This is a genomic window from Lysobacter sp. P5_B12, assembly GCF_056400425.1.
On record NZ_JBFULG010000008.1, the window covers coordinates 111227 to 165203 of the forward strand.

The following is a 53977-nucleotide window of genomic DNA, read 5'->3' on the forward strand; positions in this document are numbered from 1 at the left end:
CCGGTCGCCGGCTACGACGCGCCGAAATGCTTCCTCCTGCGCCCCTCGGCCGAAGCGCTCGCCCAGGTCGAACGCAAGCTCCGCGACGATCACATGCGCCTGCGCCTCTACGATTGCTATCGCCCCGTGCGCGCGGTGCAGGCCTTCGTCGCCTGGGCGCACGCGCCCGAAGACGGGCGGACGAAGGCCGCGTACTACCCGGGGTTCGACAAGCCCGCCCTGCTCGGCGATTACATCTCGCCGACCTCGGGCCACAGCCGCGGCGCGACCGTCGACCTCGACCTGTTGGACTGCGACGACACGGGCGTTGCGTGCACGCCGCTGGACATGGGCACGCACTTCGATTTCTTCGACACGCTAGCCAACACCGATTCGAAGAAAGCCACCGACGCGCAGCGCGCGAACCGCCACCGCTTGCGCGACGCGATGGTGGCGGGCGGCTTCCGTCCCTATCCGATGGAGTGGTGGCACTTCACGCTCGACCCCGAGCCCTCACCGCGCGTGGCCTTCGACATTCCCGTGCGTTGAATCCAGGTACAGCGCGGCGATCCGTTTCGCCGTCGCATAGGGTTCGGGTTCGTTGCGATTGGTGAGTACCACGACGGTGAGATGGCGTTGCGGGTAGCGCACGATCACGTTGCGGAAGCCCACCGTTTCGCCGGAATGCCACAGGGTTTCTCCGGTGATGCGCCAGCCGAAGCCGTATTCGACCGTCGGATCGTCGGTCTTGGTCGCGGGCGTGAAGGCTTGTTTCCAGGCCGATTGCGGCAGCAGGCGATCGTCGTACAGTGCCGCGTCCCAGCGTTGCAGGTCGTCGATCGACGAATAGATGCCGCCATCGCCGAGGACCGCGCTGGTCGTGCTCTGGTCGGTGCGCGTCCACGCGCCGTTTTCCAGCGTGTAACCGTAGGCGCGATGGGCGACGGTCGAGATGCCGTTTTCGTAGGCGAGGGTGTGGTCCATGTGCAGCGGCGCGAAGACGCGCGTGTGCAGGAAATCCGCATAACGCTGGCCCGAGGCGCGTTCGACGATCAGCGACAGCAACGCATAACCGCTGTTGCTGTAGCGATAACCCGTGCCCGGCGCGAAGTAGTGCTTCGGTTCTTTCTCGAGCAACTGCAGCACGCCGATGTCGTGGATCTGCGCGGTGTCCTTCGGGTCCATCAGGTCTTCGTAATCGATCAGGCCCGAGGTGTGCGTGAGCAGGTGGCGGATGGTGATGCCGTCGTCTTCCGGGGGCAGCGTCGGCAGGAAGCGCTTGATCGGGTCGTCGATCGACAACTTGCCGTCCTGCGCGAGCAGCAGGATCGCGGCGGAATTGAATTGCTTGCTGACCGAGGCGAGGCGGAAGTTGGTCTGCGGCGTGACCGGGGTCTTCGCTTCGAGATCGGCGAAGCCGTAACTGCGGCGTTCGATCGCCTGGCCATCGCGCACCACGAGCACCGAAGCCCCCGGGCCATCGCCGATGTAATCGTGCATCAGGGTGTCGAGGCGGTCGGGCACGGCGGGATGACGCGCGGTGGTGCAACCCGCCAGCAGGACGGCGGCTCCCAGCAACAGGCGTTGCACGATGGCGCGGTGCGGCATGGCGTGGCTCCCCTCGGGTCCGCCGGAGTGTACGGCGACTTCGTCCCGGCTTCACACAAGCGCCATCGGCGGCTCACCGGGCATCGCGAAGCTGCGCCCACATCCATCGCAGGGAGCACCGTCATGGCAGAACACCTCCGCAGCGCCGGCAACCGCTGGAGCCTGGCGGTCTGGATCGGCGCGGCCGCGCTGCTGGCCGTGCCCGCGGTCGCGATGCGCTTCACCGACGAGGTGCAATGGACCGCGCTGGACTTCACCACCTTCGGCATCATGCTCGCTGCGGCGTGCGGCGCGTACGAATTGCTCGCGCGCAAGAGCGCGAGCCTCGCGTATCGCGCGGGTGCCGCCGCGGCCATCGGGACCGGGTTCTTTCTCGTGTGGGCGAACATCGCGGTCGGCCTGATCGGCGACGAGCAAAATCCCGCGAACCTGATGTACGCCGGCGTGTTGCTGGTCGCGATCGTCGGCGCGATCGCCGCGCGCTTCCGCGCACACGGCATGACGCGCGCGATGACCGCCACCGCCGTCGCGCAGGCGATCGTCGGCGCGATCGCGATCGTCGGCAGGCTCGACGTGCCGGTGATGCTGCTGGGCATCACGGTGATGTACGTCGTGTTGTGGATGGTGTCGGCGGTGTTGTTCGGAAAGCCGGCGCGCTAGATCGACGCGCGCTGCACGAGGTCTTTCGCCATGCGCACCGCATCGATGCGCCCCTCGTAGTAATGCGGGATCACGCCTTGCACGCGATACCCCTGGTGGCGGTAGAACGCGATCGCGCCGGGGTTGTCGGCGCGGCATTCGACATCGATGCGTTCGATGCCCGCCACGCGCGCCGCATCCTCCAGCCACGTGAGCAATCGCCCGCCGAGGCCCTGGCGCCGCTGTGTGGATTGCACGCCGAGCAACACCAGGTGCGCCGTGTCGCCGTATTCCATGATCGCGAATGCGTGCAAGCCGCCGTGCGCGTGGACGACGGCCACGTTCGAGGTGCGGCTGCGGATGGCGGCGAGGATGCGCGCGGGCGTGTAGCGCCAGCGCAAGCCGTGTTCGATCGCCTCGCGCGACAGCGTCGCGATGGATTGCGCATCGTCCGAGGTCGCGAGACGGATGGTGGGGAGGCCCAGCACGGGGGCAGTCTATGCCCGTCGATGCGATGATTCCAATGCGATTTGCGGCGTCCGCGGATGCATCGGCGGACGCATCGTGCAGCCATGTCTCCACGCGCGCCGTCTACTGACGCATTCATCGCGCCTCGCGGGAGCCGGTATGCGGATGTGGACAGTGGCGATCGCCCTCGCGTGTTTTCCGTGCGTGGCCGCGGCGCAGGTGACGATCCCCGAGGAGTACGGCAAGACCGTGAAGACCGCCGAGGCGATCGCCGCGCTCGGGGAGGATCTGTTCGGCGATGCGACCAGCCTCTACACCGGCGCGACCACCTTCACCGCGACCGACGTCAGTCTCCCGGGCAACAACGCGTTGCCGGTGTCCGTCGGGCGCAGGTTCGTCGTGCAAAGCCGCGTGGCCGCCGAGCGCAGCGACCTGTTGTCGCGCGATGGCGGATTCGCCGATTGGGAACTCGATGTTCCGCACTTGCATGGCGTCTTCGCGAAAGGGAAGGGGTGGCAGGTCGATGGTTGGAACGAAGCAGGCAAGAACCTGCGGTGTGCCCTGAGCCAGGCGAACACGGCGGAAGCGCCGGAAGTGCAGGGAAAACCCTACGGCAGCTGGGAGGGCTTCAATTACTGGAGCGGCAATTCGCTCTACGTGCCCGGCATCGGCGACCAGGAAATGCTGACGGTCGACGCCGCGGCCAATCCCCACATGCCGAAGGACGGCAAACACTACCGCTGGGTCACGAACAACCAATGGGTTTTCTCCTGCCTGCCCAACACCGCCAACGGCGTGCCCGGCGATGCGTTCCTCGCGGTGGCGCCGGACGGCACGCGTTATTACTTCGATTGGTTCACCACGCGGTTCGCGCCGTGGATCACGCGGAACGTCGCCGAAGGCGGCGGCACGGGTGATCGCGCCATGCCGAGGGCGCCGGTGGGCACCACGTCGTCCGTGCTCGATCGCGAAGAGGTGCGCATCCTTCCGACGAAGATCGTCGATCGCTTCGGCAACACCGTGACCTACACCTACGACCCGGCAAACCCGCGTCGCCTGACCCGCATCGACGCAAGCGATGGCCGCGCATTGACATTGACCTGGAGCGGCGCACGCATCTCCGCGGTCAGCGATGGCACGCGCACATGGCGTTATGTGTACGGCAACGGCCTGACCGAAGTGATCCTCCCGGACCAGTCGAAGTGGCGCATCGATTTCGCGAACTTGCGCGAGGCGTACACCAGTCCGGCCGGCAACAACGCCGAGAAGCGGTGCTCCGAGCAGACCGCCTCGGCGCAGCAGGGCACCTACAGCGGAACACTCACGCACCCCTCCGGCGCGGTGGGCGAGTTCTCCTTCCGTTCGCAGATGCATGGGCGGTCCTACGTCGACAAACAGTGCCCGCCGCAACCGGGCTCCGGCGCAGAAGGCTTCGTCTCGCTGCAGCCGTTCTATTTCGAAGTCGTCGGATTGACGAACAAGAAGATCAGCGGCCCGGGATTGACGACCGCGCAATGGACGTACGCCTTCGGTCCCGTAAACCGCAGCTGGGCGCAGGCCTGTGTGGGCAACACTTGCCCGGAAACCAAGACGCTGGAGGTCACCGGTCCGACCGAGTGGCGCCGTTACACCTTCGGCAATCGCTACCGCGTGTCGGACGGGAAATTGTTGTCGACACAGATCGGCACCGGGCCTGCGAACATCCTGCGCACCGAAGTTGCGACGTATCAGCTCGATCCCGTGGGGCAGGTGTATCCGGCCATCATCGGTCGATCGCCGTATCCCAGGAGCGACCAGACCGCGACCAAACACACGCCATTGCGCAAGCGCGTGATCACGCAGCAGGGACATGCGTTCACGTGGGAGGTGCCGGGTAACTGCGGGGCGAACGACGCGACGCCGTGTTTCGATGCGTTTGCGCGTCCGACGAAGGTCGTCAGGTCGAGTGCCGCTGCGCCGCCTTGAGATGCGTGGCGCCTCTCGGCGTTACGCAGGCGGCTTCGCGACGCACTTCTTTTCCGTCGCGCTGTAAGTCTGCCCCTTGGGGCACCCAAGCAGTTGATCCACCTGTTTCGGCGCAAGGCATCGCTGCGATCCCTCGTCGCAGACCTTCTTCCCCAGGCACATCGGCCGCGGCGCCGGCATGCACATGGCGTAGCCGGGATTGCCCTGGCAACGCTCCACGCCGTTGCACCACGAGCCGTCCTGGCATTCCTCGTCGCTCACGCAGTGCTGCGCGCGTGCGGCGCCTGGCAGCGACAGCGCGAGGAGGAGGGCGAGGCAGGCGATCGGTCGGCGGTCCATGTCGGTGACAACGCAACCGGAAAAGAAAAAGGGCCTGCATCGCTGCAGGCCCTTCGCACATCTGGAATCAATGGTGGAGCGGAGGAGGATCGAACTCCCGACCTTCGCATTGCGAACGCGACGCTCTCCCAGCTGAGCTACCGCCCCACGAAGTCGCGCAGTATACGGAGGCGCCGCAGGGCTGCCAAGCGGTGCGCGCCGATCCGCACTGCAGTGCGTGCGCGGATTGCCCCGTTCAGTTCCCGCCCGCGGCCAGCAGCGGTTTGAGGCGCGCTTCCAGTTGCTGCCGGCGCCAGCCAGACAACGCGCCGGGCCAGTCGTGGCCGTCCAACAGCGTTTCCAGCCAGCGGCGCGAGGCGAGGACGCCGTCGGGCAGGCCGAGTTCCTTCGCCACTTCCGCGGTCTTGTCCTGCAGTTTGCGCAGGGCGGCCTTGTCGCGTTCCTCGCTGCGCGGGGGCGGGGCGTCGGCTTCGTCCGGGAGCGGGGTGGTCAGCGCGGTCCAGATGACGTCGACCAGGCTGCGCGGGGATTTCGGGATCGCGTCCAATTGACGCTTCAGTGCGTCGCGGTCGATCGGCGGGTTGCGCGCGAGGGTCGTTGCCAGTTCGTTGTCGAGGATCCAGCTGCGCGGGCGATCGCTGGTGCGCGCATACGCGTCGCGCCAGCGGAGCAGGCGCAGCAGGCGGTGTTGACCGGCGGTGTCGAGGAATTGCGCGGCGCGCATCGACAGGTGCGGCCAGCGCTCGCCGGCTTCGTCGGCGCCCAGGGCCAGGCGCGCGCTGTCTTCGTCGAGCCACGCGCGGCGGCCGAGCGAATCGAGTTGTTCGGACAGGCCGCGATACAACGCGTCGAGGTGTACGACGTCGTCGGCGGCGTACTTCATTTGCGATTCGGTGAGCGGGCGGCGCAGCCAATCGGAGCGTTGTTCGCCTTTTTCCAGCGCCACGCCGAGCAGTTCCTGCACGAGGCGCTGATACCCCATGCCTGCGCCGACACCCGCCAGGCCCGCGGCGATCTGCGTGTCGAACAAGGGCGTCGGCGCCACGCCGCAACTGCGCTTGAAGGCCACGATGTCTTCCGACGCGCTGTGCATCACCTTGAGGATGCCGGGGTCGGCGAGCATGGGCGCGAGCGCTTCGCACATGCCGTCCTTCAGCGTGTCGACCAGGAGGATCTGCGGGTTGCCGTCGGCGTCCTCGAGCGCGATCTGCACGAGCGCCAGCTGCGGCCAGTAGGTGCGTTCGCGGATGAACTCGGTGTCCAGGCCCACGCGGGCGGGGCGGTGCGCCAGGCGCGCCGCGAGGTCGGTGGGGTCGGTGATCCAGAGATGCACGAGGGGTCTTGCTGACAGGACAGGCCTCCAGACTAACCGGGCGAGCGCTTCCACGTCACGGTTGCCCCGGATGGCGAGGATGGCCCACCATCGTCGCGTCACGGCCCCACGGACGTTCATGACGCCTCCACGGACCCGCTCGCCCCGCCTGCTTGCCTTCGCGTGCCTCCTTGCGCTCGCCGCCTGCGATGGCAAGCGCGTGGACCAGGCCGCCACTCCCACCGCCGAACGCAACCCGCTGGTGACCATCACCGGCGAGGAAGCCGTCGCCGTTCCCGCGTGGCAACCGCCGCCGGTGATCATCGCGACGGGCGAGGAGCCCGCGGTGCTGGCCGAAGCGAACAAGGCACTCGACGAAAGGCGCCTGTTCGGCGGACCACGCGACGCGGTGCCCCTGTTGCTCGAATTGCACGCGCGCCAACCCATCGACGCCGGCGTGCTGCGTGCGCAGGCACGCGCGATCAAGTTGTTGATCGCAGAAGGCGACGCCGCCCTGGGCCGCATGGACGAAGATCCCAATGGCCTGGTCCGCGCGCACGAGGTGGGCGAAGTCGGGCGCACCGCCGCGCCGGACGATCCGGCGATGCGCGACTATCTTTCGCGCGTGGATCGCGCCGATCAATCGGTGCAACTGGATCATCGCGGCGAACGCGAACTGCAATCGGGCCGTTTGGGCGAAGAGGCCGGCGACCGCGGTGCGCTGGACTATTTCCGCGAGGCCGCCGAGCGCCGCCCCGGCGATGCGCGCGCCTCGCAAGGCATCGCCGCGGTCGAAAGCGCCCTGATCCGGCGCGCGGAAGAGCGCGCCGCGCAAAACGACTTCGCCGGCGCCGAACAATGGCTCGTCCTGGCCGATCGCGTGCGGCCGATCATGACGACGGTGGACGACGCGCGCGCGCGGATCGCGATGCAACGCCGCGTGCGCGCCGACGAAATGCGCGACAAGGGCATGGCCGTGCTCATGCGCGAGAACGGTTTGCCCGAGGCGCGCCGCATCCTGTCGGACTTGCTGCGCATCGCGGCGCCGGGCGATCCGGCCGCGGCCGAGTTGCGCGCGCGCATCGACCAGGTCGCGCACTACGGCCTGTTCCGCGTCGGGCAGGTGTTCACCGATGCGTTGCAAAGCGGTGCGCGCGGGCCGCAGATGGTCGTCGTGCCGCACGGTGGGTTCCGCATGGGCGCGCGCGATGGCGAAACGGGGGCGTCCCCGTCGGAACGTCCGCTGCATTACGTGCGCTTCGAACGCGGCTTCGCGATGGCGCGCACCGAAACCACGGTCGGCGAATTCCGCCGCTTCGTGGATGCCACGCAATACAAGCCGCGCGCGGTGCGGCGCGGGCACTCCATCGTCTACGACGAACGCAGCGGTACGCTCGTGCGTCGCAGCGGCGTGGATTGGCGGCACGATTATCTCGGCGAGCTCGCGACCGACGCGATGCCGGTGTTGCACGTCAGCGCGCGCGACGCCGAAGCCTATGCGCATTGGCTCTCGCAGCAGACCGGGGAACGCTATGCCTTGCCGAGCGAGGCGCAATTCGAATACGCCGAGCGCGCGGGCAGCGAAGGCAGCCTGGCGTGGAGCAGCGCAGTTCCGCCGCGTTTCGCCGGCAATGTCACCGGATCGGGCGATCGCTCGCCGACGGGCCGCGCGTGGCGCAACGCCTTCCAGGGCTATTCCGATGGCTATTGGGGCCCCGCGCCGGCCGGGCGGTATCCGGGCAATGCATTCGGTCTTCACGACCTGAGCGGCAACGTCAGCGAGTGGGTCGCCGACTGCTGGCACGTCGGGTACCGGCGCGCCCCCGCCGATGGACAGCCCTGGGTCAATCCCGGCTGCCGTCGGCGCGTCATCCGCGGCGGGTCGTGGGTGAGCGCACCGCCCCAGGTGCGTTCGGCCTGGCGGCTGTCCACGGATGGCGACACCACCAATGCGCGGCTTGGTTTCCGTCTGGTGCGGGAGCTGTAAGGCGCGATCACTTTTCAAGGAGCGGCGATGAACAGTCCCTACGGCAACCAGGCGTCAGGACGGCGCGGGATGGGGTTCGGCGGGATTCGCTGGTGGGTGCTGCTGTTGTTCGCCGGGTATGCGGCGTACTACTGGTTCTCCAATCGCGTGGACGATCCGCTGACCGGCGAAAAGGTGCTCATCGACCAGAGCATCACGCCCGACGACGAAAAAGCGCTGGGCCTGCAGGCCTGGAACGAATTGCAGCAGACCGAGCAGATCGTTCCGCCGAGCGATCCCAACGCCGCCGCCGTGCGCCAGATCGCGCAACGCCTCATCGTCAAGATCCCGGAAGTCTCCGACGCGCTCGCCGCCGAACACGGCATGCAGGCGCCGCACATCGAGAAGAGCTTCGATTGGGACGTGAACCTGATCCAGTCCGACCAGGTCAACGCGTTCTGCCTGCCGGGCGGCAAGATGGCGGTATACACCGGCCTGATCCCGGTCGCGCAGAACAACGATGCGATGGCGGTGGTGATGGGCCACGAAATCACGCACGCATTGCTGCGCCATGGCGCGCAGCGCATGTCGGAACAGAAGCTCGCGCAGATGGGCCAGATGGCCGGCGCGATGAGCGGCATGGACCAGCAGCAGATGCAGGCGGTGATGGCCGTGTACGGCTACGGCCGCGCGCTGCCCTATGCGCGCAAGCAGGAAACGCAGGCCGACGAGATGGGCCTGATGCTCGCCGCGGCGGCGTGCTTCAACCCGGAAGAAGCGATTCCGTTGTGGCAGCGCATGGAGCAGGCCAGCGGCGGACAGGCGCCGCCGGAGTTTTCCAGCACGCACCCGAACCCGGGCACGCGCATCCAGAACCTGCAGGCCTTGATGCCCAAGGCGATGGAATATCGGAAGAAGTTCTGCGAGACGGCGCACTGAAGACGCCGCAACCCCACCCCGGCCCTCCCCTGCAAGCAGGGGAGGGAGCACGTCAGAAGCTCATGAACAAGCCGCCGTTCACCGGGATGTTCGCGCCCGTGATGAAGCCCGCTTCGTCATTCGTCAAAAACTCCACCGTGCGCGCGATTTCGCTCGGCTTGCCCAGGCGACCGACCGGCACGCTTTCGACGATCTTGACGCGCACGTCTTCCGGCACCGCCATGACCATCGCCGTTTCGCAGTAACCCGGCGACACGCTGTTGACCGTGACGCCCTTGCGCGCGACTTCGCGCGCCAGCGCCATGGTGAAGCCGTGCATGCCGGCCTTCGCAGCGGAATAGTTGGTCTGGCCGAACTGGCCGGTCTGTCCGTTGACCGAGCTGATGTTCACCACGCGCCCGAAACCGCGCGTGGTCATGCTGTCCACCACGTGGCGGCACATGTTGAACACGCCGTCGAGGTTGATGTTCAGCACGGCATCCCAGTCGGTGCGCGCCATCTTGCGCAGCGTGCCGTCGCGCGTGATGCCGGCGGCGTTGACGAGGATGTCGATCGGGCCGCGTTCGGCTTCGACCTTGCGGACGAGTTCGCCGCAGGCGTCGAAGTCGCCGACGTTGCCGGATTCGAAATGCACGTCCAGGCCGTCGACGTCCTGGCGGAATTGCGCGATGCGCTCTTCGCGCGCGCCGAGGTCGGCGGCGACGACGGTGCGCCCGGCGCGGGCGAGGGTCTTGCAGATCTCGGTACCGAGACCACCGATGCCGCCGGTCACGACGGCCACGCGCTTGCTCATGGGATTCCTGATGTTTGGTGCACTGCAGCAGCCGGCAGGGTGCCAGCGGCAGGCAGGGTCGTCAACGCACGCCGGTCACATTCGCGGCGCGGGGGCCTGAGGGCTCAGGCCTTGGTCTTGTCCTTGGCGTCCTTCTCGTCCCGGGCCGGCGTGGCGCGGGGCGCCGCGGGGCGGCCCATGCCGCCGACCAGGCCGTTCTGGAAGTCCTTCCACATCTCCAGATTCTTCTCGGTCAGCTGGTTGAGCATGGTCCACGGCGCCTGGCCGATCAGGCCGCTCATCTGCTGCCGGAACTGCTGTTGCTGCTCGAGGAACATCTGCATCGAGCGTTCCAGGTAGTTGCCCATGAAGCCCTGTAGCGAATCCCCGTAGAACCGGATGATCTGGCTGAGCAACTGCGTGGAGAGGATCGGTTCGCCGTCCTGTTCGTGCTCGGTGATGATCTGCAAAAGCACGCAGCGGGTGAGGTCCTCGCCGGTCTTGGCGTCGCGCACCTCGAACTCTTCGCCATCGACGATGAGCTGGCGCACATCCTCGATGGTGATGTAGCTGGAGATCCGCGTGTCGTAGAGACGGCGGTTGGGATATTTCTTGATGACACGGAGTGGCATGCGGTCGACCCCCGAAGACGGCGTGCCCGAGCATGGCGCACCGCAACAGGGGATTGCAACAGGGCTGTCAAGACCCTCAGGTCATGAAGGTGAACCCGGTTTCAGCGACCGCTCACTACGGCGGGCTCACCAGCCCATGTACTGGCCGCCGTTCGCCGAGAGATTGGCGCCCGTGATCCAGCCGGCTTCGTCGGGAATGAAGAACGACACCGCGTAGGCGATCTCGTCGGGCTCGCCCAGGCGACCGGTGGGGATCTGCGCCACGATCTTGTTGCGCACTTCCTCCGGCACGGCCATCACCATGTCGGTGCCGATGTAGCCGGGGGACACGGTGTTGACGGTGATGCCGAACTTCGCGTTCTCCTGCGCCAGCGAGATGGTGAAGCCGTGCATGCCCGCCTTGGCGGCGGCGTAGTTGGCCTGGCCGTACTGGCCCTTCTGGCCGTTGATCGAGGCGATCTGGATGATGCGGCCCCACTTGCGCGCGCGCATGCCTTCGATCACCGGGCGCGTGACGTTGAAGCAGGAATCCAGGTTGGTGCTGATGACTTCGCGCCACTGCAGCGCGCTCATCTTGTGGAAGGTGGTGTCGCGGGTGATGCCCGCGTTGTTGACGAGGATCTCCACGGGGCCGAGCTGCGATTCCACGGCGCGGACCATCGCTTCGGCGTCCTGGTCGCTGGAGACGTCGCCCGGCGCGAGCGCGACCTCGATGCCTTCGGCACGCAGCTTCGCCTGCCAGGCGCGCGCTTTTTCCTCGTTGCGGTAGTTCGTCGCCACCCGATGCCCGCCCAGCGCCAGCCGACGGCAGATCGCCGTGCCGATGCCGCCCGTGCCGCCCGTCACCAAAGCCACCCTGCTGGATGTCATGTGCCGCTCCCTGGTCTGTCGTTCTGCGAAAAACGCCGGTCGGTCCAGTCTAGGACGCGATTGCGACACCTGTGTTGTGCAACGCAACGGATTCCGACGGAATCCGCGACGGCGAGAAGGCGGCCTGCGCCGCAGCGAGCGTTCCGGCCACGTCGGTGCACGATTCCAACGCCGCCGGTGCCTGGCCCAGCGCGCGCCAGGCCATCCGCAGCGCGGGCAGGGGGTTGGCGTCGTCGATGGGAAGGGCGTTCGTCGATTTGGACAGCTTGCGCCCTTGCGTGTCGACGATGAGTGGTAGATGCGCGTAGCGGGGCGTGGGCAGGCCCAGCGCGCGCTGCAGGAGGATCTGGCGCGGGGTGGAGTCGAGCAGGTCGGCGCCGCGCACGACATCGGTGATCGCCTGGGCCGCATCGTCGACGACCACCGCGAGCTGGTAGGCCCAGAACCCATCGGCGCGTCGCAGGACGACATCGCCGACTTCGGCGCCGACGTCCTGCGCCACGCGCCCCTGGATCGCATCGTCGAAGGCGACGGTCTGACCGATTGGAATGCGCAGGCGGATCGCCGGCGCGCGACCGGCCTGCGGCCCGGCGACGCAGGCGTGGTGCAAGCCGCCGCTGGCCGACAGATCGCTGCGACTGCACCAGCATTCGAACGCAGCGCCGCTGGCGAGCAGGCGATCGAGCGCGGCGCGATAGGCCGCTTCGCGCGTGCTCTGGTAGAGGATCGGGCCGTCGGAAACCAGGCCGAAGGCTTCCAGCGTGCGCAATTGGCGTTCGATCGCGCCGGCTTGTTCGCGCGGCGGGTCGAGATCTTCGACGCGCACCCACCATTCCGCGCCGACGTGCCGTGCGAGCAGCCAGCTGCCGAAAGCAGCGAGCAACGAGCCCGGATGCAGGGGCCCGGTGGGCGATGGCGCGAAGCGTCCGCGCCGGGCCGTGGGACGAAGGCGGTGCTCGCTCGGGTCGGTTCGTGTCGACATCGCGCTTGAATTTAAACGAACATCGCCTCACTTCCCCAATACGGCCGCTTTTTCCGGCGGCGCGGATGAGACGACCATGTTCAAGCGCCTCGTGTTGTTCCTCGCCACCAACCTCGCCGTGCTCGGCCTGCTGAGCGTGGTGATGGCGGTCCTCGGCATCAACCCGCAATCGGCCGCCGGCCTGGTGATGTTCGCCGCCGTGTTCGGTTTCGGCGGTTCCATCATCTCGCTGCTGATCTCCAAGTGGATGGCCAAGCGCGCCACCGGCGCCCATGTCATCGAGCAGCCGCGCAATGAAACCGAGCGCTGGTTGTTCGACACCGTGCAGCGACAGGCGAAGGCCGCCGGCATCGGCATGCCCGAAGTGGCGATCTACGACGCGCCGGAAATCAACGCCTTCGCCACCGGCGCCAACCGCAACAAGGCGCTGGTCGCCGTCTCCACCGGCCTGCTGCGCGCGATGGATCGCGACGAGGCCGAAGCCGTGCTCGGCCACGAAGTCAGCCACGTCGCCAACGGCGACATGGTGACGATGGCGCTGCTGCAGGGCGTGCTGAACACCTTCGTGATCGTGCTGGCGCGCGTGGTCGGGCGCGTGGTCGATGGCTACATCAGCGGCAATCGCGAAGGCAGCGGTGGCGGGTTCGGTTACTACATCATCGTGTTCGTGCTCGACCTGGTGTTCGGCCTGTTCGCGAGCATGATCGCGATGTGGTTCTCGCGGCACCGCGAGTTCCGCGCCGACGCGGGCGGCGCGACGCTCGCAGGCCGCGACAAGATGGTCGCCGCCCTCCAGCGCCTGTCGCTGACCTACGGCGAAAGCACCTTGCCCAAGCAGGTCGCCGCGTTCGGCATCAGCGGTGGCGTCGGCCACGGCGTGCGTCGCTTGCTGATGTCGCATCCGCCGCTGGAAGAGCGCATCGAAGCGCTGCGGAATTGGCAGCCGGCGGCGAACACGGTGCGGCAGAACGTTGTGACCTGACGGAAGCAGGGAATGGGGAGTAGGGAATAGGGAATAGTAGATTCGCGGCGCGTCAAATCGCGTCGCCTCAACTATTCCCCATTCCCCATTCCCGGGATTACTGGAAGTCGTAATCCATTTCGGGCCCAGCGGCGGCCAGGAAGTGGCCTTGCACGTAATCCACGCCGCTCGTGAACAGGAACGTCATCGCCGCCGCGTCCTGCACGAATTCGGCGATGGTCTTCGCGCCCTGTTCGGTGGCACGCGCGCTGAATTCGCGGATCTTCGCCTGGTTGTCGGGGTTCTGCGCGAGTTCCTGGATGAAGGCGCGGTCGATCTTCACGAGCGCCGGTTCGAAGTGCTGCATCAGCTGGAAGGAGTTGAGGCCCGTGCCGAACTGCTCCAGGCCCACGCGGCAACCGAACTTGCTCACCGTCGCGCGGAAGGCCTGCGCCTGCTTGAGGTGCGTGAACACCTTGGACTCGGGCAACTGCAGCACCAGGCGATCGCCCGGGATCTTGTGCAGCGCGATCTGCTCGCCGATGAACTTCGCCAGCGTGTCGTCGGCCAGCGAAGCCTGGGTGATCTTCACCAGCAGCGTGGTGTCCTTGCGCTGGCGCGCGCGTTCGGCGATGACCTGGATCGCGCGGCCCGCGACCCAACGGTCGATTTCCCACAGCAATCCGTGTTCTTCGGCCACCGGCAGGAACATCTGCGGCGCCACGAGCTCGCCTTCTGACGAACCGCGCAGGCGCAACAGCGCTTCGTAGGTCTCGCCCGGTTCGCCGTGCAGGCTGATGACCGGCTGGTAGTGCAGGACGAAGCCGTCCCCGTCCACCGCCGCGCGGATGCGTTCGACCCACGCGCGCACGCGCTCTTCTTCGGCGCGATCCACCGCACCCGGATCGAAGATCTCCGCGCGATTGCCGCCCACCGCGACCGAGGACTGCACGCCCTGGCTGGCCTTGGCGAGCACCTGCGTGACCGAGGCGATCTTCTCGCCGATCTGCACGCCGCCGATGCTCACCGTTGCCGAGAGCGAACGCGCGCCGACTTCGAACACGTGGCCTTCGAACGCGGCGCGCACGCGCTCGGCGAGCGCGACCGTGCCGACGTGGTCGCTGTTCTTCGACAGCACCGCGAACTGGTGTTCGCCGAAGCGCGCGGCGACATCGTCGGGGCCCAGCGCGGTGCGCAGGCGCCCGGCGAGCCCGGCGACGAGGTCGTCGGCGGCATCCAGCCCGATTTCCTGCATCAGCCGCACGAAATGGTCCGGCTCGATCAGCAGCAGGCCCAGATGCGTGCCGCCCTGCGCGGTGCCACCGACGGCCGATTCGAGTTGCTGCAGGAACGTCGCGCGGTTGAGCAGGCCGGTGACCTGGTCGCGCTGGCGCAGTTCCTCCACTTCGCGCGCCAGTTCCGGGTCGCTTTCCTGGCGGCGGAAGACGATCTGGATGCACGCTTCGCCCTCGTAGAAGGCCGAGGTGAATTCCATCGTGGCGGGGAAGCGGTTGCCTTCCTGGTCGAGCGCTTCGAGTTCGTAGCGCGGCGGCGGGGCGTCGCCCTTCGACAGGCCCTTGAGCAGCGTCTTGAAGTTGGCGACATGGCTGGGCGCGACGAGGTCGAGCAGCGACATGCCTTCGATGTCATCGAACGAATCGAAGCCGAACATCTCCAGGTAGGCCTGGTTCGCGCGGATGTGCATGCCTTCGTGCACGTAGGCGATGGGTTCGCGCGAAGAATCGATGAGGGCGTCGCAGCGTCGTTCGGTTTCGCGCACCTGCGCTTCGAGCAGGCGCTGCGCGCGGCGGGCCTCGAGGTCTTCCCATTCGGCGCGCACGGTGGCGAGCACGTGCGGCATGCGGCCGCGCAGGATCAGCCCGCGCACGCCGCGCTCGCTGGCCTGCAGCAGGGTGTTGTCGTCGACGGTGTCGACCACCATCAGCAGCGGGATGTCCTTGCCGCTCGCGTCGATGGCCGTCATCGCGGCGGCCATCGTCGGGTTCCTGGCGTCCTTTGCGGCGATCACGAGGTCGAGCGCGCCGCCCACCAGGGCGGGCAGGGCTTCTTCGTTCTCGGGGCGCGCGACGCGCACGGCGATGCCGGCGTTGCGCAATCCGCTGACGATGGCTTCGGCCGCCTCGACACTGTCGTCGACGATCAGCAAACGCAGCACGCTGTCCTGTTTGGCTCGCATCCGGGGCTCTCTGGGTCGTGCAGGTCGACCGGGGAGGGGAAAACGGTTCCGGCGACGGACGGTTGACCTTATGGCACGAATGGCCGGTCGAGGTCCATGCGCCAAAGGCTCAGGACAGGGGTCTCTTGCCCGGATCGCCGGGGAGTTCACGAACCAGGCGCGGGACCAGGTAGCCCGACAGCCGTGCCGCCAGTGCGCGATGCAGGGCCAGGGCCTGCGCATCGTCGACTTCGAAATGGGCCGTGCCCTGCACGCGGTCGAGTTGGTGCAGGTAATAGGGGAGCACGCCGGCCCGGTGGCCGCGTTCGCTCAACGCCGCGAGCGCATCGACGGTGTCGTTGACCCCGCGCAGCAGCACGGCCTGGTTGAGCAAGGTCGCTCCCGCGGCGCGCAGGCGGGCCAGGGCGGAATCGACGGCGGCGTCGAACTCGTTCGCATGGTTGGCGTGCACCACCACGGTCACCGGCCAGGGCAATGCCGCCATCCACGCGACGAGCTCGGCATCGACGCGGTCGGGCAGCACGATCGGCAGGCGCGTGTGGATCCGCAGGCGCTTGAGATGCCCGATGCCGGCAAGGGCCTGCGTGAGTTCGGCGAGCTTCGGCGTGGCCAGGGACAGCGGGTCGCCGCCGCTGAGCAGGACCTCATCGATCGTCGTGTCGCTCGCGATCTGCGCAACCGCCTGCGCCCAACCCCCGGCCGCGGCGGTGTCGCCGGCGTAATCGAAGTGGCGGCGGAAGCAATAGCGGCAGTGGACCGCGCAACTGCCGGTGGCCACCAGCAGGGCGCGGCCGCGGTATTTCTGCAGCACGCCGTGCGCGCTGCGCGCGGCCTTGTCGCCGACCGCGTCGAACCCGAAGCCCGACACGATCCGGTCCTCCTCATCCAGTGGCAGCACCTGGCGAAGCAGCGGATCGGCCGCATCCCCATGGCGCATGCGCGCGACGAAAGCACGCGGCACGCGCAGCGGGAACTGCGCCGCGGCGGCGTCGGAAATGCGCGCGGCCACCGCATCGAGACCGAGCAGGGCGAGCAACTGGCGCGGATCGCGCACCGACTCGCGCCACTGGTGGCGCCAATCCGGCGCGGGCAGCGGCGGGAGGGGAAGGGGTTCGGCTATCATGTCGAGCTCGACATTCTAGCCGGCCCCGTCGCAGGTCCGCCGGCGCGCAGACACCGTTTAACAGGAGCAACACCGTGGCCAGCCTCGGCATGAACGACGTCAAGACCGGACAGAAGATCCTGGTCAACAACGACCCCTGCGTCATCATCGACACCGAATACGTCAAGCCGGGCAAGGGTCAGGCGTTCACGCGCGTGAAGTACCGCAGCATCAAGTCCGGGCGCGTCGTCGAAATGACGATGAAGGCCACCGACAGCGTGGAACAGGCCGACGTGGTCGACACCGACATGCAGTTCCTCTACGCCGACGGCGAGTACTGGCACTTCATGAACCCCGAGTCCTTCGAGCAGGTGCAGGCCGACAAGAACGGCATGGGCGGCGCGGACAAGTGGCTCAAGGGCGAGGAAGAGTGCGTGGTCACGCTCTTCAATGGCACGCCGATCATGGTGCAGCCGCCGAACTTCGTCGAACTGAAGATCACCGAAACCGACCCGGGCGTCCGCGGCGACACCTCGGGCGGCGGCGGCAAGCCGGCGACGCTGGAAACCGGCGCGGTCGTGCGCGTGCCGCTGTTCGTCGGCCAGGAAGAAATCATCAAGGTCGACACGCGCTCGGGCGAGTACGTCAGCCGCGTGAAGTGATGGATTCCTCCGCAATCCTCCAGCTCGCGGTCTGGCTCGTCGGCGTCATCGTCGCCGCCGGCGCGGTGCTGTGGCTCTGGAACACGACGCTGCCGCGCGTGTTCCCCGGTCGCGTGCGCGCTCTGCGTTACGGCGAGGCGCTGCGCCTGATGTTGCTGGCGTGGCTGCTGTTCGGCGCCGGCGCCTTCGGGCTCACCTACGCCCTCGGCGCGGGCCTCTGGTAAGGATGGCGCCGGAAGCCTGCGATCTGCTGATCGAAGCCGGCCACGTCGTGCCGGTGCAGCCGCACGGCGTCGTGCTTGCCGATTTCGCCGTGGCGGTGCGCGATGGCGCGATCGTCGCGGTGTTGCCGATCGCCGATGCGCGCGCGCGCTTCATTGCCGCGCAAACCGTTTCGCGTCCCGACGGCGTGCTGATCCCGGGCCTGGTCAACGCGCACGTCCACAATCCGATGACGCTGCTGCGCGGCGTCGCCGACGACCTGCCGCTGATGCAATGGCTGCAGGGCCACATCTGGCCGATCGAGGCCGCGGTGGTCGCGCCCGATTTCATCGCCGACGGCGTGACGCTCGCCATCGCCGAAATGCTCCGCGGCGGCACCACGTGCTGCAACGAAAACTATTTCTTCCCCGACGTGCAGGCCGCGACCTACCGCAAGCACGGGTTCCGCGCGCGCGTCGGGCTGCCGATCATCGACTTCCCGACCGCGTGGGCGCGCACGTCGGACGAATACTTCGACCGCGCCGGTGAAGTGCACGACCAGTGGCGCAACGATCCGCTCGTCGCCACGGCGTTCGCGCCGCACGCGCCGTACACCGTGTCGGATGCGAACTTCGAACGCATCCGCATGCTCGCCGACCAGCTCGACGTGCCCGTGCATTGCCACGTGCACGAAACCGCGCATGAAGTGAGCGAGGCGCGGAAAACCCTCGGCCAGTCGCAGATCGCGCGCCTGGATCGCCTCGGCCTGGTGAACGACCGGCTGATCGCGGTGCACATGACGCAACTGACCGACGCGGAGATCGCGCTGTGCGCCGAACGCGGCGTCAGCGTCGCGCATTGCCCCGAATCCAACCTCAAGCTCGCCTCGGGCTTCTGCCCGGTCGCGAAACTCGCTGCGGCCGGCGTGAATCTCGCCATCGGCACCGACGGCGCGGCCAGCAACAACGACCTGGACATGTTCGGCGAGATGCGCACCGCCGCGTTGCTCGCCAAGGCCGTGGGCGAAGACGCTTCGGCGTTCGACGCGTTCTCGGCCTTGCGCGCGGCGACGCTCGGCGGCGCGAAGGCGCTGGGCTTCGAAGAAACCATCGGTTCGATCGAAGCGGGCAAGCAGGCCGACCTGGTGTGCGTGGACCTGGGCGCGCTGGAAACCCAGCCGCTGCACCACGTCGTCTCGCAACTGGTCTATGCCTGCGGGCGGCACCAGGTGAGCGATGTGTGGATCGCCGGGCAGCGCAAGCTGGAAGCCCGCCTCCTCGTGGACATGGACGTCGACGCAATCGTGGCCAACGCGCGCCAGTGGCGCGACCGCATCGCCGCGGTCCGCACGGCGTAATCCGCTCCCGAGGCCCTGATGACGCAAGCGCAACCCAACGAAGACAACTTCCGCCAGGCCGAACTCGACCGCTTCAACGAGCTCGCCCATCGCTGGTGGGATGCCAACGGCCCGCAGAAGGCGCTGCATGCGCTCAACCCCGCGCGCCTGGGCTACATCGCCGATCGCGTGTCGCTGCAAGGTGCGCGCGTGCTCGACGTCGGTTGCGGCGGCGGATTGCTCAGCGAGTCGATGGCCGCCGCCGGCGCCGATGTCACCGCGATCGATCTTGCGCCCGACCTGCTGAAGATCGCGCGCCTGCATGGCCTGGAATCGGGCGTGAAAGTCGACTATCGCCAGGTGCCCGCCGAAGCGCTCGCCGAAGACATGCCCGGCACGTTCGACGCGATCGCCTGCATGGAAATGCTCGAACACGTGCCGTCGCCGCCGTCGGTGCTCGCCGCGTGCGCGACGATGCTCAAGCCCGGCGGTCGCTTGTTCCTCTCCACGCTCAACCGCACGCCGGCCGCGTTCGCGCTGGCGATCCTGGGTGCCGAATACATCGCACGCATCCTGCCCAAGGGCACGCACCAGTACCGCGACTTCATCAAGCCCTCGGAGCTCGGCGCGTGGCTGCGCGAAGCGGGGCTCGAACTCGAAGATGTCAGCGGTTTGGTCTACGAACCCTGGCGCAACGCCGCACGCGTGGGGCGCCGCACCGACGTGAACTACCTCGCCTGCGCGCGCAAGCCCGGATGATCGCAATGTCGTTTCCCAAAGCGGTGCTGTTCGACCTGGACGGCACCTTGCTCGACAGCGCACCCGACATGCTGGCCACGGTGGACGCGATGCGCGCCGCGCGCGGTCGCGGCCCGATGGAAATGACGAAGTTGCGCCCCGTGGTTTCGAAAGGCGCGCGCGCGATGACCGCCGCCGCGTTCCCGGACATCCCGGCCGACGAGCGCAACGCGTGGATCCCGGAATTCCTTGCGACTTACGAGCGCGAACTCGGCCGCCACGGCGCATTGTTCGAAGGCATCGACGCGATGCTGCGCGCGCTGGAAGACGCCGGTTGCCGCTGGGGCATCGTCACCAACAAACCCGAATATCTCGCGCGCGCCCTGATGCCGATGCTCGGCTGGGAAACGCGCTGCGCCGTGCTGGTCGGTGGCGACACGCTGCCCGAGCGCAAGCCGCATCCGCTGCCCTTGTTGCATGCGGCGCAGGTGATGGGCTGTGACGCGACCGACGTCGTCTACGTCGGCGACGACGAACGCGACATCCAGGCCGCGCGTGCGGCCGGCATGAAATCGGTCGTCGCCCTGTGGGGCTATCGCCTCGACGAAGACGATCCGATGGCTTGGCAAGGCGACACGATGGTCGACCTGCCGTCCGAACTGTGCGCGCCGGAACGCTGGCCATGAACGCGGTGCGCGACCCGGCGGTCGACACCACGCTGGCGAAGTGGCGCGAACGCTGGCCCGAGTGGCCGTTCGCCGAACCCTTCGTGGCGCCGCTGCATCGCGAGCGCGCGATCGCCTGGTTCGCGCTGCGCGACGAATTGACGCATGCGGCCTGGCTGGGCAGCGACCCGCGGCCGGGCGATGCGAAGCTCGCGTGGTGGGCCGAAGAACTGCACGGTTGGGCCAAGGGCGTGCGTCGCCATCCGCTCGGCATCGTGCTGCAACGCGAACCCGCCGCGTGGCCGGTGCTGGCGGCTGCATTGCCGTCGTTGCGCGCGACCCGCGAACGGGCGGCGAACATCGACGATGCCTTCGGCGCACTCGAACCCTTCGCGCAAGGCGTGTCGACGATCGCCTCGACCTTGTTCGGCAGTGGCACTGGCGATCCCGCGCCCGAGCGCAGCGTCGTCGCGGGCCTGCTCGGCGAACACGCACTCGCCGGCGGCGATGCGGCCGCGCCGCTGCAATCGCTCGCCAAGGCCGGGCAGGGCGCGCAACCGGGCGTTGCCTCGCGACTCTGGGCCCGCACTTTGCTCGACCAATGGCCCTTGCCGCATGGCGGCACGGTGCCCGGGCGCCTGCATGCCGCGCTGGTGCGCGAACGCCTGCGCCGCTATGCCGACGGCGGCGCGCCCGATCGCCCCTTGCCCGCCTGGCGCGCGCTGTTCACGGCATGGCAAGCGGCCCGGCGCTGAACGCACCGTTGCATCGATTTCGTCACGAGCCCCGCCCCGCGCTGGCTACAATGCGCCCCTCATGACCGCCTCCCGCCCCCCTGCGCAGCTCCCCGACGTCGCGTTCGAAGCGGCGGCGCTGGCGCGCCCGCTGGATTGGGTGGGGATGGACCGCATCGCGATCCCGGTGCGCATCCACGACGCCGACGGACAAGCGGTGCAGGTGGCCGCCGACGTCGACGTGGCCGTCGACCTGCGCGACGGACAGGCGCGCGGCATCCACATGTCGCGCCTTTACCTGCAACTGCAGCAGGCCTTCGCGAGCGAAGCGATCACGCCCGGCGGCTTGCGCCGCGTGTTGCAGGGCTTCATCGAATCGCAGAAGGGCGCCTCCACGCGTGCGCGCCTGCACATCCGTTACGAACACCTGCTGCAGCGCCGCGCGCTGGCAAGCGACAACGTCGGCTGGAAGCGCTACCCGGTGGCGATCGAAGCCGAACTCGCCGACGGGCATCTCCATCTCGCGCTCGGGTTCGCGGTCGAATACTCCAGTACGTGTCCTGCGTCGGCGGCGCTCTCGCGCCGGGTCAACGCCGAACGGTTCGCCAGCGATTTCGCCGCGGCGCGCCCGATCTCCGCGCAGGTCGTGAGCGATTGGCTCGCCTCCGAACGCGGCCTGGCCGCCACGCCGCACGCGCAGCGCAGCCGCGCCGACATCCGCGTGGTGTTGCGCCCCGCGTTCGATGAACTGCCCTTGCTGGACCTGGTCGATGCGGTCGAAGCCTCGCTCGGCACGCCCGTGCAGACGGCGGTGAAGCGCGAAGACGAACAGGCCTTCGCCGAACTCAACGCCGCCAACCTGATGTTCTGCGAAGACGCCGCGCGCCGCGTCGCCGGTGCGTTGTCGCAAGACCAGCGCATCGACCGATACGAAGTGCGCGTCGCGCACTTCGAAAGCCTGCATCCGCACGACGCAGTAGCGCGGGTCAGCGGCACCAACCCCTGATCCAGCTTTCATCCCCCTTCCAAGGGGGATCAATCGCGCAAAGCGCGATTGAGGGGGATAACAACGACGCAGCCTTACTCCCGAGCAAACTCCAACCGCTGCCCATTCGGCGCATCCACCAACTGGCTGCCATCCCAGGCGAGCACGCCGTTGACCCACGTCGCGCCGATGCGCGAATGGAAGGTGCGGCCTTCGAACGGCGACCACCCGCACTTCGACAACACGTCCTCGCGGCGCACCGTGAAGGGCCCATCGTCGATCAGCACCAGGTCGGCCATGTAGCCTTCGCGCAGGAACCCGCGCTGCGACACATCGAACAACTGCGCCGGCGCATGGCAAACCTTCTGCACGACCTGCGCATTCGTCAGCCGGCCTTCGTGCACCAACTCCAGCGCGGCGACCAGCGCGTACTGCACCAGCGGCAGGCCGCTCGGCGCGCCGGTGTAGGGGCGCGCCTTCTCTTCCAGCGTGTGCGGTGCGTGGTCGGTGGCGAGCACGTCGATCACATCGTCGGCCAGCGCGGCGATCAGGGCTTCGCGATCGCTCGCTTCCTTGATCGATGGATTGCACTTGATGAGATTCCCGAGCGTCGCGTAATCGGCGCGATCGAAGCGCAGGAAATGGATGCAGGTTTCGGCGGTGATCTTCTTGCGCGTGCCATCGGCGCGGATCAGCGGGCCGCGTTCGAACAACGCGAGCTCGTCGGCCGTGGAGATGTGCAGCACGTGCAGGCGCGTGCCGTTGCGGCGCGCCAGTTCCTGCGCAAGCAGCGTGGACTTCATGCACGCCTGCCGCGAGCGGATGTCGGCGTGGAATTCGGGCGGGATGTCGTCGCCGTACTTCGCCTTGTATCGGGCGAGTTCGGCGTCGATCATCGGCGTGTCTTCGCAATGCGTGATGATCGGCGTGGGCGCGTCGCGGAAGATCGCGTCCAGCGTTTCGGGGTTGTCGACCAGCATGTTGCCGGTGGAGGCGCCCATGAACACCTTGATGCCGGGGGCGCGCAGCGGGTCGAGCGCGCGGATCGCTTCGATGTTGTCGTTGCTCGCCCCCATGTAGAAGCCGAAGTTGGCGCGTGCGCGGCCGGTGGCGCGCCGGTACTTGTCTTCCAGCGCCGCGTTGTCGAGCGTGGGCGGGTTGGTGTTGGGCATGTCCATGAAGCTGGTCAGCCCGCCGGCGACGGCCGCGGCCGATTCGGTCGCGATGTCGGCCTTGTATTCCATCCCCGGTTCGCGGAAGTGGACCTGGTCGTCGATCATGCCCGGCAACAGGCGGCGGCCGGCGGCGTCGACGACGTGCTCGCCCTCGCGCGCGGACAGGCCCGTGCCGATCTGCGCGATGCGGCCGTTTTCGATGCGCAGGTCGCCTTCGACCTCGCGGCCTTCGTTCACCAGGCGGGCATTGACGATCAGCGTGGGCTTCGATGTCGCGGGCATGGGCGTTCCTTGGCGATGCGATCTTGGCGGAGCGACGCATTCACATGCGTGCGCAGGTTGGCGTTCATTTTGACGAAGCGGGGGGCACGGGGTCGTGTCCGCCCGGGTGGAAGGGATGGCAGCGCGCGACGCGCCGCGCGGCGAGCCAGGTGCCGCGCACGGCGCCGAAACGCGCGATGGCCTGCATCGCGTACTCCGAGCAGGTGGGCGCAAAACGGCAACGCGGACCCAGCAATGGACTGATCCAGCGCTTGTACAGGCGCAGGGCCCCGATGAGCAGTCGATCGATCACGATAGTGAAATGCGGCCTCGCACGAAGGGTTTCGCGGGTTGCCGCCCTTGTCGGGGCAGGGTATAACAGCGCGCTTTCCCGCCTCAAGGGAACGAGGGACGTACCGCTCGTGGCAGCGAAGAAACCAGCGAAGAAGGCCGCCAAGGCCGCGAAGAAGGCCGCCAAGCCGGCGGCGAAGAAGATTGTGGCGAAGAAGCCCGTCGCCAAGTCCGCAGCCAAGAAGCCCGCGCCGGCCAAGAAACCGGTCGCGAAGAAGGCTGCGCCTGCCAAGAAGCCTGTTGCGAAGAAGGCCGCTCCGGCGAAGAAGGCGCCGGCCAAGGCCGTCAAGCCCGTGGCCAAGCCTGTCGCGAAGCCTGCAGTCGCGAAGAAGGCCGCGCCCGCCAAGCCCGTCGCGAAGGCCGCGCCCGCCAAGGCCGCGCCGGTTGCGAAGCAGCCAGCGGTCAGGCAGCCCGTCGCCAAACAGCCCGAAGTGCGCGTCGCCGCGGTCAAGAAGCCGGCTGCGAAGCCTGCGACCAAGAGCGCGCCGGTCGCACCCGCGGCGAAGCCCGAAACCAAGTCGCCCGCACCGCAGGCGACGACGAAGACTGCGAAGCCTGCGCTCGCCACTTCGCCGAAGCCCGCATCCTCGGCGGCACCCGCCGTCACGTCGCGCCCACGTCCGGAGGGCAAAGTTGCTGTTGCCGTAGCCGCGAAGCCGGCCGCACCAGCACCACGGGGCAAAGTGAAAGTCGTCGAATACAAGACCGATGAGGGCACGGGTCGCCCGATCATCCCGCAGGGCTACAAGCCTTCGCAGGACGAGGAGTACATGAGCACGTTGCAGGTGGAATATTTCCGCCAGCGCCTGCTCAGCTGGCGCGCCGACCTGGTCGAAGAGTCCAAGCAGACCATCGAGAACCTCAAGGACGAAGTGCGCGACGTCGGCGACGAAGCCGAACGTGCGACGCGCGAGACCGAGAACTCGCTGGAACTGCGCACGCGCGACCGCTACCGCAAACTGATCGGCAAGATCGACAGCACGCTCAAGCGCCTGGATGCCGGCGAATACGGCTACAGCGTGGATTCGGGCGAAGAAATCGGCCTGGACCGCCTCGAGGCGCGCCTGACCGCCGAACGCACGATCGACGAGCAAGAGCGCTGGGAACATCTGCAGAAGCAGATGGGCGATTGATCCACCTCCCCTCCAGGGGAGGTCAAAAAGAAACCCGCCATTCGGCGGGTTTCTTTTTGGGTGGGGTAAACCAACGACGCCCCCTAAACCTAATGCAGATCCTTCAAATTCAACCGCCGCAGCTTCGGCGCCAGCTTCGCCGTCACCGCGACGATCGAAATCGTCATGCATCCCCCGAAGATCACGCTCGGCACCAGGCCGAGGAACTTCGCCGCGAGCCCCGATTCGAATGCGCCGAGCTCGTTCGACGAGCCGATGAAGATCCCGTTGATCGCCGAAACACGCCCACGCATGGCGTCGGGCGTGGCGAGCTGCAGGATGGTCGAGCGCAGCACGACCGACACGCCATCGCACAGGCCCGAGGCGAACAGCATCACCACCGAAAGCCACAGATGCTTCGACAACGCGAAGCCGATGATGCACAACCCGAACCCGGCGACGGCGAGCAACAGGATGCGTCCCGCATTCTTCTCCAGCGGCTTGCGCGCCATCCACAACCCGACCAGCACTGCACCGGCCGCGGGTGCACCACGCAGGACGCCGAGCGCTTCGGGCCCGGCGTGCAGCACGTCCTTGATGAAGGCAGGCAGCAAGGCGACCGCACCGCCGAACAGCACCGCGAACATGTCCAGCGCGAGCGCGCCGAGCAGGATCTGGTGGCCGAACACGAAGCGCAGTCCTTCGCCGATGCTGGCGAAGATCGGCGCGCGTTCGGTCGGGATGTGCGGCTCCTCGATGCGGAGCGTCGTCAACAACACGGCGGCCGAAATCGCGAACACCACCGCGATCCCGTAAGCCGAGGTCTTCCCCGCCCAGGCCACCATCACGCCACCGAACGCGGGACCGAGCACGAGCCCGAGCTGGAACACCACGCTCCCGAGCCCCGCGCCGCGCGCGTACTGCTCGCGCGGCAACACGCGTGCGAACAGCGTGTTGTAGATCGGCGTCAGGAACGAGCGCACGCTGCCGGTGAGCGCGATGGCCGCGTAGATCAGCCACGTGCCGGCCGTCGTCCAACCCGAGGCGATCGCGACGAGAATCACGCCGGTCATCGCCAAGCCCGCGCACGCGAACGCGCCCAGGCGACGCCGCTTCAGGTGATCGACCAGATAGCCGGCGAACGGCGCGACGCAGAAGTACGGAATCACCTCGGCCAGGCCGACCAGGCCCAGCGCCAGCGGGTCGTGCGTGATTTCGTAGATGTGCCAACCGACGGTCACCGCGACCATCTGGTAGGACAACATCGTGAGGATGCGATAACTGAGCAGGCCCAGGAACGCGCGGTTGCGCAGCGGTGAGTCCGCTGCCGTCAGCGCACTCACGCGGCGGCCTGCGCGCGCTCGCGAATGAAGGCGAGCAGGGCGGCGTGGCCGTTGTTGCGGGTCGGCGAGAGATGCTTGGCCAGGCCGACCGTATCGATGTAGTCGGGTTGCGTGGCCAGGATTTCCCGTGCCGGGCGGCCCGAATAGACGCGCAACGCGAGGAAGCACAGCCCCGCGACGATCGCCGAATCGCTGGTGGCCAGGAAGTCGAGCCGTTGCGCATCGCCTTCGCCGACGATCCACACCATCGACTGGCACCCGAGCAGGCGATGGTCTTCGTTCCTGAGCGCATCGGGGAACGGCGGCAGTTTGCGGCCCAGGTCAATCAGGTACTGGTAGCGCTCGGACCAATCGCCGAAGAAGGCGAATTCCTCCGCGATCGCCGCCTGTGCATCGGCGGCGGTGGGCTCCAGCGGAAACACGCGGTGTTCGGCGACGGTGTTCATGCGCGTTTCCAACGTACGCCCTGGGGCGTGTCTTCCAGGAGAATGCCGTCGTCGGCCAGTTGCTTGCGGATGGCGTCGGCGCGGGCGAAATCCTTCGAGGCTTTCGCCGCGATGCGTTCGTCGATCAGGCCCTGGATGCGCGCATCGTCGTCGTTGGAGGTATCCCCCGCGATCCATTCGGCGGGCGCGCGTTGCAACAGGCCAAGCGCCAATCCCGCGCCCAGCAGCGCGGATTTGGCCTCGCGTCGCGCGTCCGCACCTTCGGCCTTGCGGGCTTCACCGGCGAGGCGTGCGATTTCGGCCAGCGCCTGTGGCGTGTTGAGGTCGTCGTCGAGCATCTCCTCGATCGACTGCGGAATGACCGGGGTGGCCTCGACGTCGGCCAGGTCGCGCAAGGTGCCGTACAAGCGGTCGAGCGTGCGGATCGATTGATCGACCAGCGCCGGCGTCCAATCCAGCGGCTGGCGGTAATGCGCGGACAGCAACGCATAACGCAGCGCCTCGGAGCGACCGGGGTAACGTTCGAGCAGGGTGTGGATGCGCTCGACGTTGCCGAGCGACTTGGACATCTTCGAGCCGCCGAACACCAGCATGCCGTTGTGCAGCCAGAAGCGCGCGAAGGGTTTGCCGCCGTGCGCGCATTCGCTCTGCGCCACTTCGTTCTCGTGGTGCGGGAACTGGAGGTCGATGCCGCCGGCGTGGATGTCGATGGTCTGACCCAGGTGCGCTTCGGCCATCGCCGAGCATTCGATGTGCCAACCCGGGCGACCGCGGCCCCAGGGCGAGTCCCAGCCGGGCAGGTCGTCGGTCGAGGGCTTCCACAGCACGAAGTCGCCGGCGTCCTGCTTGTAGGGCGCCACGTCGACGCGCGCGCCGGCCAGCATGTCTTCGGGCGATTGCCGCGAGAGCTTGCCGTAATCGGGATAGCTGCCGACGGAAAACAGCACGTGGCCTTCGGCGGCGTAGGCATGGCCGCTTTCGATCAGGCGCTGGATCATCGCGATGATCTGCGGGATGTGTTCGGTCGCCTTGGGCTGCAGCGACTGTGGCTGCACGCCCAGGGCCGCCATCTCGTCCAGGTACACCGCGGTGTAGCGCTGCGTGATCGTGGAGATCGGCACGCCGGCCTCGCGCGCGGCCGCGTTGATCTTGTCGTCCACGTCGGTGATGTTGCGTGCGTAACGCAGCGCGCCGTAGCGGCGGCGGAGCAGGGCGGCCAGCACATCGAAGACCACCGGGCCGCGTGCGTTGCCGATGTGGACGTAGTTGTAGACCGTCGGTCCGCACAGATACATCGTGGGGCCGGCGACGGGGTCCAGCGGCGCGAAGGGCTCGACCCGGCGCGTCAGGGTGTTGTGGAGGCGAAGGGCCATGGGTCGGCAAATGGGGGAATCGCGCCATTCTAGCCGTCGGGAAAGCCTCGATTCAGGCCCGAGCCCGCGTCCGGCCTTTACACTGAATGCGTGCGCCTCCTTGTCTCCCTCCTGAGCATCGCCTCCCTGACCATCGCCATGGCCGGCATGCCCGTGCTTGCGCAGGATGCGGGGACCACCGTTTTGCAGAACGAAAACGTGCGGATGGACTTCGCCCAGGTGATGCGCGTGCAGCCGATCTACCAGGTACTGCGCGCCACGCGCATGGAGCCGCGTTGCCCCGCCGACGGCGACGGGGAGCAGGACAAGGGCCTGGCGAAGATCGTGGGTGCGGTGAAGGGCGCGGTCTCGCGCAAGCCCGATCCGCCCGAACAGACGGCCAATTGCGAAATGATCCCGGTGCAGCGCGAGTTCCGCCGCCCGATCGCCTACGACGTCGACTACGTCTATCGCGGCACCAAGTACCGCTCGCGCCTGCCCTACGACCCGGGCAACCGCCTGCGCGTGCGCGTGAGCGTCGTCCCCTATATCCCGCCGCGGAAGCCTTAGCCGCGGCTTGCCGCGGCGTCATCAGCGCGGCAGCGTTGCATCGGCCGCCTGTCGATGCGACCATGCGCGCCCGATGCAGACCCTCCGCGCCGACGCCGACGTCCTCACCTCCGCCTACATGGCGGCGGGCATGACCTCGCGCGCGCGCCGACCGCTCCCCCACATTTTCGCTGGGTAGCGCGCCGCGTCGTATCGGATCCGCCAGAAACCCAGCCCTTCGCGCTGGGTTTCTTCGTTCATGGCCCGGCGATTTCCTTCCCCACAGGACGCTCCATGAAACAGGTTCCGCTCCGGCATTTCCTCAACACCCAGGATTGGAAGCGCGACGAGCTCGACGCCGTGCTCGCGCTGTCCGCGGCGTACAAGCAGCGGCCGCTGGGCCTGCGTTCGATGGAAGGCAAGTCGATCGCGCTGGTCTTCTTCAATTCGTCGCTGCGCACGCGCACGAGCTTCGAGATCGGCGCCTTCCAGCTCGGCGGGCATGCGGTGGTGCTGCAGCCGGGGAAGGACGCCTGGCCGATCGAATTCGACCTGGGCACCGTGATGGATGGCGAAGCCGAAGAGCACATCGCCGAAGTGGCGCGCGTGCTGTCGCGTTACGTCGACCTCATCGGCGTGCGCGCGTTCCCGAAGTTCGTCGACTGGTCGACCGACCGCGAAGACCGCGTGCTGAAGGGCTTCGCGAAATATTCGTCGGTGCCGGTGATCAACATGGAAACCATCACCCATCCGTGCCAGGAACTCGCGCATATCCTCGCGCTGCAGGAACACTTCGGCACGAGCGATCTGCGCGGCAAGAAGTACGTCCTCACCTGGACCTACCATCCCAAGCCGCTCAACACGGCCGTGGCGAATTCGGCGCTCACCATCGCCACGCGCATGGGCATGGACGTGACGCTGCTGTGCCCGACGCCCGAGTACATCCTCGACGAACGCTACATGGGCTGGGCCGAGCAGAACGTCGCCGAAAGCGGCGGCTCGCTGCAGGTCAGCCATGACATCGAAAGCGCGTATCGCGGCGCCGACGTCGTGTACGCGAAGAGCTGGGGCGCGCTGCCGTACTTCGGCAACTGGGCGCCGGAGAAACCGATTCGCGATGCGCACAAACACTTCATCGTCGACGAAGCCAAGATGGCGCTGACCAACGACGGCGTGTTCTCGCACTGCCTGCCGCTGCGCCGCAACGTCAAGGCCACCGACGCGGTGATGGATTCCCCGCGTTGCGTCGCGATCGACGAAGCCGAAAACCGCCTGCACGTGCAGAAGGCCGTCATGGCATCGCTCATCGGCCAGCGTCGCTGATCCTCTTTTCGATCCGGAACGATCCCCCATGGCAAACAAAGACATCGTCCTCGCCTTCTCCGGCGGCCTCGACACTTCCTTCTGCGTTCCCTACCTGCAGGAACAAGGCTGGAACGTCCACACCGTGTTCGCCGACACCGGCGGCGTCGACGCGGAAGAACGCGCGACGATCGAAGCGCGCGCCGCCGAGCTCGGCGTTGCTTCGCACGTCACCATCGACGGCGGCCCCGCGATCTGGGACGGCTTCGTCAAACCTTTCGTCATGGCCGGCGAGGGCTACCAGGGCCAATATCCGCTGCTGGTTTCCGACCGTTACCTGATCGTCGACGCGACGCTCGCACGCGCGCATGCGCTCGGCACGCGCGCGATCGCGCACGGTTGCACCGGCATGGGCAACGACCAGGTGCGTTTCGACCTCGCGGTGAAGGCGAGTGGCGACTACACGATCGTCGCGCCGATCCGCGAAATCCAGAAACAACACACGCAGACGCGCGCCTACGAGCAGGCTTATCTCGAAGAACGCGGCTTCGCCGTGCGCGCCAAGCAGAAGGCCTACACGATCAACGAAAACCTGCTCGGCCTGACGATGTCGGGCGGCGAGATCGACAAGTGGGAAGCACCGGGCGAAGGCGCGCGCGGTTGGTGCGCGCCGCGCGATCAATGGCCGAACGAGGCCATGCAGGTCACGGTCGCGTTCGCGAAGGGCGAAGCGATCTCCCTGGACGGCAAGCCGATGCCGGGCGCGCAATTGCTCGCCAAGCTCAACGCGCTGTTTGCGCCTTACGGCGTGGGCCGCGGCATGTACACGGGCGATACGACCATCGGTTTGAAGGGCAGGATCGTGTATGAAGCACCCGGCCTGGCCGCATTGCTCGCCGCGCATCGCGCGCTGGAAGAAGCGGTGCTCACCAAGCAACAGAACCGCTTCAAGCCCGACGTCGCGCGCAAGTGGGTGGAACTGGTGTACGAAGGCTTCTACCACGATCCCCTGAAGACCGACCTCGAAGCTTTCCTCGCCTCCAGCCAGCGCATGGTCAACGGCGAAGTCGTGCTCGAAACCCGCGGCGGCCGCGTCGACGCGGTGGCCGTGCGTTCGCCGCACCTGCTCAACGCGAAGGGCGCGACCTACGCGCAATCGGCCGACTGGGGCGTGGAGGAGGCCGAAGGCTTCATCCGCCTGTTCGGCATGAGCAGCACGTTGTGGGCCCAGGTGAACGAAAAGGATCGCTGAGGTGCTCGACCACGTCCTTCGCCATCTCGAAGCGCTCGTCTCCTTCGACACGCGCAATCCGCCGCGTGCGATCACCACCGGCGGCATCTTCGATTATCTGCGCGCGCAGTTGCCGGATTTCCGCTGCACGGTGACCGATCACGGCGAAGGCGCGGTGTCGCTGCTCGCCGTGCGCGGCACGCCGCGGCGTGTGTTCAACGTACATCTGGACACCGTGCCCAATGCGGCCGGCTGGACGCGCCCGCCGCATCGGCTGTGGGTGGCCAAGGGCCGCGCGACGGGGCTGGGTGCCTGCGACATCAAGGGCGCGGCGGCGGGTTTGGTCGCCGCGGCCAATGCAACAAAAGGCGACGCGGCCTTCCTCTTCAGCAGCGATGAAGAAGCGAACGACCCGCGCTGCATCGAGGCGTTTCTCGGGACCGTCCACGGGTTCGCCGAAGCCATCATCGCCGAGCCGACGCAATGCGAGGCGGTGCTCGCCCATCGCGGCATCAGTTCGGTCCTGCTGCGTTTCCAGGGCCAGGCGGGCCATGCCTCCGGCACCGACGCGTTGCATTCCAGCGCGTTGCACCACGCGATGCGCTGGGGCAGCCGTGCGCTGGACTTCGTCGAATCGCAATCGCACCAGCGCTTCGGCGGACTGACCGGTTTGCGCTTCAACGTCGGTCGTGTCGAAGGCGGCATCAAGGCGAACGTGATCGCGCCCAGTGGCGAAGTGCGCTTCGGCTTTCGTCCGTTGCCGTCGATGGCGTTCGAACAGTTGCACGATGCCTTCGGCAAACTCGCCGAGCCGGGCGCGCTCGCGCGATACGAAGAAACCTTCCGTGGTCCGTCCTTGCCGTCGGGTGACGTCGCCGCGGCCGAGGCGCGCCGCCTCGAAGCGCGCGACCTCGCCGACGAACTCGGCCTTCCCATCGGCAACGCGGTCGACTTCTGGACCGAAGCCTCGCTCTTCTCGCGCGCGGGCATGACGGCCTTCGTTTACGGCCCCGGCGACATCGCGCAGGCGCACACGGTCGACGAATGGGTCGCCCTCGATCAACTGCAACGCTACACGGACTCCATCGTGCGCATCCTCCAGGCATGAACATCATGCACATCCACGACCCCCAGACCCGCCAGACCATCGTCCGACTGCTTTCGAGCATGGCCGGTGCGAAGGAGATCTCGCAGTACCTCAAGCGCTTCTCGCAGCTGGACGCGGCGCGCTTCGCCGTCGTCAAGGTCGGTGGCGCGGTGTTGCGCGACGATCTCGAAGCGCTGACCTCTTCGCTCGCCTTCCTGCAGGACGTGGGCCTCACGCCCATCGTGTTGCACGGTGCCGGCCCGCAATTGGATGCAGAGCTCGCGGCCGCCGGCATCGAAAAGCGCACGGTCGACGGATTGCGCGTGACTTCGCCCGAAGCCCTGGCCATCGTGCGCCGCGTGTTCCATGCGCAGAACCTCAAGCTCGTCGAAGCGCTGCAGGCGCAGGATGCGCGCGCGACGTCGATCGTCAGCGGCGTGTTCGAAGCCGACTATCTGGATCGCGACACGCTCGGCCTGGTCGGCGAAGTGAAGCGCGTGGAGCTCGCGCCGATCCAGGCGAGCCTGCAGGCCGGCTCGATCCCCGTGATCGCAAGCCTGGGCGAAACCGCGGGCGGGCAGATCCTCAACATCAACGCCGACTTCGCCGCGAACGAACTCGTGCAGAAGCTGCAGCCGTACAAGATCGTATTCCTCACCGGCACGGGCGGTTTGCTGGACGATGCGGGCAACGTGATCGATTCGATCAACCTGTCGACCGAATACGACCATCTCATCGCACAACCGTGGCTCCACGGCGGCATGAAGGTGAAGATCGAGCAGATCAAGGCCTTGCTCGATACCTTGCCGTTGTCCTCGTCGATCTCGATCACGCGGCCGTCGGAGCTGGCGAAGGAGCTGTTTACGCACACCGGTTCGGGCACGCTGGTGCGGCGCGGCGAGCGCGTGCTCACGGCGACGCGTTGGGACGAACTCGACCTGGAGCGCCTGCGCCCGCTCATCGAATCGGCGTTCGGCCGCAAGCTGTTGCCCGACTACTTCGAACGCACCACGCCGCATCGCGCGTACGTGAGCGAGAATTACCGCGTCGCGGTGATCCTTACGCAAGAGGACGCCGGCGTGTATCTCGACAAGTTCGCCGTACTCGACGAAGCGCAGGGCGAGGGCCTCGGACGCGCGGTCTGGAACGTGATGCGGGAGGAAAATCCGCGCCTGTTCTGGCGCTCGCGCCGCGGGAACCCCGTCAACGCGTTCTATTTCGCAGAAAGCGACGGGTGCGTGAAGCAGGCGCGTTGGGATGTGTATTGGTACGGGATCGATGCACTCGACGCCATCGCGCGCTGCATCGATCATTGCGCCGCACGCCCCGCCACCCTCGAGGACGCCGCATGACGACTGCCGACTGGACGACGCCGCCGACCTTGCGCGGCCGCCATGTGTCGCTGGAAGCGATGACGCCCGCGCACGCCGACGGCCTGCGCGCCGCGGTGGAAGATGGGCGCCTGTACGAACTCTGGTACACGAACGTACCCGAGGCGAAAGACGTCGATGCCTACATCGACGGCGCACTGGCGAAGCAGGCGAAGGGCGACCAGCTTGCCTTCATCGTGCGCGACGGCGCCGGCAGGATCGTCGGCACGACGCGTTATTACGAACTCGCGCCGGAAGTGCCGCGTCTTCAGATCGGTTACACGTGGTACGCATCGAGCGTGCAGCGCACGGGGCTGAATACCGAAGCCAAGCTGCTGTTGCTGGGCCACGCCTTCGAGACACTGCGCTGCGCGTCGGTGGGTTTGCAGACCAGTTGGTTCAATCTCGCCTCGCGCACCGCCATCGCGCGCCTGGGCGCGAAGGAGGAGGGCATCACGCGCAACCACGTCCGCCATCGCGACGGCACGCTGCGCGACACGGTGAACTTCTCGATCATCGATGCCGAGTGGGCGGCAGTGAAGCAGAACCTGATCGGCCGCCTGGGGCGTTACGCATGAGCGGCAGGACGACCATCGGGATCGTCGGCGCCCGCGGGCACGTCGGCACGGAACTGATCAAGCTGATCTGCGGACATCCGAAGTTCGATCTGGCCTATGTCTCTTCGCGAGAGCGGGCAGGGCGTCTCGTATCCGAGTTCGAACCGGCCTATCGCGGTGGCTTGCGTTACAGCGCGCCGGCGACCGAAGACCTTCCGACGCTCGGCGCGGATGCCGTCGTGCTCGCCTTGCCGAACGGCAAGGCGGCCGCGTGCGTGGCCGCCTTCGATTTCGCCAACGTCGATCCCGTCATCGTCGATCTGTCGGCCGACTTCCGTTTCGATCCGGCCTGGTATTACGGCCTGCCCGAACTCACGCGTCAGTGGCATGCGGACCAGCGCCGCATCAGCAATCCCGGCTGCTACGCGACCGCCATGCAGCTTGCGATCGCACCGATGCGCGAATTCCTGGACGGTCCGGTGCAATGCTTCGGTGTCTCGGGCTATTCGGGCGCTGGCACGACGCCGTCGGACAAGAACGATCCGGAGGCGCTGCGCGACAACCTGATGCCTTACGCCTTGACCGGCCATGTGCACGAGCGCGAAGTCAGCACGCAGTTGCGGCATCCGGTCGAATTCATGCCGCATGTCGCGCCCCATTTCCGCGGTTTGACGATCACGGCGAACCTGCACCTGCGCACGGCCTTCGATCGCGAAGCGGTGCTGGCGCGTTATCGCGAGGCGTATGCGAACGAAGCGCTCGTGCGCGTGCAAGCCGACGCGCCCTGGGTGAGCCGAATCGCAGGGCGGCAGCATGTCGAACTCGGTGGCTTCACGCTCTCGGAAGACGGGCATCGCCTGGTCGTGGTCGCCACGGAAGACAACCTGCTGAAGGGCGCGGCGACGCAGGCCTTGCAGAATCTCAACCTGGCCTTCGGTTTAGACGAATACGCCGGCATTCCCCTCGACACGCACGTGGAGGCCGCATGAGCGACCTGTTGTGGCAGAAGCCGGGCGTCCAGGTGGACGCGCAGATCCAGGCCTTCCTCGCGGGCGATGACGTGTTGCTCGATCGCGAGTTCTTCCTGCACGACATCGCCGCCAGTCGCGCGCATGCGCAGGGATTGGCGAACATCGGGATGCTGACGGCGGACGAGCTCGCGGGCCTGGAACGCGAACTAGGCGCGCTCGCCGAAGACTTCCGGAGCGGCGCATTCGTGCTGGACGCGCGCTTCGAAGACGGGCATTCGGCGATCGAAGCGCGCCTGACCGAACGCCTCGGCGATGCGGGCCGCCGCATCCATGCGGGGCGCAGCCGCAACGACCAAGTGCTGGTCGCCACGCGCCTGTGGCTCAAGGAAAAGCTCGCAACCGTGCAGGCGCTGTGCCGCGAAGTCGCGGGCATCGCGCTGGACCGCGCGCAGGCGGAAAGCGCGATGCCGATGCCGGGCTACACGCACCTGCAGCGCGCCGTCGTGTCGTCGGCGGGTCTGTGGTGGGCCGGGTGGGCCGAGGCGTTCATCGACAACGCGCAGCGCGCAGCCGATACGCGTGCATGGGTCGATGCGAATCCGCTGGGCACCGCCGCCGGTTACGGCGTGAACCTGCCGCTGGATCGCGCGCATACGACGCAAGCGCTCGGTTTCGCGCGCATGCAGGTCTCGCCGTTGTACGCGCAACTCTCGCGCGGCAAGTTCGAACTGGCCGCACTGGAAGCCTTGGGCAGCGCGATGGGCGACCTGCGTCGCCTGGCCTGGGACCTGAGCCTGTTCACGACGGCCGAATACGGCTTCGTGCGCCTGCCCGCGCAATACACGACCGGCAGTTCGATCATGCCGAACAAGCGCAATCCCGACGTCGTCGAATTGATGCGCGGCACCTACGCCAGCGTGGCCGCCGCGCGCAGCGAAATCGAACACCTGCTTTCGCTGCCGGGCGGTTATCACCGCGACCTGCAGATCACCAAGGGCGCGCTGTTCCATGGCTTCGGAAAGGGGCTGGCCGCGCTCGCCTTGTTGCCGGACCTGTTGCGCAACCTCGACTGGAATGTCGAGCGCATGCGCGACGCACTGGAACCGTCGATGTACGCCACCGACCTGGCCGTCGATCTCGCGCGCGAGGGCATGCCGTTCCGCGATGCCTACAAACAGGCCGCCGATCCGGCGAAGTGGGCGGAAGGCGATCCGGCGGCGAGCCTGGCGGCGCGCGTTTCGCCGGGCGGCGCAGGCGCGATGCAACTCGACGCATTGCGCAAGCGCCTGGGCTGACGCGGCGTTACTCGCGCGTGAGCACCACGTTGCCGAGGTCCACCGCGAATGTGCCCTTGTCCAGGTGCACCTGCCGCGTCATCGGTTGATACCCGGCGCAGGCGATCACGACCTCGTAGTCGCGCACCTTCTTGTCGACGGGGAAGGATTCCTGGAAATGCGCGCCCTTCAGGCTGCGCGTGTAGTCGCCTTCGTCGGGTGTCCCCTTGAACTGGGGCAACGACAGGCGACATTGGCTGCCTTCGGGCGGCGGGACGATCAGCGCACCGCGCACCGTGATGTAGCCGTTGCCGGAACACGCGGCGACACCGGCCACCAACAGCACTGCCACCCATCGCCAAGCTCGCATGATCCGGCCCTCCCTTGCGTGGCCGTCAGCAATACGCCGCCCGGGGCAGGGCATGCAAGAGGGACGATCCGACGAGAGGCGCTTGACGCTTCCCTGCTTTTCCTATCAAGTAAATAGGAAATGCTGACCAACCGGGCCAGGTACGGAATTCGGGCGATGTGCGCGCTGGCGGGCGCGCGCGGCGAATCCCTGCAGGCCAAGGCCATCGCCGCCAGCGCCGATGTTCCGCTGAAGTTCCTGGAAGCCATCCTCGTCGACCTGCGCCGCGCCGGTTTCGTGAACAGCGCGCGCGGCAAGGCCGGTGGGCATGCGCTCGCGCGGCCGGCCGAGTCCATCGTCGTCGGCGACGTCATCCGTGCGATCGACGGCCCGCTCGCGCCGGTGCGCTGCGCCAGCGTCACCGCGTACGCGCCGTGCGCCGACTGCAAGGATCCCGAACATTGCGCCGTGCGCGGGCTGATGCGTGAAGCACGCGAAGCGCTCGCCTCGGTGCTCGATACGTGCACGCTGCAGGCGCTGCACGACCGCGCGCATCCCCTCCACGCAGTGGACTCCGTCGCATGACCCCCGTCGCGCCATCACGCCCAGCGAATGTTCCACCAACGACCCTTCCCGACCCGGAAGCGGAGGTGCTGCGCGCCATCCGCGACACCGCGTTCGGCACCATCGAGGTGACCGTGCACGGTTCGCGCATCGTGCAGATCGTCCGCAGCGAGAAGACCCGATTCGACCAGCGCTGACGCGCTGCCCACAACCGGCCGACCGGACCACCGGAGGCGATCCCACCCACAAGGGAGCAACCCCCGATGGTCCGAGCCTTCGTTCCGCTGACTCTCGCGCTCGCCTGCCTCGCGATGCCGCAGGCGCACGCCGCCGATCCACCGACGCCGCAGGACGCGCCAACCCTGCAGGACATCGAAGCGCGCGTGCGTCGCCTCGAAGCCTTGCTCGGTGAAACGTCGCCGGCGTCGCAAACCCCGGCCGACCTCGCCGCACTCGACAAACGCCTGCGCGTCCTGGAGCAGAAACTCGCCGCGCAACCTGCGCCCGTTGCCATAGCGCCGGCGCCGCCGCCGACGCAGGAGACGAAGGCCGCGGAATCGCCGACCTTCACCTTCGACGAGAAAGGCATCGCGTGGAAATCCACCGTCGGCGGCGGATCCGAACTGCGCCTGCGCGGCTTGTTCCAGTACGACGGCCGCCATTGGTTCGATGACAACGTCGTGCAGGACGACACCTTCCTCCTGCGCCGCCTGGAACCGACGATCGAAGGCAACTTCGGTCCCTTGTTCGCGTATCGCTTCACGGGGCAATTCGCCGGCGATTCGGCGAGCACCGTCGATGCGTACGTCGACGTGCGATTCGATCCGCGTGCAACGGTGCGCGTGGGCAAGACCAAGGTGCCGCTGGGCCTGGAACGCTTGCAATCGAGTGCGACGACCAGCCAGGTCGAAAATGGCCTGCCGTCCGAACTCGCGCCCGGCCGCGACATCGGGGTGCAGTTGCAGGGCAAGTTCGACGGCCCGGGATTGTCGTACGCACTGGGCGTGTACAACGGCACGGTCGACGGGCGCGATGGCGCATCGACCAACCCCGACGGCGATTTCGAAATCGCCGCGCGCGTGTTCTTCGAACCGTGGAAGGGTGGGGCCGGTACGTTGTCGGGCCTGGGCTTCGGCCTGGCGGCCACGCATGGCGACAAAGACGGATTCGGCAACGACTTCCTCCCGCGCTATCGCACGCCGGGGCAGCTGACCTTCTTCAGCTATCGCAACGACGTCGCCGCCGCGGGCACGCAGGACCGTTGGTCGCCGCAACTGTATTGGTACGCCGGCCGCTTCGGCGTGCTGGGCGAATACATCGCCTCGCGACAGGACGTGGCGCGCAACGGCGCGAGCGACACCATCGACAACCGCGCCTGGCAAATCAGCACGAGCTTCGCGGTGACCGGCGAACCCGCCAGTTACCAAGGGATCGTCAAACCCGAAAATCCCTTCGCACTCGGCGAAAGCGGGTGGGGCGCACTGGAACTCACCGCGCGCTATGGCGAATTGGACATCGACGATCGCGCCTTCCCGATCTTTGCCAATCCCGTCAGCGCGGCGGCCGGCGCACGCAGTTGGGGCGTCGGCTTCAACTGGTATTTCAACACGCACTTCAAGCTCGTCGCCGATTACCTGCATACGACCTTCGACGCCGCACCCGGCGGTTTCGAACGCGATGCCGAAGACCTCCTGTTGACCCGCGCGCAGTTCTCCTTCTGAGGCCCCCGTCATGACGAAGACCTTCCTCGCGACTCTCACCTTGGTCCTGCTCACCGGCGTGGCATCGGCGAAAACCACGCTGCTCAACGTGTCCTACGACCCCACGCGCGAACTCTACGAAGACGTGAACGTCGCCTTCGCCGCGCAGTGGAAACAGAAGACCGGCGAAGACCTCAACCTGCGCACCTCCCACGGCGGCTCCGGCAAACAGGCGCGCGCAGTGATCGACGGCCTGGGCGCCGATGTCGTCACGCTCGCGCTCGCCGCGGACATCGACGTCATCGCCGATAAGGCCAAGCTGCTCCCGGCGAATTGGCAAACGCGCCTGCCACACAACAGCGCGCCGTATACCTCGACCATCGTCTTCCTCGTGCGCAAGGGCAATCCGAAGAAGATCAAGGACTGGAACGACCTCGCGCGCCCCGGCGTCGCCGTGATCACGCCCAATCCGAAGACCTCCGGCGGCGCGCGCTGGAACTACCTCGCCGCCTGGGCGTGGGCGTCGCGCGAATATCGCACCGGCCCGAAGGTGGTCGATTACATGGGCAAGTTGTTCCGCAACGTGCCCGTGCTCGACACCGGTGCGCGCGGCGCAACGACGACCTTCGTCGAACGCGGCATCGGCGACGTGCTGATCGCGTGGGAAAACGAAGCCTTGCTGGCGCAGAACGACGCGCAGACGCGCGGCAAGTTCGAGATTGTCGTTCCTTCGCTCAGCATCAAGGCCGAGCCGCCGGTCGCGTGGCTGGATGCCAACATCGACAAACACGGCACGCGCATGCAGGCCGAGGCGTACCTGCGATTCCTGTATACGCCGCAGGGCCAGCAAATCGTGGCGAAGCATTTCTATCGCCCGGCCGAACCCGCGGGCGTGTCCGCTGCGGCGCTCGCGCGTTTCCCGAAGGTACCGATGGTGACCATCGACAACGCCTTCGGCGGTTGGAAGCACGCGCAGACGACGCACTTCGCCGACGGCGGTTTCTTCGACCAGATCTATCGGCCGGGCGGCTGATCGATGGCGATCGTCGCCACGCGCCTGGTGCGGCGGATGCGCCATCCGCTGCCCGGTTTCGGCCTGAGCCTCGGCCTGGGCATGGCGTGGCTCGGGTTGATCGTGCTGTTGCCGCTGGCCGCGCTCGTCGTGCGCTCGGCGGAATTGGGCGGCGCCGGCTGGATGCGCGTGCTCGCCGATCCGCGCGTGCGCGCCTCGCTGGTGTTGAGTTTCAGCGCGTCGGCCGTCGCCGCGGTGATCGCTTCGCTCGCCGGCGCGCTCATCGCCTGGGTGATCGTGCGTTATCGCTTCCCCGGTCGACGCTTGATGGATGCGCTCGTCGACCTGCCGTTCGCATTGCCGACGGCAGTCGCCGGCATCGCGTTGACGGCGATCTATTCGGCGAACGGGTGGGTCGGGCGATTCGTCGAACCGCACGGTTACAAGATCGCCTACGCACCGGCAGGCATCGTGATCGCGCTGGTGTTCATCGGTTTGCCCTTCGCGGTGCGCACCTTGCAACCGGTGCTCGAAGTGCTCGGCCGCGACCAGGAAGAAGCCGCGGCATCGCTGGGCGCGAGCCGATTCACGACCTTCCGCCGCGTGGTGCTGCCCGAACTCGCGCCTGCATTGCTCACCGGTTTCTCGCTCGCCTTCGCGCGCGCGCTGGGCGAATACGGCTCGGTGATCTTCATCGCCGGCAACCTGCCGTTCAAGACCGAAATCGCGCCGCTGCTGATCACCATCCGCCTGGAGGAATACGACTACGACGGCGCGGTCGCGATCGCGGCGTTGTTGCTCGCGGCCTCGTTCGTGTGCCTGCTGGCGATCAACACGCTGATCCCGGCCCTGTTCGCGAGGAAGCGCGATGTTTGAGAAGGGCGCGCCCGTCGACCCGTTGCAGGCGCCGCGTTGGCTGCGCTGGGGGCTCACCGCGCTCGCGATCCTCGTGATGGCGCTGTTGCTCGTGATGCCGCTGGCGATGGTGCTGGGCGCGGCGTTCTCGGAGGGCGTGAAGGTGTGGTTCGCCGCATTGACCGAGCCCGACGCGCGTTCGGCGCTCGAGTTGACGCTCATCACCGCGGCCGTCGTGATTCCGCTCAACGCGTTCTTCGGCCTGGCCACCGCATGGGCCGTGACGCGCTTCGAATTCCGCGGCAAGCGCATCCTGCTCGCGCTGATCGACCTGCCGTTCGCGGTCTCGCCGGTGGTGGCGGGTTTGTGCCTGGTGCTGCTGTTCGGGCGCACGGGCTGGTTCGCGCCGCTGATCGATCACTACGGGCTGCAGATTCTGTTCGCGCGTCCGGCCATCATCCTGGCGACGATGTTCATCACCTTTCCCTTCGTCGCGCGCGAGTTGATCCCGCTGATGGAACAGCAGGGCACGGAAGAAGAACTCGCGGCACGCTCGCTCGGGGCAGGGCCGTGGCAGATGTTCCGCCGCATCACCTTGCCGAACATCAAATGGGCACTGTTGTACGGCGTGCTGTTGTGCGGTGCGCGCGCGATGGGCGAGTTCGGCGCGGTGTCGGTGGTCTCCGGCCACATCCGCGGCCTGACCAATACCTTGCCGCTGCACATCGAAATCCTCTACAACGAATTCAATTCCACCGCGGCCTTCGCGGTCGCCTCGCTGCTCGCGGGGCTCGCACTGGTGACGCTCGTCGTGCGCTTCTGGCTGGAAGCGCGGCACGGCGATGCGCTCGCGCGCGCCCATCGGAGACACTGAGCGGACATGGACCTTCACCTCAACGGCATCGCCAAGCATTACCCCGGCGTCGCGGCGCTGGACGCCGTCGACCTGGACATCGCATCGGGCGAACTGGTCGCGCTGCTCGGTCCGTCGGGATCGGGCAAGACCACGTTGCTGCGCGTGATCGCGGGCCTGCTGCATCCGGATGCGGGTCGGCTGCACTTCGGCGAAACCGATGCGACGTCGATGCGCTTGCGCGAACGCAACGTCGGCTTCGTGTTCCAGCAGTACGCGCTGTTCCGCCACATGACGGTCGCCGAGAACATCGCCTTCGGCCTGCGTAGTCGGCCGCGCGCGCAGCGTCCTTCGCGCGCGGAAATCGCCAAACGCGTCGACGAGTTGCTGGTGCTGATCCAGTTGCCGGAACTCGGCGGGCGCTATCCCGACCAACTCTCGGGTGGCCAGAAACAACGCGTCGCCCTGGCGCGCGCGCTGGCGATCAAGCCGAGCGTGTTGTTGCTGGACGAACCCTTCGGCGCGCTCGACGCCAAGGTCCGCGTGGAGTTGCGTCGTTGGTTGCGGCGGCTGCACGAACAAACCGGGCAGACGACCGTCTTCGTCACGCACGACCAGGAAGAAGCGCTCGAACTGGCCGATCGCGTGGTCGTGATGCGCAATGGCCGCATCGAGCAGGTGGCCTCGGTCGACGAGATCCATCGTGCGCCCGCGTCTCCCTTCGTCTTCGCGTTCATCGGGCGTGCGAACCGGCTGGAGGGCGAGGTACGCGAAGGCAGCTTCCACATGGAAGGGCATCGACTCGCATTGCCGATGGAAGGCGACTACGAAGGCCCCGCGGTACTGATGACGCGGCCGCACGATCTGGCGATCGTCGGCGAAGGCGAAGGTTTCGCCGCGAAGGTCGTCGATCTGTTCCGTCGCGCAGACCGCATCACCGCCGAACTCGAATGCGCGGGCCAACCCCAGACGATGGAAATGGATTTACCGGACACGCAGGATGCGCAGGTGCCGCGCGTCGGCGACGTGGTGCGCGTGCGCCCGGTGCGGGCGTCGGTGTATCCGAGCGACCGCTAGGGCGCTTTCGCGGTAGCGGCTTCCAGCGAAGCGCGCGCGAGCCATTCGAGCGCTTCGGCGCGTGTGTCGAACACGCGCGACGGGATGTGCCGGATTTCGCACGCAAGTTCGGTGGGAAACGCGAAGACGCTGGAGATCCCGACCAGGGCGACGCGCGCCGTCGGGATCGCCAAGTGGGTGATGGTGCGCGCGATGAAGTCGGCCCGGTTGGCCTTGTCTTCCTCGACGGGCGTGGCGTTGGTGAAGTCGACCAGCAGGCGGTCGGCCCGCGCGTCCTGGAGCATCCGTGCGACGTCTTCGACGGCTTGCGCGCGTTCGAAGTAGCCGACGACGCCGGTGTAACGCACCTCGAGGGTGCTGGCATCCAACATCTGGATCGTATGGGGCATGGAATCCTTTCCGTTGCGACAGGGTGTCTTCGAATCAGCTCGTGCCACGGGCGTGCTTGCCGGGCGCATCCTGCAACGCGGCCGCCACCGGCCCGTGACGTTCCAGGTCCACGGTCTGCAGCAACTCGCGATAGGCATGCGGGGACATGCCCACCGGGCTGTAGACCGCATGGCCGCCGGTGGCGTCGGAACGCCACCGGCATCCGTACAACAGCGCCGACCCATTCGGCAGGTCGCGCCAGAACCGCTCCGGCGGCGCATCCAGTTCCTGTTGCAGGCCATGCAACGGCCCGCCGACGAAAGTGACGATGACGCGGTTGTCCGATGAAGTCATACGCAAGCATTGGCTCGGGTGTCTGGCGATTCTGCCAAAAGCCGCGTGGCCGGAAAATGCATGTGCGCTCGCGCATTCAGCGACGTCGAGGCAATGCGTGCGCGACGTGAAGACCCGTCGGCTGAAACGATTACCGGAACGCGGTCAGGTCCCGCGGTGTGATTCCCTTCGCATTGCAGTACGCCAGGTAGCGTTCCAATGCGGTCTTCCAGTTCTCGATCGCCACGACGCGGTCGTTCTCGTCCATGTACACCAGGTCGCCGGTGACGATGTTCAGTGCGATCACTTCGCCGTCATGGTCGGAGGCCTGCGGCGTGTGTGCGGAACCGGCGGTTTCGTACACGATGCTGCCGGGCGTGGCGACCCAGTCGTGTTCCTGGTATTTCCACTGGCCCTGCAGCGTGTAAACGATGACGGTGCCGGAGTGGTAGTGGCGCGGCATGACGGTGCTGGCTGGCGCCTTGAGCATGGCGATGACTTCGCCGCGGATCGGGTCGAGCTTGAAGTACTTGACCATCACCTCGTTGCTGTACGGCGCGAATGGAATCCACGGAATGGATTCGTCGGCGATGACGGCGGTTTCGATGGACTTGTGCAGCATGGGGGAACGTCCTCTGGTTGGTGGTTGCGCGCGATCAATCTAGCGCTCACCACGCGACCATGTGCCGAGGAAAATGCCCAAGCGGGAGGTATCTTCTTCAGCAGCCGGACGCACAGGCGTGGGTCGTCCGACCCACGCCTGCCCGAATGTCTTACTGGCGCGTGGCCTGGCGCGCCGCGCCGCTGGCGGCCTTCGCCTTTTCGCTCACGACGAGCTTCATCGCGACGTCCGAGTCCTTCCAGGACGCGTAATCCTCGTCCATCTGCGCGCGTTCTTCGGCGCTGAACATCTCGCGCGCCATCTTGAACATCGTCTTCTCTTCTTCCTTGGCGTGGTGGTCGATGAACTCACCGAACACTTTCACGCGGCCGGCGAACTCGGGCGTGCCGGGTTCTGCCTGGTGCACTTCCGGGATCACCGAATGCTCGACGGCATGGTGCTCGGCGATGGCTTCGGCGAGCGTCTGCATGCCTTCGCGGTCGGCGCGTTCCTTGAACGCGGGGTAGAACACCTGTTCTTCCCACTTCGCATGCGGGATCAGGCTGTCCTCGATCTTGTCCAGCAACTCGATGCGTCCTTTCACGGCACGGTCGGTCGTGTCCTTCATCTGTTCGAACAACGCGCGCAGCGCGTCGTGTTCTTCCTTCAAAGTCTTCAGGATGTCGCGTGCCATCGGGGTCCTCCGGTTGAACTGCACGCGGCGATGCTGGACCCCGGGCGGTCGACGATGCGTGACACCGCGAACGTGACTGCGATCGACAGGCAACAAAAAACCGCCACGCGGGCGGTTTTTGGATCGGCAAATGAAAATTGGTCGGGGAGACAGGATTCGAACCTGCGACCTCTACGTCCCGAACGTAGCGCTCTACCAGACTGAGCTACACCCCGACAGCCGAGCCGCGAATTCTAGCGGGGCGCCCGAGGTCGAGGCAAGCCTTGGAAGCTGCGGAGGTGCGATGGTCGAGGGGCGCGGCGCCCAGCCGCTAGACTATGCGGCTTGCGGCCGGCCGCGGCGGATTGCCCGGTGCCGGCCTCCTTCGACCCCTGGAGCCCGCTTTGAGTACGCCGATCAAGCCCCGCACGCCATCGGGCGTCATGGAACTGCTGCCGCGCGACCAGATCGCCTTCCAGCGCATGCTGGACACGATCCGCCGGACCTTCGAGCAGTTCGGCTTCCTGCCGGTCGAAACCCCGGTGATGGAGCTCTCCGACGTGCTGCTGACCAAATCCGGCGGCGACACCGAGCGGCAGGTCTACTTCGTCCAGTCCACCGGCGCGCTCGACAGCGCGGGCAGGGAAGGGCGGCCGGAGCTGGCGCTGCGCTTCGACCTCACGGTCCCGCTGGCCCGCTACGTGGCCGAACATGAACACGACCTCGCCTTCCCCTTCCGCCGCTACCAGATGCAGCGGGTCTATCGCGGCGAACGCGCCCAGAGCGGGCGCTATCGCGAGTTCTACCAGTGCGACATCGACGTGATCGGCAAGGACACGCTGTCGCCGCGCTTCGATGCCGAGATCCCCGCGGTCATCGCGTCGGTGTTCGAACACCTGGCGATCGGCGATTTCACCATCCACTTCAATCATCGCAAGTTGTTGCGCGGGTACTTCGAAGGCCTGGGCATCGGCGATGGCGAGCAGCAGACGGCGGTGCTGCGCGAACTCGACAAGCTCGACAAGCGCGGGCCCGATGCGGTGCGCGCGACCCTGTTGGGCGAGGGTTACGGACTGGCACAGGACGTGGTCGATGCGCTGATGGCGTTCTCGCAGGTGCGTTCGAACGGGCATGCCGATGCGCTGGTGAAGCTCGACGCCTTTCCGCAGGGAACGGCGCTGTTCGAGGAAGGCCGCGCGGAACTGCGCGCGATCCTCGCGCAGCTCAAAGCGCTCGGCGTCCCCGAACACCGCTACGCACTGAACCTCTCGATCGCGCGCGGCCTGGATTACTACACGGGCATCGTCTACGAGACCTTCCTCGATGCGCACCCGCAGATCGGTTCGATCTGTTCGGGCGGCCGCTACGACAATCTCGCGAGCCACTACACCAAGTCGAAGTTGCCGGGCGTCGGCATTTCGATCGGCCTGACGCGACTGTTCTACCAATTGCAGAAGGCCGGGCTGGTGTCGACGGCGGCCAGCTCGGTCGACGTGCTCGTCTCGCTGATGGACGATGCGCTGCTGCCCGATGCGCTCGCGCTGTCGCAGCGCCTGCGCGGCGCGGGGCTCAACGTGGAAACGCAACTGGAACCGCGCAAGCTCGCCAAGCAGTTGCAATACGCCGATCGCGCGGGCATCCGTTTCGTCGCCATCCGCGGCGAAGATGAAATCGCCCGCGGCGTGGTCGCGGTGAAGGACATGCGCAGCGGCGATCAATTCGAACTGACAGAAGCAGACTTGCCCGCCAGGCTGCAGGAGACCGTGCGATGAGACCTGTTCGCCTCGATGGCCGCTCGCTGTCGCAACGCATGTTGGTGGAAGTCGCGCACGGCGCGATCGTGGAGCTGGACGCCGACGCACTGAAGGCCGTCGCGCGCGCGGCGGAATTCCTCGCCGAGCAGGTCGCGCGCGAGGAACCGATCTACGGTGTCTCGACGGGCTTCGGCAGCAATGCCGACAAGTTGCTCGGCGGCCATCCGGTGCGCGAGGCCGACGCCGGTCGCTCGCTGCATCGCGAATTGCAGAACAACCTCATCGTCACGCACGCGGTGTGCGTCGGCGAACCCTTCCCGCGGGAAGTGGTGCGCGCGATGTTGTGCATCCGCATCAACACGTTGCTGCGCGGGCATTCGGGTATTCGCGTGGAAACGCTGCAGGCGTTGGCCGCGCTGCTCAACGCGGGCGTCGTGCCTGTCGTGCCGCAGCTGGGTTCGGTCGGCGCGTCGGGCGACCTCGCGCCGCTGTCGCACCTGGCCATCGTGTTGATCGGCGGCGGCGAAGCGTTCGTCGACGGCGAGCGCGTGTCCGGTGGCGAAGCCTTGCGGCGCAAGGGCCTGCATCCGGTGTCGCTGTCGTACAAGGAAGGGCTCGCGCTCAACAACGGCACGGCGCAGATGCTCGCGTGCGGTGCGCTCGCGTTGCAGCGCCTGGAAGAATTGCTCGACACGGCCGACATCGCCGCGGCGATGACGATCGATGCCTTCGCCGGTCGCCTGGGTGCATTCGCCGAACAAGTGCACGCGCTGCGCCCGCATCCGGGCCAGGTGCACGTGGCGGCGCATCTGCGCCAGTTGCTCGAAGGCTCGACACTCTCCGACATCCCGTATCACCTCGTGCCGAAGTTCTGCACGTGGGCGCCCGATGCCTGGGACGATGCGGAATCGCACGCGCACGCCTTCGACATCGGCTGGAACTGGGTGCCGTTCACCCAGCGCCACGGTCGCGAGAAGTTCTACACGCGCTTCCGTCCCTTCCGCGGCGGCAAGAAGCACCAGCCGCAGGACAGTTATTCGCTGCGCTGCATTCCGCAGGTGCATGGCGCCGTGCGCGATGCGGTGGAGCAGGCCAAGCGCGTGTTCGACGTCGAGCTCAATTCGGTCACCGACAACCCGCTGGTCTTCCCCGATGCGCAGGCCGAACACGTGGAGGAGCAGGTGATCTCCGCCGGCCACTTCCACGGCATGCCGCTCGCGCTGGCGATGAGCTACGTGAAGGCGGCGATCCCGGTGCTCGCCTCGATCAGCGAGCGCCGCCTCAACAAGCTGCTCGACCCGGCGACCAACGACGGCCTGCCGGCCTTCCTCATCGGCAACGAGGACGGCACCGAATCGGGCCTGATGATCGTGCAGTACACCGCCGCGGCGATCGTCAACGACCTTGCGAGCCGTGCGATGCCGGCTTCGGTGTATTCGATCCCCACCAGTGCGAACGCCGAAGACCACGTGTCGATGGGCGCGAACGAAGCGCGCCACGTGCTCGCGATGGTCGCCGATCTGGCCAAGGTGCTGGGCCTGGAACTGATGACCGCCGCGCAGGCGCTGGACCTGCGCCGCGACATGATCAACGCCGCGCGTTCGCTCGCCGATCGCGTGGATGCCGAAGGCTTCGCGGCGAAAGTGCAGGGCGGGCCGCCGAAGGACGCCGCCGAGCGCGCGCGTTTCCTCGCGGAAGTCGATGGTCTGCGCGCGGAGCTCGCACAGGCGGCGGACTTCCGCCCCGGCCGCGCGGTGGAAGCCGCGCATGCCGCGATCCGCACGCGCATCGAGCCGATGGCGCGCGACCGCGCGCTCGACGGCGATGTGGCGATGGCCGTTCGACTGGTGGCGGAGAATGTCGTCCTCGATGCCGCGCGCGTTGCGCTGAACGACTGACATGCGCGCGAGCTTGTGGTGCACGGTCGTCTTCGCGACGGTGTTGCTCGCGCCGTCGCACGCCGCGGAGCCGCAACGCTTCCTCGTCTTCGGCGATCCGCAGCCGAAGTCGGCCGTCGACGTGACTTACTTCAGGCGCGACATCGTGAATCCGGCGGGTCCGATGACCGAGGGCAGCGCCGCGGTGATCGTCCTCGGCGACATCGCCAACGATGCGCCTGCGTTGTACCCGAGCATCAAAGGGGTGATGAAGCGGCTCGGCATTCCAGTGCTGTTCGCGCCCGGCAACCACGACATGGATGCCGGCGCGGAATCCGATGCTGCATCGCTGGGCCAATGGCACAAGGCGTTCGGCGCGGATACGTACCTGAGCAAGTACCGCGCCGCGAACGTCATCGTGCTCGACGATGTGATCGCGCGCCCGGGCAAGTCGCCTGGCTACGTGGGCGGCTTGCGCGAGGACCAGTTCAAGAAGATCGAAGGCTGGCTGCGCGACCTGCCGCGCGACAAGCTGCTGATCCTGGCCGCGCACATCCCGTTCTTCGACAACTCGGAGGTCGAGGGCTGGGAGAACTTCCGCTCCGCCGATCGCAAGCGTCTGTTCGCGTTGCTCGAACCCTTTCCGCACGTGTTGTTGCTGAGCGCGCATACGCACAACCAGCAGCACTACTTCCACGGCGCGAAGGACGGGTGGCATGGACCGCAGCCCCTGCACGAATACAACGTCGGTGCCGCGTGCGGTGCGTTCTGGTCGGGCGCGCCGGATGCGCAGGGCATTCCCGATGCGACGATGAGCGACGGCACGCCGAACGGTTTCGCGACGGTGGACGTGCAGGGCGACGGCAGCTATACGCTCGCCTGGCATCCGGCGCGCGATCCGGCCGACACGCAGATCGCGTTGCATGCGCCGAAGGTGTTGCGTCGCGGGGCCTGGCCGGCTTGGGGCGTCTACGCGAACGTGTACATGGGCCATGCGGGCACGCGCGTGGAGTATCGCGTGGACGATGGCGACTGGATGCCGATGCAGCGCGTGGCGCAGCCCGATCCGCGCCTGGTGGAAGAAAACGTGCGGGACGATACGGCGGACCACTTGCGTGGCTTCGATCGTTCGCCGGAAGCGACGCCGTCGACGCATCTGTGGCGCGGCGCGTTGCCGACCAAGCTCGATGCCGGCGAACACGCGGTGGAAGTGCGTGCGTTCGATACGTGGCGCGGGCAGACGCGTGCGAAGACGACGTATCGATTGGCAGCGCCATGAGCTGAGACCCCCTCAATCGCGCTTTGCGCGATTGATCCCCCTGGAAGGGGGATGGGGGTCAGGTGAGTTCGATGTCCGCGAAGGATTCGACGCGTGTATGCCCGCGCGTCGCCTCACCGGTGCGCGGCGCCGGATAATCCTCGCGGCGATCCAGCAGCACCGTGCGCATGCCGGCATCGCGCGCCGCGTCGAGCTCTTCGACGATATCCGACAGGAAGACGATGTCGCCCGCGTTCCCGCCGTACTCGGCCGCGATGCGGCGATAGCTGTCCGCGTCGCGTTTGTGTCCGACCGCGGTGTCGAACCAGGCGGTGAACATCCCCGTCAGGTCGCCCGCATCGGTGTGGCCGAACAACAACTTCTGCGCGGGCACTGAGCCGGACGAATACACGGCCAGCGGATGCCCCGCATCGCGCCACGCTTGCAGCGCCGGCGCGACGTCCGGATACAGCGGCGCGGTGAAGTCCGCATTGCGGTAACCGGCGTCCCACACCATGCCCTGCAGCGCCTTGAGCGCGGTGTGCTTGCGGTCTTCGTCGATCCAGCCCTGCAGCGTCTCCACGATCATCTCGTCGCTGCACACGCCGCCGTTTTCCATCGCGACCTGGTCGAGCCAGCGCCGCACATCGGGTTCCTTGCCGTGCTCGCGCACGAAGCCCGGCAGCGCACGGCGCGCATACGGGAACAACACGTCGCGCACGAAGGAAATGCTGCTGGTGGTGCCTTCGATGTCGGTGAGGATGCGCGTGGCCATCACTCGCGCGCCTGGCCCGGCTCGTAGCGCGGGAAACGCGTGGCGATGTCGGCGCCCGTGAAATGCCCGACCCAACCATCCGGCTCGGTGAAGAAGCGGATCGCGACGAAGCGCGGTTCCGGCCCCATGTCGAACCAATGCGTCATGCCATCGGGCACGGCGACCAGGTCGCCGGCTTCGCACAACAATTCGTAGACGCGCCCGTCGACGTGCAGCGTGAACAGGCCCGAGCCATCGACGAAGAAACGCACTTCGTCTTCCTTGTGGAAGTGTTCGTCGAGGAACTTCTTCCGCATTTCCGCGCGGGCGGGATTGTCGGGCGCGATGCTCACGACGTCGACGGTGCGGAAGCCGCGCTCGGACACCAGGCGATCGATGTCGCCCTTGTAGGCGGCCATGATCGCTTCGGGCGGATCGCCGGCCTTCACCGGCTGCGTGGCTTCCCAACGTTCGAAGGACACGTTGATCGGCTTGAGTTCGCGGGCGATCTCATCGAGCGTGCGCGCGACGACGACCGGCTGGTCGGGATGGTCTTCTTCGAAGATGCGCAGGCGGCTCATCGTTGCAGTTTCCTCAGTTCCAGTTCGCAGCCGATCAGGAATTCGAAGGCTTCCAGGTGGCGGCGCGCTTCGGCCATGTCGGTGCCCCATGCGTAGAGGCCGTGCCCGTCGATGAGGTAGCCCCACATCGGGCGGCGGTCGAGCAGGGCATCGACCTGCGCGGCGAGCGTGTGCATGTCCTGCGAGTTCGGCAGCACGGGCACGACGACTTCGGTCTCGTGCGTGTCGTTGCCGCGGAAGGCCTTGAGCAATTCGTAACCGTCCAGGCGCAGCTGGCCCTTGCCGGCGAACAGGCGCGAGGCGATCGTCTGGTTCTGCGAATGCGTGTGCAGGACGCAGCCGATGTCCGGGAATCGCTTGTAGAGCTGCGTGTGCAGCAGCGTTTCGGCGGAGGAGCGCTGGTCGGTGGCGACGGGCTGGCCTTCCAGGTCGACGACCATGATGTCGTCTTCGGTCAGGCGGCCCTTGTCGCGGCCGGAGACGGTGATGGCGGCGTGCTGCGCATCGATGCGGCGCGAGAAGTTGCTGCTGGTCGCCGGCGTCCAGCCGCGCGCGGCGAGTTCGGTGACGTTGGCGATGATCTCGCCGGCCGCGCGACGCAGTGCTTCGCGGTCGAAGGGGAGGGGGGCGTTCATGCGGGGAAGTTTACCCGGAGCGTGTTCAGCCGCTGCAAACGCGCCGTTCAAGGCGGCCCCCAAAAGGAAACGGCGCGGTTGCCCGCGCCGTTTCGTGTGTCGCTTGACGCAGGGGCCTTACGGGCCCGGCTCCGGGCCTTCGTGGAAGACCGGCGCGGCCGGGAGCACCGGGGCGTCGTCGTCCACCGGCGCGTTGCCCGGGCGCATGTGGCTCTTGCGGTAGCCGTAGATGTAATAGAAGAACAGGCCGATGCCCGCCCAGATCGGGAAGACGAGCTTGGCGTCGCGCGGCAGGTACAGGAACAGCACCACGCAGCCGACGACCGACATCGGCGCGATGATCCACACCAGCGGCGTGCGGAACGGACGGTGGCGCGACGGGTCGCTGCGACGGAGCATCATCACCGCGAGCGACACGACCAGGAACGCGAACAGCGTGCCCGAGTTCGAGATGTCGGCGAGCTTGCCCACCGGCAGGAACGCGGCGGCGATCATGACGCCCAGGCCCGTCATCATCGTCACGATGTGCGGGGTGTTGAAGCGCGGGTGCACCTTGCTCAGGATCGGCGGCAGCAGGCCGTCGCGCGACATCGTGAAGAAGATGCGCGTCTGGCCGTAGATCATCATCAGGATGACCGAGGGCAGGGCGATGAACGCGGCCAGGCCGAGCAGGTTGCCGACCATCGGGTGTCCGATCATGCGCAGCACATGCGCCAGCGCTTCGCTGGAGCACACCAGCGGCAGGTTCTCGCCGCCGGCGAGTTCCTTGCAGCGAGCGGCAAGTTCCATCGAGCCCGGCGACAGCGGCGAACCATCCGCCGCGAACACCGGCTGCGCGCCGTACGAACCGATCGCACCGGCCGCCACCAGCAGGTAGAAGATGGTGCAGACGATCAGCGAGGCGATCAGGCCGATCGGGATGTTGCGCTGCGGATTCTTGGTTTCTTCGGCCGCGGTGGAGACCGCGTCGAAGCCGACGTACGCGAAGAAGATCGACGCCGCCGCACCCACGATGCCGGCGTTGCCGAGCGGGGCGAAGGGATGGAAGTTGGTGTCCTTCATCACCGGGATCGCCAGGGCGATGAACGCGGCCAGCGCGAGCACCTTCACCGTCACCAGGAAGGCGTTGACCACCGCGCTTTCCTTGGTGCCGCGGATCAGCAACACGGTGACCAGCAGGCCGATGAAGACCGCCGGGAGGTTGATGATGCCGCCCGCATACGGACCGGTGGCCAGGGCCGCCGGAATCTCGATATGCAGGAACGAATTCTTCAGCAGGCCCACCAGGTACCCGGACCATCCGACCGAGACCGCACTCGCCGCGACGGCGTATTCGAGGATGAGGGCCCAGCCCACGAGCCAGGCGACGAACTCGCCGAGCACCGCGTAGGAGTAGGTGTATGCCGAACCGGAGACGGGCACCATCGCCGCGAGTTCGGCGTAGCACAGCGCCGCGACCGCGCAGACGAAGCCTGCGATCACGAACGACAACATCATGCCGGGGCCGGCCTTCTGCGCGGCTTCGGCGGTCAGCACGAAAATGCCGGTGCCGATGATTGCGCCGATGCCGAGCATCGTCAGCTGGAAGGCGCCGAGCTGGCGCTTGAGCGCCTTCTTCTCGGCCGTCTTCAGGATTAAATCCAGAGGCTTGACACGCCAGAACAGCATTTGGTTCTCCCCGGAGAGCGAATTAGATGACCCCACGGGTGCCGTGAAGACGGGCGTGGGCCGCCGGCGAACATACCCCGCGGCGGCGCGGTGGCACAAGTAACATTCGGGGGCGGTGATAATCCGCCCCTTCCCCGCAAGAAACCGCCCCATGTCCATGGACCCGAAGGCCGCCGAAGCGGCGCGCCGAGCGTTGGCCGACTATCGCCGACGTTGGCTGGCTGAATCCGCGACCGTCGACCGCTTCCTCGAACTGTTGGAAGACGCGGAGGATCCCTTCCGGCGCGAACGGCTGGCCGGCCACTTCACCGCCTCGGCCTGGCTGGTCGACCGTGCGGGCGAGCGTGTACTGCTGACGCACCACCGAAAACTGGATCGCTGGCTGCAGTTGGGCGGGCATGCCGACGGCGATCGCGACTTCGCGCGCGTGGCCCTGACCGAAGCGGAAGAGGAATCGGGGCTCACCGGGCTGACCGTCGAGGCCGGAATCTTCGATCTGGATGCGCACGAGATTCCGGAGCACAAGGGCGTGCCGGCGCACATCCATTACGACGTGCGTTACATCGTGCGCGCGGGAGAGAACGAAGCCTTCGTCGTCAGCGACGAATCGCACGCGCTGGCATGGCGTGCG

Annotated in this window: 58 protein-coding genes and 2 tRNA genes (2 of these 60 cut by a window edge); 33 read left to right on the forward strand and 27 right to left on the reverse strand. The window is 67.1% G+C overall.

What is annotated here, in order from left to right:
* A protein-coding gene (locus AC1DOM_RS13310) for a M15 family metallopeptidase (RefSeq protein ID WP_498964058.1) crosses the window boundary here: on the forward strand, positions 1-528 show its 3' portion. The gene continues 195 nt to the left of window position 1, outside the view; the window shows 528 of its 723 coding nt (coding positions 196-723); its start codon lies off the left edge, out of view; it ends in the stop codon at positions 526-528.
* On the opposite strand, the gene AC1DOM_RS13315 is transcribed toward AC1DOM_RS13310, so the two are convergent.
* Positions 493-1587, reverse strand: coding sequence for a serine hydrolase domain-containing protein (locus AC1DOM_RS13315; protein WP_498964060.1), 1095 nt, complete (start codon positions 1585-1587; stop codon positions 493-495). The genes AC1DOM_RS13310 and AC1DOM_RS13315 overlap by 36 nt on opposite strands.
* A 123-nt stretch (positions 1588-1710) precedes the next feature.
* Here AC1DOM_RS13315 and AC1DOM_RS13320 point away from each other — a divergent pair, with 123 nt between their 5' ends.
* Positions 1711-2247, forward strand: a complete 537-nt coding sequence (locus tag AC1DOM_RS13320) for a hypothetical protein (protein WP_498964062.1) — start codon at positions 1711-1713, stop codon at positions 2245-2247.
* Here the strand turns inward: AC1DOM_RS13320 and AC1DOM_RS13325 are convergent.
* Complete coding sequence (locus AC1DOM_RS13325; protein WP_498964064.1) at positions 2244-2714, reverse strand: GNAT family N-acetyltransferase; 471 nt, start codon at positions 2712-2714, stop codon at positions 2244-2246. The genes AC1DOM_RS13320 and AC1DOM_RS13325 overlap by 4 nt on opposite strands.
* 139 nt (positions 2715-2853) lie before the next feature.
* Here AC1DOM_RS13325 and AC1DOM_RS13330 point away from each other — a divergent pair, with 139 nt between their 5' ends.
* Entirely contained in the window at positions 2854-4659 is a 1806-nt protein-coding gene (locus tag AC1DOM_RS13330) for a hypothetical protein (RefSeq protein WP_498964066.1), read from the forward strand.
* Between the two features lie 21 nt (positions 4660-4680).
* Here AC1DOM_RS13330 and AC1DOM_RS13335 read toward each other — a convergent pair whose 3' ends face one another.
* From AC1DOM_RS13335 to rnd, 3 genes are all read right to left on the reverse strand, one after another.
* Positions 4681-4998: a hypothetical protein gene (locus AC1DOM_RS13335; RefSeq protein ID WP_498964068.1), complete on the reverse strand. Its 318-nt coding sequence runs from the start codon at positions 4996-4998 to the stop codon at positions 4681-4683.
* 71 nt (positions 4999-5069) lie between these two features.
* Positions 5070-5145: transfer RNA gene (locus tag AC1DOM_RS13340), tRNA-Ala, on the reverse strand.
* Positions 5146-5233: 88 nt separating this feature from the next.
* Positions 5234-6331, reverse strand: coding sequence for a ribonuclease D (rnd, locus tag AC1DOM_RS13345; protein WP_498964070.1), 1098 nt, complete (start codon positions 6329-6331; stop codon positions 5234-5236).
* A 118-nt stretch (positions 6332-6449) separates the two neighbouring features.
* On the opposite strand from rnd, the gene AC1DOM_RS13350 reads away from it, so the two are divergent.
* Both AC1DOM_RS13350 and AC1DOM_RS13355 read left to right on the forward strand, forming a co-directional pair.
* Positions 6450-8297: a formylglycine-generating enzyme family protein gene (locus tag AC1DOM_RS13350; RefSeq protein ID WP_498964072.1), complete on the forward strand. Its 1848-nt coding sequence runs from the start codon at positions 6450-6452 to the stop codon at positions 8295-8297.
* A gap of 27 nt (positions 8298-8324) precedes the next feature.
* Positions 8325-9215 carry a M48 family metallopeptidase gene (locus tag AC1DOM_RS13355; protein ID WP_498964074.1) on the forward strand — a complete coding sequence of 297 codons (891 nt, stop codon included), beginning with the start codon at positions 8325-8327 and terminating at the stop codon, positions 9213-9215.
* Positions 9216-9267: 52 nt separating this feature from the next.
* Here the strand turns inward: AC1DOM_RS13355 and phbB (AC1DOM_RS13360) are convergent, their stop codons facing one another.
* The 4 genes from phbB (AC1DOM_RS13360) to gluQRS all read right to left on the reverse strand — a co-directional run bounded on the left by phbB (AC1DOM_RS13360) (position 9268) and on the right by gluQRS (position 12471).
* Positions 9268-10008, reverse strand: coding sequence for an acetoacetyl-CoA reductase (phbB, locus tag AC1DOM_RS13360; RefSeq protein ID WP_498964076.1), 741 nt, complete (start codon positions 10006-10008; stop codon positions 9268-9270).
* A gap of 104 nt (positions 10009-10112) precedes the next feature.
* The gene (gene phaR / locus AC1DOM_RS13365) at positions 10113-10619 is read right to left on the reverse strand and encodes a polyhydroxyalkanoate synthesis repressor PhaR (protein WP_498964078.1); all 507 of its coding nucleotides are present in this window, start codon (positions 10617-10619) and stop codon (positions 10113-10115) included.
* 126 nt (positions 10620-10745) lie between these two features.
* A complete protein-coding gene (gene phbB / locus AC1DOM_RS13370) occupies positions 10746-11489 on the reverse strand; it encodes an acetoacetyl-CoA reductase (protein ID WP_498964080.1) in 744 nt (247 codons plus the stop codon).
* A 49-nt stretch (positions 11490-11538) separates the two neighbouring features.
* On the reverse strand, positions 11539-12471 hold the full coding sequence (gene gluQRS, locus AC1DOM_RS13375) for a tRNA glutamyl-Q(34) synthetase GluQRS (protein WP_498964082.1): 933 nt from the start codon (positions 12469-12471) through the stop codon (positions 11539-11541).
* A 76-nt stretch (positions 12472-12547) separates the two neighbouring features.
* Here gluQRS and htpX point away from each other — a divergent pair, with 76 nt between their 5' ends.
* Positions 12548-13453, forward strand: a complete 906-nt coding sequence (htpX, locus tag AC1DOM_RS13380) for a protease HtpX (RefSeq protein WP_498964084.1) — start codon at positions 12548-12550, stop codon at positions 13451-13453.
* 97 nt (positions 13454-13550) lie between these two features.
* Here the strand turns inward: htpX and AC1DOM_RS13385 are convergent, their stop codons facing one another.
* Positions 13551-15629: an EAL domain-containing response regulator gene (locus AC1DOM_RS13385; RefSeq protein ID WP_498964086.1), complete on the reverse strand. Its 2079-nt coding sequence runs from the start codon at positions 15627-15629 to the stop codon at positions 13551-13553.
* A gap of 109 nt (positions 15630-15738) precedes the next feature.
* Entirely contained in the window at positions 15739-16752 is a 1014-nt protein-coding gene (epmB, locus tag AC1DOM_RS13390) for an EF-P beta-lysylation protein EpmB (RefSeq protein WP_498964087.1), read from the reverse strand.
* A 74-nt stretch (positions 16753-16826) separates the two neighbouring features.
* Here epmB and efp point away from each other — a divergent pair, with 74 nt between their 5' ends.
* The 7 genes from efp to folE2 all read left to right on the forward strand — a co-directional run bounded on the left by efp (position 16827) and on the right by folE2 (position 22073).
* Positions 16827-17393, forward strand: coding sequence for an elongation factor P (gene efp / locus AC1DOM_RS13395; RefSeq protein ID WP_498964089.1), 567 nt, complete (start codon positions 16827-16829; stop codon positions 17391-17393).
* On the forward strand, positions 17393-17617 hold the full coding sequence (locus tag AC1DOM_RS13400; RefSeq protein WP_498964091.1) for a hypothetical protein: 225 nt from the start codon (positions 17393-17395) through the stop codon (positions 17615-17617). The genes efp and AC1DOM_RS13400 overlap by 1 nt, the downstream gene beginning before the upstream one ends.
* A gap of 2 nt (positions 17618-17619) precedes the next feature.
* Positions 17620-18951, forward strand: a complete 1332-nt coding sequence (locus AC1DOM_RS13405; protein WP_498964093.1) for a TRZ/ATZ family hydrolase — start codon at positions 17620-17622, stop codon at positions 18949-18951.
* 18 nt (positions 18952-18969) lie between these two features.
* On the forward strand, positions 18970-19689 hold the full coding sequence (gene ubiG / locus AC1DOM_RS13410) for a bifunctional 2-polyprenyl-6-hydroxyphenol methylase/3-demethylubiquinol 3-O-methyltransferase UbiG (protein ID WP_498964095.1): 720 nt from the start codon (positions 18970-18972) through the stop codon (positions 19687-19689).
* Positions 19686-20354 carry a phosphoglycolate phosphatase gene (locus AC1DOM_RS13415; RefSeq protein ID WP_498964097.1) on the forward strand — a complete coding sequence of 223 codons (669 nt, stop codon included), beginning with the start codon at positions 19686-19688 and terminating at the stop codon, positions 20352-20354. The genes ubiG and AC1DOM_RS13415 overlap by 4 nt, the downstream gene beginning before the upstream one ends.
* Entirely contained in the window at positions 20351-21088 is a 738-nt protein-coding gene (locus tag AC1DOM_RS13420) for a phytoene/squalene synthase family protein (RefSeq protein WP_498964099.1), read from the forward strand. The genes AC1DOM_RS13415 and AC1DOM_RS13420 overlap by 4 nt, the downstream gene beginning before the upstream one ends.
* Before the next feature lie 61 nt (positions 21089-21149).
* Positions 21150-22073 (forward strand): GTP cyclohydrolase FolE2, encoded by a 924-nt coding sequence (folE2, locus tag AC1DOM_RS13425; protein WP_498964101.1) that lies wholly within the window; start codon positions 21150-21152, stop codon positions 22071-22073.
* 74 nt (positions 22074-22147) lie between these two features.
* On the opposite strand, the gene AC1DOM_RS13430 is transcribed toward folE2, so the two are convergent.
* Positions 22148-23509, reverse strand: a complete 1362-nt coding sequence (locus AC1DOM_RS13430; protein WP_498964103.1) for a dihydroorotase — start codon at positions 23507-23509, stop codon at positions 22148-22150.
* A gap of 64 nt (positions 23510-23573) precedes the next feature.
* A complete protein-coding gene (gene yidD, locus AC1DOM_RS13435) occupies positions 23574-23801 on the reverse strand; it encodes a membrane protein insertion efficiency factor YidD (protein WP_498964105.1) in 228 nt (75 codons plus the stop codon).
* Positions 23802-23910: 109 nt separating this feature from the next.
* Between yidD and dksA the strand changes: the two genes are divergently transcribed.
* Positions 23911-24972, forward strand: coding sequence for an RNA polymerase-binding protein DksA (dksA, locus tag AC1DOM_RS13440; protein ID WP_498964107.1), 1062 nt, complete (start codon positions 23911-23913; stop codon positions 24970-24972).
* Between the two features lie 89 nt (positions 24973-25061).
* Here the strand turns inward: dksA and AC1DOM_RS13445 are convergent, their stop codons facing one another.
* From AC1DOM_RS13445 to cysS, 3 genes are read right to left on the reverse strand one after another with little or no spacing between them, the layout of a single operon-like run.
* On the reverse strand, positions 25062-26294 hold the full coding sequence (locus AC1DOM_RS13445; protein ID WP_498964109.1) for an MFS transporter: 1233 nt from the start codon (positions 26292-26294) through the stop codon (positions 25062-25064).
* The gene (locus AC1DOM_RS13450; protein ID WP_498964111.1) at positions 26291-26740 is read right to left on the reverse strand and encodes a SufE family protein; all 450 of its coding nucleotides are present in this window, start codon (positions 26738-26740) and stop codon (positions 26291-26293) included. The genes AC1DOM_RS13445 and AC1DOM_RS13450 overlap by 4 nt, the downstream gene beginning before the upstream one ends.
* Positions 26737-28113: a cysteine--tRNA ligase gene (gene cysS, locus AC1DOM_RS13455; RefSeq protein ID WP_498964113.1), complete on the reverse strand. Its 1377-nt coding sequence runs from the start codon at positions 28111-28113 to the stop codon at positions 26737-26739. Before cysS ends, AC1DOM_RS13450 begins: the two co-directional genes overlap by 4 nt.
* Positions 28114-28203: 90 nt before the next feature.
* Here cysS and AC1DOM_RS13460 point away from each other — a divergent pair, with 90 nt between their 5' ends.
* On the forward strand, positions 28204-28662 hold the full coding sequence (locus tag AC1DOM_RS13460; RefSeq protein WP_498964115.1) for a hypothetical protein: 459 nt from the start codon (positions 28204-28206) through the stop codon (positions 28660-28662).
* A gap of 114 nt (positions 28663-28776) precedes the next feature.
* On the opposite strand, the gene AC1DOM_RS13465 is transcribed toward AC1DOM_RS13460, so the two are convergent.
* Complete coding sequence (locus AC1DOM_RS13465; protein ID WP_498964117.1) at positions 28777-28902, reverse strand: hypothetical protein; 126 nt, start codon at positions 28900-28902, stop codon at positions 28777-28779.
* A 33-nt stretch (positions 28903-28935) separates the two neighbouring features.
* Between AC1DOM_RS13465 and AC1DOM_RS13470 the strand changes: the two genes are divergently transcribed.
* Genes AC1DOM_RS13470 through argH form a run of 7 tightly spaced genes read left to right on the forward strand, consistent with a single transcriptional unit; the run spans position 28936 to position 36454 of the window.
* Positions 28936-29964, forward strand: coding sequence for an N-acetylornithine carbamoyltransferase (locus AC1DOM_RS13470; protein WP_498964119.1), 1029 nt, complete (start codon positions 28936-28938; stop codon positions 29962-29964).
* Between the two features lie 28 nt (positions 29965-29992).
* On the forward strand, positions 29993-31195 hold the full coding sequence (locus tag AC1DOM_RS13475; protein ID WP_498964121.1) for an argininosuccinate synthase: 1203 nt from the start codon (positions 29993-29995) through the stop codon (positions 31193-31195).
* On the forward strand, positions 31188-32282 hold the full coding sequence (locus tag AC1DOM_RS13480) for an acetylornithine deacetylase (RefSeq protein ID WP_498964204.1): 1095 nt from the start codon (positions 31188-31190) through the stop codon (positions 32280-32282). The genes AC1DOM_RS13475 and AC1DOM_RS13480 overlap by 8 nt, the downstream gene beginning before the upstream one ends.
* The gene (locus tag AC1DOM_RS13485; protein ID WP_498964123.1) at positions 32279-33613 is read left to right on the forward strand and encodes an acetylglutamate kinase; all 1335 of its coding nucleotides are present in this window, start codon (positions 32279-32281) and stop codon (positions 33611-33613) included. Before AC1DOM_RS13480 ends, AC1DOM_RS13485 begins: the two co-directional genes overlap by 4 nt.
* Entirely contained in the window at positions 33610-34209 is a 600-nt protein-coding gene (locus AC1DOM_RS13490; RefSeq protein ID WP_498964125.1) for a GNAT family N-acetyltransferase, read from the forward strand. The genes AC1DOM_RS13485 and AC1DOM_RS13490 overlap by 4 nt, the downstream gene beginning before the upstream one ends.
* On the forward strand, positions 34206-35177 hold the full coding sequence (gene argC, locus AC1DOM_RS13495) for an N-acetyl-gamma-glutamyl-phosphate reductase (protein WP_498964126.1): 972 nt from the start codon (positions 34206-34208) through the stop codon (positions 35175-35177). Before AC1DOM_RS13490 ends, argC begins: the two co-directional genes overlap by 4 nt.
* Positions 35174-36454, forward strand: coding sequence for an argininosuccinate lyase (gene argH / locus AC1DOM_RS13500; RefSeq protein WP_498964128.1), 1281 nt, complete (start codon positions 35174-35176; stop codon positions 36452-36454). The genes argC and argH overlap by 4 nt, the downstream gene beginning before the upstream one ends.
* A 7-nt stretch (positions 36455-36461) precedes the next feature.
* Here the strand turns inward: argH and AC1DOM_RS13505 are convergent, their stop codons facing one another.
* Positions 36462-36803 (reverse strand): hypothetical protein, encoded by a 342-nt coding sequence (locus tag AC1DOM_RS13505; protein ID WP_498964130.1) that lies wholly within the window; start codon positions 36801-36803, stop codon positions 36462-36464.
* 120 nt (positions 36804-36923) lie between these two features.
* On the opposite strand from AC1DOM_RS13505, the gene AC1DOM_RS13510 reads away from it, so the two are divergent.
* From AC1DOM_RS13510 to AC1DOM_RS13540, 7 genes are all read left to right on the forward strand, one after another.
* Entirely contained in the window at positions 36924-37367 is a 444-nt protein-coding gene (locus tag AC1DOM_RS13510; protein ID WP_498964132.1) for an RrF2 family transcriptional regulator, read from the forward strand.
* Positions 37368-37432: 65 nt separating this feature from the next.
* Positions 37433-37543 (forward strand): DUF2292 domain-containing protein, encoded by a 111-nt coding sequence (locus AC1DOM_RS13515; RefSeq protein ID WP_498964134.1) that lies wholly within the window; start codon positions 37433-37435, stop codon positions 37541-37543.
* A 66-nt stretch (positions 37544-37609) separates the two neighbouring features.
* Positions 37610-39067, forward strand: coding sequence for an OprO/OprP family phosphate-selective porin (locus AC1DOM_RS13520; protein ID WP_498964136.1), 1458 nt, complete (start codon positions 37610-37612; stop codon positions 39065-39067).
* Positions 39068-39077: 10 nt separating this feature from the next.
* Positions 39078-40079 (forward strand): sulfate ABC transporter substrate-binding protein, encoded by a 1002-nt coding sequence (locus tag AC1DOM_RS13525; protein WP_498964138.1) that lies wholly within the window; start codon positions 39078-39080, stop codon positions 40077-40079.
* A gap of 3 nt (positions 40080-40082) precedes the next feature.
* Complete coding sequence (cysT, locus tag AC1DOM_RS13530; protein ID WP_498964140.1) at positions 40083-40934, forward strand: sulfate ABC transporter permease subunit CysT; 852 nt, start codon at positions 40083-40085, stop codon at positions 40932-40934.
* Positions 40927-41787: a sulfate ABC transporter permease subunit CysW gene (gene cysW / locus AC1DOM_RS13535; protein WP_498964142.1), complete on the forward strand. Its 861-nt coding sequence runs from the start codon at positions 40927-40929 to the stop codon at positions 41785-41787. The genes cysT and cysW overlap by 8 nt, the downstream gene beginning before the upstream one ends.
* A 6-nt stretch (positions 41788-41793) precedes the next feature.
* Positions 41794-42843 carry a sulfate/molybdate ABC transporter ATP-binding protein gene (locus tag AC1DOM_RS13540; RefSeq protein ID WP_498964144.1) on the forward strand — a complete coding sequence of 350 codons (1050 nt, stop codon included), beginning with the start codon at positions 41794-41796 and terminating at the stop codon, positions 42841-42843.
* Here AC1DOM_RS13540 and AC1DOM_RS13545 read toward each other — a convergent pair.
* From AC1DOM_RS13545 to AC1DOM_RS13565, 5 genes are all read right to left on the reverse strand, one after another.
* Positions 42840-43232, reverse strand: a complete 393-nt coding sequence (locus AC1DOM_RS13545) for a hypothetical protein (protein WP_498964146.1) — start codon at positions 43230-43232, stop codon at positions 42840-42842. The two genes, AC1DOM_RS13540 and AC1DOM_RS13545, sit on opposite strands and share 4 nt — an antisense overlap.
* Before the next feature lie 34 nt (positions 43233-43266).
* Entirely contained in the window at positions 43267-43566 is a 300-nt protein-coding gene (locus tag AC1DOM_RS13550) for a hypothetical protein (RefSeq protein WP_498964148.1), read from the reverse strand.
* Between the two features lie 130 nt (positions 43567-43696).
* A complete protein-coding gene (locus AC1DOM_RS13555) occupies positions 43697-44167 on the reverse strand; it encodes a 2,4'-dihydroxyacetophenone dioxygenase family protein (protein WP_498964150.1) in 471 nt (156 codons plus the stop codon).
* A 151-nt stretch (positions 44168-44318) separates the two neighbouring features.
* On the reverse strand, positions 44319-44840 hold the full coding sequence (locus AC1DOM_RS13560) for a hemerythrin domain-containing protein (RefSeq protein ID WP_498964152.1): 522 nt from the start codon (positions 44838-44840) through the stop codon (positions 44319-44321).
* Between the two features lie 138 nt (positions 44841-44978).
* Positions 44979-45055: transfer RNA gene (locus AC1DOM_RS13565), tRNA-Pro, on the reverse strand.
* Between the two features lie 168 nt (positions 45056-45223).
* Here AC1DOM_RS13565 and hisS point away from each other — a divergent pair.
* Genes hisS through AC1DOM_RS13580 form a run of 3 tightly spaced genes read left to right on the forward strand, consistent with a single transcriptional unit; the run spans position 45224 to position 49729 of the window.
* Positions 45224-46591, forward strand: a complete 1368-nt coding sequence (gene hisS / locus AC1DOM_RS13570; protein ID WP_498964154.1) for a histidine--tRNA ligase — start codon at positions 45224-45226, stop codon at positions 46589-46591.
* Positions 46588-48471, forward strand: coding sequence for an HAL/PAL/TAL family ammonia-lyase (locus AC1DOM_RS13575; protein ID WP_498964156.1), 1884 nt, complete (start codon positions 46588-46590; stop codon positions 48469-48471). The genes hisS and AC1DOM_RS13575 overlap by 4 nt, the downstream gene beginning before the upstream one ends.
* 1 nt (position 48472) lies before the next feature.
* Positions 48473-49729 carry a calcineurin-like phosphoesterase C-terminal domain-containing protein gene (locus tag AC1DOM_RS13580; protein ID WP_498964158.1) on the forward strand — a complete coding sequence of 419 codons (1257 nt, stop codon included), beginning with the start codon at positions 48473-48475 and terminating at the stop codon, positions 49727-49729.
* Between the two features lie 58 nt (positions 49730-49787).
* On the opposite strand, the gene mtnC is transcribed toward AC1DOM_RS13580, so the two are convergent.
* The 4 genes from mtnC to AC1DOM_RS13600 form a co-directional block, all read right to left on the reverse strand.
* Positions 49788-50483, reverse strand: coding sequence for an acireductone synthase (mtnC, locus tag AC1DOM_RS13585; protein ID WP_498964160.1), 696 nt, complete (start codon positions 50481-50483; stop codon positions 49788-49790).
* Positions 50483-51043: a 1,2-dihydroxy-3-keto-5-methylthiopentene dioxygenase gene (locus AC1DOM_RS13590; RefSeq protein ID WP_498964162.1), complete on the reverse strand. Its 561-nt coding sequence runs from the start codon at positions 51041-51043 to the stop codon at positions 50483-50485. The genes mtnC and AC1DOM_RS13590 overlap by 1 nt, the downstream gene beginning before the upstream one ends.
* Positions 51040-51678, reverse strand: coding sequence for a methylthioribulose 1-phosphate dehydratase (locus AC1DOM_RS13595; RefSeq protein WP_498964164.1), 639 nt, complete (start codon positions 51676-51678; stop codon positions 51040-51042). Before AC1DOM_RS13595 ends, AC1DOM_RS13590 begins: the two co-directional genes overlap by 4 nt.
* A 117-nt stretch (positions 51679-51795) precedes the next feature.
* Positions 51796-53346, reverse strand: coding sequence for an amino acid permease (locus tag AC1DOM_RS13600; RefSeq protein ID WP_498964166.1), 1551 nt, complete (start codon positions 53344-53346; stop codon positions 51796-51798).
* A 151-nt stretch (positions 53347-53497) separates the two neighbouring features.
* On the opposite strand from AC1DOM_RS13600, the gene AC1DOM_RS13605 reads away from it, so the two are divergent.
* A protein-coding gene (locus AC1DOM_RS13605) for an NUDIX hydrolase (RefSeq protein ID WP_498964168.1) crosses the window boundary here: on the forward strand, positions 53498-53977 show its 5' portion. The gene runs 75 nt beyond the window's last position; only the first 480 of its 555 coding nucleotides appear in the window; the start codon lies at positions 53498-53500; its stop codon lies off the right edge, out of view.

Bases quoted from the DNA above. Each gene is read 5' to 3' on its own strand.
- argH (WP_498964128.1), top strand. From the start codon at position 35,174: ATGAGCGACCTGTTGTGGCAGAAGCCGGGCGTCCAGGTGGACGCGCAG.
- phbB (WP_498964080.1), bottom strand. From the start codon at position 11,489: ATGACATCCAGCAGGGTGGCTTTGGTGACGGGCGGCACGGGCGGCATC.
- AC1DOM_RS13525 (WP_498964138.1), top strand. From the start codon at position 39,078: ATGACGAAGACCTTCCTCGCGACTCTCACCTTGGTCCTGCTCACCGGC.
- epmB (WP_498964087.1), bottom strand. From the start codon at position 16,752: ATGATAGCCGAACCCCTTCCCCTCCCGCCGCTGCCCGCGCCGGATTGG.
- AC1DOM_RS13490 (WP_498964125.1), top strand. From the start codon at position 33,610: ATGACGACTGCCGACTGGACGACGCCGCCGACCTTGCGCGGCCGCCAT.
- AC1DOM_RS13560 (WP_498964152.1), bottom strand. From the start codon at position 44,840: ATGGCACGCGACATCCTGAAGACTTTGAAGGAAGAACACGACGCGCTG.
- mtnC (WP_498964160.1), bottom strand. From the start codon at position 50,483: ATGGCCACGCGCATCCTCACCGACATCGAAGGCACCACCAGCAGCATT.
- AC1DOM_RS13505 (WP_498964130.1), bottom strand. From the start codon at position 36,803: ATGCGAGCTTGGCGATGGGTGGCAGTGCTGTTGGTGGCCGGTGTCGCC.
- AC1DOM_RS13595 (WP_498964164.1), bottom strand. From the start codon at position 51,678: ATGAACGCCCCCCTCCCCTTCGACCGCGAAGCACTGCGTCGCGCGGCC.
- AC1DOM_RS13550 (WP_498964148.1), bottom strand. From the start codon at position 43,566: ATGACTTCATCGGACAACCGCGTCATCGTCACTTTCGTCGGCGGGCCG.
- AC1DOM_RS13475 (WP_498964121.1), top strand. From the start codon at position 29,993: ATGGCAAACAAAGACATCGTCCTCGCCTTCTCCGGCGGCCTCGACACT.
- htpX (WP_498964084.1), top strand. From the start codon at position 12,548: ATGTTCAAGCGCCTCGTGTTGTTCCTCGCCACCAACCTCGCCGTGCTC.
- AC1DOM_RS13320 (WP_498964062.1), top strand. From the start codon at position 1,711: ATGGCAGAACACCTCCGCAGCGCCGGCAACCGCTGGAGCCTGGCGGTC.
- AC1DOM_RS13520 (WP_498964136.1), top strand. From the start codon at position 37,610: ATGGTCCGAGCCTTCGTTCCGCTGACTCTCGCGCTCGCCTGCCTCGCG.
- AC1DOM_RS13315 (WP_498964060.1), bottom strand. From the start codon at position 1,587: ATGCCGCACCGCGCCATCGTGCAACGCCTGTTGCTGGGAGCCGCCGTC.
- AC1DOM_RS13590 (WP_498964162.1), bottom strand. From the start codon at position 51,043: ATGAGCCGCCTGCGCATCTTCGAAGAAGACCATCCCGACCAGCCGGTC.
- AC1DOM_RS13430 (WP_498964103.1), bottom strand. From the start codon at position 23,509: ATGCCCGCGACATCGAAGCCCACGCTGATCGTCAATGCCCGCCTGGTG.
- folE2 (WP_498964101.1), top strand. From the start codon at position 21,150: ATGACCGCCTCCCGCCCCCCTGCGCAGCTCCCCGACGTCGCGTTCGAA.
- AC1DOM_RS13405 (WP_498964093.1), top strand. From the start codon at position 17,620: ATGGCGCCGGAAGCCTGCGATCTGCTGATCGAAGCCGGCCACGTCGTG.
- AC1DOM_RS13330 (WP_498964066.1), top strand. From the start codon at position 2,854: ATGCGGATGTGGACAGTGGCGATCGCCCTCGCGTGTTTTCCGTGCGTG.
- AC1DOM_RS13580 (WP_498964158.1), top strand. From the start codon at position 48,473: ATGCGCGCGAGCTTGTGGTGCACGGTCGTCTTCGCGACGGTGTTGCTC.
- AC1DOM_RS13470 (WP_498964119.1), top strand. From the start codon at position 28,936: ATGAAACAGGTTCCGCTCCGGCATTTCCTCAACACCCAGGATTGGAAG.
- AC1DOM_RS13355 (WP_498964074.1), top strand. From the start codon at position 8,325: ATGAACAGTCCCTACGGCAACCAGGCGTCAGGACGGCGCGGGATGGGG.
- argC (WP_498964126.1), top strand. From the start codon at position 34,206: ATGAGCGGCAGGACGACCATCGGGATCGTCGGCGCCCGCGGGCACGTC.
- phbB (WP_498964076.1), bottom strand. From the start codon at position 10,008: ATGAGCAAGCGCGTGGCCGTCGTGACCGGCGGCATCGGTGGTCTCGGT.
- AC1DOM_RS13510 (WP_498964132.1), top strand. From the start codon at position 36,924: ATGCTGACCAACCGGGCCAGGTACGGAATTCGGGCGATGTGCGCGCTG.
- AC1DOM_RS13465 (WP_498964117.1), bottom strand. From the start codon at position 28,902: ATGAACGAAGAAACCCAGCGCGAAGGGCTGGGTTTCTGGCGGATCCGA.
- AC1DOM_RS13555 (WP_498964150.1), bottom strand. From the start codon at position 44,167: ATGCTGCACAAGTCCATCGAAACCGCCGTCATCGCCGACGAATCCATT.
- phaR (WP_498964078.1), bottom strand. From the start codon at position 10,619: ATGCCACTCCGTGTCATCAAGAAATATCCCAACCGCCGTCTCTACGAC.
- AC1DOM_RS13400 (WP_498964091.1), top strand. From the start codon at position 17,393: ATGGATTCCTCCGCAATCCTCCAGCTCGCGGTCTGGCTCGTCGGCGTC.
- AC1DOM_RS13540 (WP_498964144.1), top strand. From the start codon at position 41,794: ATGGACCTTCACCTCAACGGCATCGCCAAGCATTACCCCGGCGTCGCG.
- cysW (WP_498964142.1), top strand. From the start codon at position 40,927: ATGTTTGAGAAGGGCGCGCCCGTCGACCCGTTGCAGGCGCCGCGTTGG.
- AC1DOM_RS13545 (WP_498964146.1), bottom strand. From the start codon at position 43,232: ATGCCCCATACGATCCAGATGTTGGATGCCAGCACCCTCGAGGTGCGT.
- cysS (WP_498964113.1), bottom strand. From the start codon at position 28,113: ATGGCCCTTCGCCTCCACAACACCCTGACGCGCCGGGTCGAGCCCTTC.
- AC1DOM_RS13335 (WP_498964068.1), bottom strand. From the start codon at position 4,998: ATGGACCGCCGACCGATCGCCTGCCTCGCCCTCCTCCTCGCGCTGTCG.
- cysT (WP_498964140.1), top strand. From the start codon at position 40,083: ATGGCGATCGTCGCCACGCGCCTGGTGCGGCGGATGCGCCATCCGCTG.
- AC1DOM_RS13575 (WP_498964156.1), top strand. From the start codon at position 46,588: ATGAGACCTGTTCGCCTCGATGGCCGCTCGCTGTCGCAACGCATGTTG.
- AC1DOM_RS13350 (WP_498964072.1), top strand. From the start codon at position 6,450: ATGACGCCTCCACGGACCCGCTCGCCCCGCCTGCTTGCCTTCGCGTGC.
- AC1DOM_RS13385 (WP_498964086.1), bottom strand. From the start codon at position 15,629: ATGCGAGCCAAACAGGACAGCGTGCTGCGTTTGCTGATCGTCGACGAC.
- ubiG (WP_498964095.1), top strand. From the start codon at position 18,970: ATGACGCAAGCGCAACCCAACGAAGACAACTTCCGCCAGGCCGAACTC.
- AC1DOM_RS13415 (WP_498964097.1), top strand. From the start codon at position 19,686: ATGATCGCAATGTCGTTTCCCAAAGCGGTGCTGTTCGACCTGGACGGC.
- AC1DOM_RS13450 (WP_498964111.1), bottom strand. From the start codon at position 26,740: ATGAACACCGTCGCCGAACACCGCGTGTTTCCGCTGGAGCCCACCGCC.
- AC1DOM_RS13420 (WP_498964099.1), top strand. From the start codon at position 20,351: ATGAACGCGGTGCGCGACCCGGCGGTCGACACCACGCTGGCGAAGTGG.
- AC1DOM_RS13600 (WP_498964166.1), bottom strand. From the start codon at position 53,346: ATGCTGTTCTGGCGTGTCAAGCCTCTGGATTTAATCCTGAAGACGGCC.
- AC1DOM_RS13485 (WP_498964123.1), top strand. From the start codon at position 32,279: ATGAACATCATGCACATCCACGACCCCCAGACCCGCCAGACCATCGTC.
- gluQRS (WP_498964082.1), bottom strand. From the start codon at position 12,471: ATGTCGACACGAACCGACCCGAGCGAGCACCGCCTTCGTCCCACGGCC.